The sequence below is a fragment of the Pseudomonas nitroreducens NBRC 12694 genome (assembly GCF_002091755.1).
GTDB classification, from domain to species: Bacteria; Pseudomonadota; Gammaproteobacteria; order Pseudomonadales; family Pseudomonadaceae; genus Pseudomonas; species Pseudomonas nitroreducens.
On sequence record NZ_BDAI01000001.1, the window covers coordinates 785,133 to 840,328 of the forward strand.

57 protein-coding genes (2 of these 57 cut by a window edge) are annotated in these 55,196 nt (G+C 64.7%); 6 read left to right on the plus strand and 51 right to left on the minus strand.

The annotated features are described in order from the left end of the window. The 12 genes from flhB to PNI01S_RS03735 all read right to left on the minus strand — a co-directional run. Window positions 1-309, minus strand: partial view of a flagellar biosynthesis protein FlhB gene (gene flhB, locus PNI01S_RS03680; RefSeq protein ID WP_024764965.1) — the 5' end (the start) only. It extends 828 nt beyond the left edge of the window; only the first 309 of its 1,137 coding nucleotides appear in the window; the start codon lies at window positions 307-309; the stop codon falls past the left edge of the window. After that, the gene (gene fliR / locus PNI01S_RS03685) at window positions 309-1,085 is read right to left on the minus strand and encodes a flagellar biosynthetic protein FliR (protein WP_024764964.1); all 777 of its coding nucleotides are present in this window, start codon (window positions 1,083-1,085) and stop codon (window positions 309-311) included. The genes flhB and fliR overlap by 1 nt, the downstream gene beginning before the upstream one ends. Further along, complete coding sequence (gene fliQ / locus PNI01S_RS03690) at window positions 1,085-1,354, minus strand: flagellar biosynthesis protein FliQ (protein ID WP_024764963.1); 270 nt, start codon at window positions 1,352-1,354, stop codon at window positions 1,085-1,087. The genes fliR and fliQ overlap by 1 nt, the downstream gene beginning before the upstream one ends. 34 nt (window positions 1,355-1,388) lie before the next feature. Continuing rightward, window positions 1,389-2,156, minus strand: coding sequence for a flagellar type III secretion system pore protein FliP (gene fliP, locus PNI01S_RS03695; protein WP_420902306.1), 768 nt, complete (start codon window positions 2,154-2,156; stop codon window positions 1,389-1,391). Between the two features lie 20 nt (window positions 2,157-2,176). Continuing rightward, the gene (gene fliO / locus PNI01S_RS03700; RefSeq protein WP_024764961.1) at window positions 2,177-2,656 is read right to left on the minus strand and encodes a flagellar biosynthetic protein FliO; all 480 of its coding nucleotides are present in this window, start codon (window positions 2,654-2,656) and stop codon (window positions 2,177-2,179) included. Between the two features lies 1 nt (window position 2,657). Beyond that, window positions 2,658-3,125, minus strand: a complete 468-nt coding sequence (gene fliN, locus PNI01S_RS03705) for a flagellar motor switch protein FliN (protein WP_024764960.1) — start codon at window positions 3,123-3,125, stop codon at window positions 2,658-2,660. 22 nt (window positions 3,126-3,147) lie between these two features. Then, window positions 3,148-4,119 carry a flagellar motor switch protein FliM gene (gene fliM, locus PNI01S_RS03710; RefSeq protein ID WP_024764959.1) on the minus strand — a complete coding sequence of 324 codons (972 nt, stop codon included), beginning with the start codon at window positions 4,117-4,119 and terminating at the stop codon, window positions 3,148-3,150. 9 nt (window positions 4,120-4,128) lie between these two features. After that, window positions 4,129-4,647, minus strand: coding sequence for a flagellar basal body-associated protein FliL (fliL, locus tag PNI01S_RS03715; protein WP_024764958.1), 519 nt, complete (start codon window positions 4,645-4,647; stop codon window positions 4,129-4,131). A 368-nt stretch (window positions 4,648-5,015) separates the two neighbouring features. Next, the gene (locus PNI01S_RS03720) at window positions 5,016-6,323 is read right to left on the minus strand and encodes a flagellar hook-length control protein FliK (RefSeq protein ID WP_084357443.1); all 1,308 of its coding nucleotides are present in this window, start codon (window positions 6,321-6,323) and stop codon (window positions 5,016-5,018) included. 65 nt (window positions 6,324-6,388) lie between these two features. Next, window positions 6,389-6,730 carry an Hpt domain-containing protein gene (locus tag PNI01S_RS03725; protein ID WP_065086099.1) on the minus strand — a complete coding sequence of 114 codons (342 nt, stop codon included), beginning with the start codon at window positions 6,728-6,730 and terminating at the stop codon, window positions 6,389-6,391. A gap of 55 nt (window positions 6,731-6,785) precedes the next feature. Further along, window positions 6,786-8,483, minus strand: coding sequence for a SpoIIE family protein phosphatase (locus tag PNI01S_RS03730; protein WP_065086100.1), 1,698 nt, complete (start codon window positions 8,481-8,483; stop codon window positions 6,786-6,788). Window positions 8,484-8,511: 28 nt separating this feature from the next. Then, window positions 8,512-8,817 (minus strand): STAS domain-containing protein, encoded by a 306-nt coding sequence (locus PNI01S_RS03735; protein WP_024764954.1) that lies wholly within the window; start codon window positions 8,815-8,817, stop codon window positions 8,512-8,514. 249 nt (window positions 8,818-9,066) lie between these two features. Between PNI01S_RS03735 and PNI01S_RS03740 the strand changes: the two genes are divergently transcribed. The 3 genes from PNI01S_RS03740 to PNI01S_RS03750 all read left to right on the plus strand — a co-directional run bounded on the left by PNI01S_RS03740 (window position 9,067) and on the right by PNI01S_RS03750 (window position 11,561). Beyond that, complete coding sequence (locus tag PNI01S_RS03740; protein ID WP_024764953.1) at window positions 9,067-9,783, plus strand: TorF family putative porin; 717 nt, start codon at window positions 9,067-9,069, stop codon at window positions 9,781-9,783. 304 nt (window positions 9,784-10,087) lie between these two features. Next, a complete protein-coding gene (locus tag PNI01S_RS03745; protein ID WP_084357444.1) occupies window positions 10,088-10,891 on the plus strand; it encodes an AraC family transcriptional regulator in 804 nt (267 codons plus the stop codon). A gap of 49 nt (window positions 10,892-10,940) precedes the next feature. Then, a complete protein-coding gene (locus PNI01S_RS03750; RefSeq protein WP_024764952.1) occupies window positions 10,941-11,561 on the plus strand; it encodes a LysE family translocator in 621 nt (206 codons plus the stop codon). Here PNI01S_RS03750 and PNI01S_RS03755 read toward each other — a convergent pair. From PNI01S_RS03755 to PNI01S_RS03880, 26 genes are all read right to left on the minus strand, one after another. Further along, window positions 11,558-12,211, minus strand: coding sequence for a DUF1345 domain-containing protein (locus tag PNI01S_RS03755; RefSeq protein WP_196912671.1), 654 nt, complete (start codon window positions 12,209-12,211; stop codon window positions 11,558-11,560). The two genes, PNI01S_RS03750 and PNI01S_RS03755, sit on opposite strands and share 4 nt — an antisense overlap. Beyond that, window positions 12,199-13,035 (minus strand): aminoglycoside phosphotransferase family protein, encoded by an 837-nt coding sequence (locus tag PNI01S_RS03760; protein ID WP_084357445.1) that lies wholly within the window; start codon window positions 13,033-13,035, stop codon window positions 12,199-12,201. The genes PNI01S_RS03755 and PNI01S_RS03760 overlap by 13 nt, the downstream gene beginning before the upstream one ends. Before the next feature lie 46 nt (window positions 13,036-13,081). After that, complete coding sequence (locus tag PNI01S_RS03765; RefSeq protein ID WP_024764949.1) at window positions 13,082-13,417, minus strand: Rieske (2Fe-2S) protein; 336 nt, start codon at window positions 13,415-13,417, stop codon at window positions 13,082-13,084. Beyond that, entirely contained in the window at window positions 13,414-13,728 is a 315-nt protein-coding gene (locus PNI01S_RS03770) for a YciI family protein (RefSeq protein ID WP_024764948.1), read from the minus strand. The genes PNI01S_RS03765 and PNI01S_RS03770 overlap by 4 nt, the downstream gene beginning before the upstream one ends. Next, window positions 13,725-14,597: a dioxygenase family protein gene (locus tag PNI01S_RS03775; protein WP_024764947.1), complete on the minus strand. Its 873-nt coding sequence runs from the start codon at window positions 14,595-14,597 to the stop codon at window positions 13,725-13,727. The genes PNI01S_RS03770 and PNI01S_RS03775 overlap by 4 nt, the downstream gene beginning before the upstream one ends. A 39-nt stretch (window positions 14,598-14,636) precedes the next feature. Continuing rightward, complete coding sequence (locus tag PNI01S_RS03780) at window positions 14,637-15,704, minus strand: maleylacetate reductase (RefSeq protein WP_024764946.1); 1,068 nt, start codon at window positions 15,702-15,704, stop codon at window positions 14,637-14,639. Between the two features lie 8 nt (window positions 15,705-15,712). Continuing rightward, window positions 15,713-17,176 (minus strand): aldehyde dehydrogenase family protein, encoded by a 1,464-nt coding sequence (locus tag PNI01S_RS03785; RefSeq protein WP_024764945.1) that lies wholly within the window; start codon window positions 17,174-17,176, stop codon window positions 15,713-15,715. Window positions 17,177-17,275: 99 nt separating this feature from the next. Further along, on the minus strand, window positions 17,276-18,295 hold the full coding sequence (locus PNI01S_RS03790; RefSeq protein ID WP_084357446.1) for a hydroxyquinol 1,2-dioxygenase: 1,020 nt from the start codon (window positions 18,293-18,295) through the stop codon (window positions 17,276-17,278). A 41-nt stretch (window positions 18,296-18,336) separates the two neighbouring features. After that, a complete protein-coding gene (locus tag PNI01S_RS03795; protein WP_024764943.1) occupies window positions 18,337-18,831 on the minus strand; it encodes a cupin domain-containing protein in 495 nt (164 codons plus the stop codon). Between the two features lie 134 nt (window positions 18,832-18,965). Further along, window positions 18,966-19,904 carry a LysR family transcriptional regulator gene (locus PNI01S_RS03800; RefSeq protein WP_084357447.1) on the minus strand — a complete coding sequence of 313 codons (939 nt, stop codon included), beginning with the start codon at window positions 19,902-19,904 and terminating at the stop codon, window positions 18,966-18,968. Window positions 19,905-20,168: 264 nt separating this feature from the next. Then, complete coding sequence (locus PNI01S_RS03805; RefSeq protein WP_084357448.1) at window positions 20,169-21,506, minus strand: outer membrane beta-barrel protein; 1,338 nt, start codon at window positions 21,504-21,506, stop codon at window positions 20,169-20,171. A 192-nt stretch (window positions 21,507-21,698) separates the two neighbouring features. Beyond that, on the minus strand, window positions 21,699-22,142 hold the full coding sequence (fliJ, locus tag PNI01S_RS03810; protein WP_084357449.1) for a flagellar export protein FliJ: 444 nt from the start codon (window positions 22,140-22,142) through the stop codon (window positions 21,699-21,701). 136 nt (window positions 22,143-22,278) lie between these two features. Next, window positions 22,279-23,634: a flagellar protein export ATPase FliI gene (fliI, locus tag PNI01S_RS03815; protein WP_084357598.1), complete on the minus strand. Its 1,356-nt coding sequence runs from the start codon at window positions 23,632-23,634 to the stop codon at window positions 22,279-22,281. Beyond that, window positions 23,624-24,412 (minus strand): flagellar assembly protein FliH, encoded by a 789-nt coding sequence (gene fliH, locus PNI01S_RS03820; RefSeq protein ID WP_084357450.1) that lies wholly within the window; start codon window positions 24,410-24,412, stop codon window positions 23,624-23,626. Before fliH ends, fliI begins: the two co-directional genes overlap by 11 nt. Window position 24,413: 1 nt before the next feature. Continuing rightward, window positions 24,414-25,430, minus strand: a complete 1,017-nt coding sequence (gene fliG / locus PNI01S_RS03825) for a flagellar motor switch protein FliG (protein WP_017520274.1) — start codon at window positions 25,428-25,430, stop codon at window positions 24,414-24,416. Continuing rightward, window positions 25,423-27,213, minus strand: coding sequence for a flagellar basal-body MS-ring/collar protein FliF (gene fliF, locus PNI01S_RS03830; protein WP_024764937.1), 1,791 nt, complete (start codon window positions 27,211-27,213; stop codon window positions 25,423-25,425). The genes fliG and fliF overlap by 8 nt, the downstream gene beginning before the upstream one ends. A 19-nt stretch (window positions 27,214-27,232) precedes the next feature. Further along, on the minus strand, window positions 27,233-27,565 hold the full coding sequence (gene fliE, locus PNI01S_RS03835; RefSeq protein WP_024764936.1) for a flagellar hook-basal body complex protein FliE: 333 nt from the start codon (window positions 27,563-27,565) through the stop codon (window positions 27,233-27,235). A 341-nt stretch (window positions 27,566-27,906) separates the two neighbouring features. After that, window positions 27,907-28,245 (minus strand): endonuclease domain-containing protein, encoded by a 339-nt coding sequence (locus PNI01S_RS03840; RefSeq protein ID WP_084357451.1) that lies wholly within the window; start codon window positions 28,243-28,245, stop codon window positions 27,907-27,909. Between the two features lie 155 nt (window positions 28,246-28,400). Further along, on the minus strand, window positions 28,401-29,816 hold the full coding sequence (fleR, locus tag PNI01S_RS03845; protein WP_065086321.1) for a sigma-54-dependent response regulator transcription factor FleR: 1,416 nt from the start codon (window positions 29,814-29,816) through the stop codon (window positions 28,401-28,403). Between the two features lie 5 nt (window positions 29,817-29,821). Beyond that, window positions 29,822-31,042: a sensor histidine kinase gene (locus PNI01S_RS03850; protein ID WP_065086322.1), complete on the minus strand. Its 1,221-nt coding sequence runs from the start codon at window positions 31,040-31,042 to the stop codon at window positions 29,822-29,824. A gap of 122 nt (window positions 31,043-31,164) precedes the next feature. Next, window positions 31,165-32,640, minus strand: a complete 1,476-nt coding sequence (locus PNI01S_RS03855) for a sigma-54 dependent transcriptional regulator (RefSeq protein WP_065086323.1) — start codon at window positions 32,638-32,640, stop codon at window positions 31,165-31,167. A 269-nt stretch (window positions 32,641-32,909) separates the two neighbouring features. Beyond that, window positions 32,910-33,206, minus strand: coding sequence for a flagellar protein FliT (gene fliT / locus PNI01S_RS03860; protein WP_024764931.1), 297 nt, complete (start codon window positions 33,204-33,206; stop codon window positions 32,910-32,912). A 26-nt stretch (window positions 33,207-33,232) separates the two neighbouring features. Continuing rightward, window positions 33,233-33,613, minus strand: coding sequence for a flagellar export chaperone FliS (gene fliS, locus PNI01S_RS03865; RefSeq protein WP_065086324.1), 381 nt, complete (start codon window positions 33,611-33,613; stop codon window positions 33,233-33,235). Window positions 33,614-33,751: 138 nt separating this feature from the next. Next, a complete protein-coding gene (fliD, locus tag PNI01S_RS03870; protein ID WP_084357452.1) occupies window positions 33,752-35,158 on the minus strand; it encodes a flagellar filament capping protein FliD in 1,407 nt (468 codons plus the stop codon). Between the two features lie 96 nt (window positions 35,159-35,254). Further along, a complete protein-coding gene (locus tag PNI01S_RS03875) occupies window positions 35,255-35,593 on the minus strand; it encodes a flagellar protein FlaG (RefSeq protein ID WP_084357453.1) in 339 nt (112 codons plus the stop codon). Between the two features lie 79 nt (window positions 35,594-35,672). Then, entirely contained in the window at window positions 35,673-36,815 is a 1,143-nt protein-coding gene (locus PNI01S_RS03880) for a flagellin N-terminal helical domain-containing protein (RefSeq protein ID WP_084357454.1), read from the minus strand. Window positions 36,816-37,024: 209 nt separating this feature from the next. Here PNI01S_RS03880 and PNI01S_RS03885 point away from each other — a divergent pair, with 209 nt between their 5' ends. Both PNI01S_RS03885 and PNI01S_RS03890 read left to right on the plus strand, forming a co-directional pair. Further along, on the plus strand, window positions 37,025-38,665 hold the full coding sequence (locus PNI01S_RS03885; protein WP_084357455.1) for a tetratricopeptide repeat protein: 1,641 nt from the start codon (window positions 37,025-37,027) through the stop codon (window positions 38,663-38,665). 91 nt (window positions 38,666-38,756) lie between these two features. After that, the gene (locus tag PNI01S_RS03890) at window positions 38,757-40,343 is read left to right on the plus strand and encodes a methyltransferase domain-containing protein (protein ID WP_159457340.1); all 1,587 of its coding nucleotides are present in this window, start codon (window positions 38,757-38,759) and stop codon (window positions 40,341-40,343) included. 231 nt (window positions 40,344-40,574) lie between these two features. On the opposite strand, the gene PNI01S_RS03895 is transcribed toward PNI01S_RS03890, so the two are convergent. The 13 genes from PNI01S_RS03895 to PNI01S_RS03955 all read right to left on the minus strand — a co-directional run bounded on the left by PNI01S_RS03895 (window position 40,575) and on the right by PNI01S_RS03955 (window position 53,848). Further along, on the minus strand, window positions 40,575-41,225 hold the full coding sequence (locus PNI01S_RS03895) for a class I SAM-dependent methyltransferase (protein WP_084357457.1): 651 nt from the start codon (window positions 41,223-41,225) through the stop codon (window positions 40,575-40,577). Between the two features lie 50 nt (window positions 41,226-41,275). Beyond that, window positions 41,276-42,871, minus strand: coding sequence for a flagellar hook-associated protein 3 (locus tag PNI01S_RS03900; RefSeq protein ID WP_223186771.1), 1,596 nt, complete (start codon window positions 42,869-42,871; stop codon window positions 41,276-41,278). 10 nt (window positions 42,872-42,881) lie between these two features. Beyond that, on the minus strand, window positions 42,882-44,879 hold the full coding sequence (flgK, locus tag PNI01S_RS03905) for a flagellar hook-associated protein FlgK (RefSeq protein ID WP_084357458.1): 1,998 nt from the start codon (window positions 44,877-44,879) through the stop codon (window positions 42,882-42,884). A gap of 34 nt (window positions 44,880-44,913) precedes the next feature. Then, window positions 44,914-46,161: a flagellar assembly peptidoglycan hydrolase FlgJ gene (gene flgJ, locus PNI01S_RS03910; protein WP_084357459.1), complete on the minus strand. Its 1,248-nt coding sequence runs from the start codon at window positions 46,159-46,161 to the stop codon at window positions 44,914-44,916. Window positions 46,162-46,171: 10 nt separating this feature from the next. Beyond that, on the minus strand, window positions 46,172-47,227 hold the full coding sequence (locus PNI01S_RS03915) for a flagellar basal body P-ring protein FlgI (RefSeq protein WP_235376402.1): 1,056 nt from the start codon (window positions 47,225-47,227) through the stop codon (window positions 46,172-46,174). 101 nt (window positions 47,228-47,328) lie between these two features. Beyond that, entirely contained in the window at window positions 47,329-48,021 is a 693-nt protein-coding gene (gene flgH, locus PNI01S_RS03920; RefSeq protein ID WP_037014602.1) for a flagellar basal body L-ring protein FlgH, read from the minus strand. A 41-nt stretch (window positions 48,022-48,062) separates the two neighbouring features. Continuing rightward, complete coding sequence (gene flgG / locus PNI01S_RS03925) at window positions 48,063-48,848, minus strand: flagellar basal-body rod protein FlgG (protein ID WP_024764918.1); 786 nt, start codon at window positions 48,846-48,848, stop codon at window positions 48,063-48,065. A 56-nt stretch (window positions 48,849-48,904) separates the two neighbouring features. Continuing rightward, complete coding sequence (gene flgF, locus PNI01S_RS03930) at window positions 48,905-49,648, minus strand: flagellar basal-body rod protein FlgF (RefSeq protein WP_024764917.1); 744 nt, start codon at window positions 49,646-49,648, stop codon at window positions 48,905-48,907. 221 nt (window positions 49,649-49,869) lie between these two features. Beyond that, complete coding sequence (gene flgE, locus PNI01S_RS03935) at window positions 49,870-51,177, minus strand: flagellar hook protein FlgE (protein WP_024764916.1); 1,308 nt, start codon at window positions 51,175-51,177, stop codon at window positions 49,870-49,872. Between the two features lie 27 nt (window positions 51,178-51,204). Further along, entirely contained in the window at window positions 51,205-51,903 is a 699-nt protein-coding gene (gene flgD / locus PNI01S_RS03940; protein ID WP_037007206.1) for a flagellar hook assembly protein FlgD, read from the minus strand. Window positions 51,904-51,919: 16 nt separating this feature from the next. Next, on the minus strand, window positions 51,920-52,366 hold the full coding sequence (flgC, locus tag PNI01S_RS03945; protein ID WP_024764914.1) for a flagellar basal body rod protein FlgC: 447 nt from the start codon (window positions 52,364-52,366) through the stop codon (window positions 51,920-51,922). A gap of 2 nt (window positions 52,367-52,368) precedes the next feature. Further along, on the minus strand, window positions 52,369-52,776 hold the full coding sequence (flgB, locus tag PNI01S_RS03950) for a flagellar basal body rod protein FlgB (RefSeq protein ID WP_024764913.1): 408 nt from the start codon (window positions 52,774-52,776) through the stop codon (window positions 52,369-52,371). Between the two features lie 220 nt (window positions 52,777-52,996). Next, the gene (locus PNI01S_RS03955; protein ID WP_024764912.1) at window positions 52,997-53,848 is read right to left on the minus strand and encodes a LysR family transcriptional regulator; all 852 of its coding nucleotides are present in this window, start codon (window positions 53,846-53,848) and stop codon (window positions 52,997-52,999) included. A gap of 253 nt (window positions 53,849-54,101) precedes the next feature. Here PNI01S_RS03955 and wecB point away from each other — a divergent pair, with 253 nt between their 5' ends. Continuing rightward, window positions 54,102-55,196: the 5' portion of a non-hydrolyzing UDP-N-acetylglucosamine 2-epimerase gene (wecB, locus tag PNI01S_RS03960; RefSeq protein WP_024764911.1), read on the plus strand. It continues 60 nt past the right edge of the window; only the first 1,095 of its 1,155 coding nucleotides appear in the window; its start codon is at window positions 54,102-54,104; its stop codon lies off the right edge, out of view.

Genomic DNA, 55,196 nt, shown 5'->3' on the forward strand with positions numbered 1-55,196 from the left:
CACCAGCAACACGGCGAGGATCGGCCAGACGCCGTCGGCGCCGATCTTCGCACCGGCGATCAGCAGGTTGAGCATGCTCTCGCTGTTCATCGCCGTGGCGCGGTCGAACTCGAAGCTGCCGCGCATCAGGCGCAGCAGCGCATCGGCGAGGCTGGCGCCGAACATCAGCAGACCACCGGCGCCGGCGAGCAGCACGGCCAGGGTGTTCAGCTCCTTGGACCTGGGTAGCTGCCCTTTCTCGCGCGCGTCGCGGCGCCGTTTCTCTGTAGGTTCCTCTGTCTTGTCTTCGCTACTGTCGTTCTCGGCCATCAGCGGGCCCCCACGAGTTCGCGAAGCAGGCGCAGGCCTTCACTGGCCAGTGCCTGGTACTGAGTCAGAATGTCGGCACTGCCAATCCAGACAATGACGAACCCCATGACCAGGGTCAGGGGGAAACCGATGGAGAAGATATTCAGCTGCGGCGCGGCGCGCGTCATGGCGCCGAACGCGAGGTTGACCACCAGCAGCGCGGTGATCGCCGGCAAGGCGATCATCAGGCCGGCCCCCAGGACCCAGCCGAGCTTCCCGGCCACGGTGATGAAATGGTTGCTCGACAGCCCCTCGCCCACCGGCAGCGTGTTGAAGCTTTCCGCCAGCACCTCGAACACCACCAGGTGGCCGTTCATGGAGAGGAACAGCAGCGTCACCAGCATGGTGAAGAACTGCCCCAGCACCGGCACGGAAATGCCGTTGGTGGGGTCGACCATGGAGGCGAAACCCAGGCCCATCTGCATGGAGATGATCTGCCCGGAGATGACGAAGGCATGGAACATCAACTGCAGGACGAAGCCGAGCATGGCGCCGACGAGGATTTCCTGGGCGATGTAGACCATCGCCTTGAGGCTCAGCGCGTCCACCTGCGGCATCGGCGGCAGGTTCGGCACCAGGGCCACGGCGATCGCCACGGACAGGTAGAGGCGCACACGGGTGGGCACCAGCTGGGTGCCGATGATCGGCATCACCATCAACATCGCGGCGATGCGGAACAGCGGGAACAGGAAGGCCCCGATCCAGCCGCCGATCTGCGCGTTGCTGAGCTCGAGCATCAGCCGATCAGCGTCGGGATGCTGGTGATCAGCGACTGGGTGTACTCCATCAGCTGTCGCAGCAGCCAGGGCCCCAGCACGATCAGGGTCATCAATACCACCAGCAGGCGCGGCAGGAAGCTCAGGGTCTGCTCGTTGATCTGAGTGGCGGCCTGGAACATCGCCACAATCAGGCCCACCAGCAGACTGGGCAACACCAGAACGCCGACGATCACGGCGGTCAGCCAGAGCGCTTCACGGAACAGGTCGACGGCGACTTCGGGGGTCATGGCTGCTCCTGTCGTTCAGCAGAGAGGTTCATCGCTAGACCGTCCCGAAACTGCCGGCGAGCGTACCGATGATGAGTGCCCAGCCGTCCACCAGGACGAACAGCATGATCTTGAACGGCAACGAGATGATCAGCGGCGAGAGCATCATCATGCCCATCGCCATCAGTACGCTGGACACCACCAGGTCGATGATCAGGAACGGAATGAAGATCATGAAACCGATCTGGAAGGCCGTCTTCAACTCCGAAGTGACGAACGCCGGCACCAGGATGGTCAGGGGCGTGGCGTCGGCGCTGGCGATGTCGGTGCGCTTGGACAGCCGCACGAACAGCTCCAGATCCGATTGCCGGGTCTGCGCCAGCATGAAGGCCTTGAGCGGCACCTCGGCGCGGGTGATCGCTTCCTGTGCCGGGATCTGCTCGTTCAGATAGGGCTGCAGCGCGGTGCTGTTGATCTTGTCGAACACCGGCGCCATCACGAACAGCGTCAGGAACATGGCCAGGCCGATCAGCACCTGGTTCGACGGCGTGCTCTGCAGGCCCAGCGCCTGGCGCAGGATGGAGAAGACGATGATGATACGCGTAAAGCTGGTCATCAGCATGACGAACGCCGGGATGAAGCTCAGCGCCGTCATGATCAGCAGGATCTGCAGGCTGACCGAATACTCCTGCTGCCCCTGCGGGTTGGTGGTCACGGTGATCGCCGTCAGCTGCGTCGGATCAGCGGCGAAGGCCTGGGGCACGGCCAGCGCCAGCAGGGCCAGGAGCAGCGGCGCGAAACGCTTGAGCGCGCCGATCAGCACGGAAGAAGTCGGCGAACGGGTCACTGCGGGCGGCCCTTGTCCTTGTTCAGCAATTCCAGCAGGCGCTGGGCGAATTCCGGCTGCGCGGGTTCCGTCTCGGCGGCATGCACCGGCTGGCGCATGACGTGCAGCGGAGTAATGCGGCCCGGCGTCAGGCCCAGCAGCACCTGCTCCTCGCCCACCTGCACCAGCACCAGGCGATCGCGCGGGCCGAGCGCCTGGCTGGAAATCAGGCGGATCGACTGATTGCCGCGCGGCACCACCTGCTGCACGCGGCGCACCAGCCAGGCGAGCAGGAAGATCAGGCCGACCACCAGCACCAGGCCCAGCAACAGCTGCATCAGCTGCGCGCCGGCGCTGCCGGTGATCAGGCTCGGCGTGGAGCTGGCGTGGACGATGGCCGGGTTGGATGCCGGAACCTTGCCGGCCTCGTCGGCCATCGCCAGGAGGGACAGCCCCGCCAGCGGCAGGACGGACAGTTTCGCGAGCAGGCGGGCCATGTCAGCGCAGCTTCTTGATGCGTTCGCTGGGGCTGATCACGTCGGTGAGGCGGATGCCGAACTTCTCGTTCACCACCACCACTTCGCCGTGGGCGATCAGCGTGCCGTTGACCAGCACGTCCAGCGGCTCGCCGGCCAGGCGATCGAGTTCGATCACCGAGCCCTGGTTGAGCTGCAGCAGGTTGCGGATGCTGATGTCGGTGTGGCCGACCTCCATGGAAATGGTCACCGGAATATCCAGGATCACATCCAGGTTGGGGCCTTCGAGGCCGGCAATGGTCGGCGCCTTGGGCGCCATGCCGAACTCTTCCATCGGCGCGCGCGGCGCGGCGGGCACGGCCGGAGCGGCGGCGCCGGCCATCATCGCATCGATGTCGTCCTGGTTGGCGTCACCCGATTCGGAGAGCGCCGCAGCCCATTCGTCGGCCAGTGCCTGTTCTTCGGGAGTCACGTTTTCTTCGTCTGACATGGTGGGTCCTCTTGGGCTTCGCTCAGCGCGGTCGCACGAGCGGATCGAGAATCTGCAAGGCCAGGTTGCCCTTGTGCGAACCCAGCTTGACCTTGAAGGAAGGCACGCCGTTGGCGCGCATGATCATGTGCTCGGGCAGTTCCACCGGGATCACATCACCCGGCTGCATGTGCAGGATGTCCCGCAGCTTGAGCTGGCGGCGCACGACGGTGGCGCCCAGCGGCACGTTGACGTCGAGAATGTCCTCGCGCAGGGCGTTGATCCAGCGCTCGTCCTGGTCGTCCACGTCGGACTGGAAGCCGGCGTCGAGCATCTCGCGGATCGGCTCGATCATTGCGTACGGCAAAGTGATGTGCAGGTCGCCGCCGCCGCCGTCCAGTTCGATGTGGAAGGTGGAGACCACCACCACTTCGCTGGGGCTGACGATGTTGGCCATCGCCGGGTTCACCTCGGAGTTCACGTACTCGAAGGTGATCGGCATCACCGCCTGCCAGGCTTCGGCGAGATCGACGAAGGCCTGCTCGATGACCATCCGCACCACGCGCAGCTCGGTGGGGGTGAACTCGCGGCCCTCGATCTTGGCGTGGCGCCCGTCGCCGCCGAAGAAGTTGTCCACCAGCTTGAACACCAGCTTGGCGTCGAGGATGAACAGCGCGGTGCCGCGCAGGGGTTTCATCTTCACCAGGTTGAGGCTGGTGGGCACGTACAGCGAATGCACGTACTCGCCGAATTTCATCACCTGCACGCCGCCCACGGCGACGTCCGCCGAGCGGCGCAGCAGGTTGAACATGCTGATGCGGGTGTAGCGGGCGAACCGCTCGTTGATCATCTCCAGGGTCGGCATGCGGCCCCGGACGATGCGGTCCTGACTGGTCAGGTCGTAGGACTTGATCGCCCCCGGCTCGACATCGGACTCGGTTTCCACCAGGCCATCGTCCACGCCGTGCAACAGCGCGTCGATCTCGTCCTGGGAAAGTAGATCCTGCATGGCCATGGCGGGTACCTACTGCAATACGAAGTTGGTGAAAAGCACTTGCTCCACGGTCAACTGACCGGTCGCCTTCTTCGCCAGTTCCTGAAGACTGGAAGTCGCCTGCTGACGCAGCATTTCCTTGCCCACCGGCGTCACCAGCGTGTCGAAATTCTGACTGGAGAACAGCATCACCAGCTGGTTGCGCACCAGCGGCATCTGCTCGCGCAGCGCGTCCATCTGCGCCTGGTCGCGGCCCATCAGGGCGACGGCCACCTGCAGATAGCGCTGGCGACCGTTCTGATTGAAGTTGACCACGAAGGCCGGCGCGAGAATCTCGTAGACCGCCTGCTTCTTGGTCGGCTCCGCGTGCTCGGCGCTCTTGGCTTCGGCTTCCTCGGGCTTGGCGCTCTTGTGCAGGAAGAACCAGGTGCCGCCCACCGAGGCACCGACCGCCAACAGAAAGGCCAGTACGATGATGATGATGAGTTTCAGCTTGCCCTTGGCGGGCGCTTGTCCATCGGGAAGCGGAGGCTGTTCTTTCTTGGCCATGCCAAATATCCGTCACTATTCCGGCGCAATGCGCTGATACAGGGGGTATCAGCAAGGGCTGTGCCAGTTCGACTGGCGCCGCCGCGGATATTACAGGCTAGACGGAGGATGTCACGGGGAGCGTAAGAATTTTCCTGTGCACCATGAAGATCAGGCGTTGGGGCGACTAACAGGGAAACTCACTGCTCGGGCAATTCCCTCACCCCAGCCCTCTCCCAGAGGGAGAGGGGGCCTCCCGTACCTTTAACAGCGAAGGTGCTTGCCGGATGGCTGCGGACTGCCCAACCCTCAGGACAGTCCCCTCTCCCCTCGGGAGAGGGTGAGGGCGCTCTCAGGCGCGCCGCGCGGCCCCGCAAGCCGCACAGGAATCACGCGTAGTAATCCACCAATCCCCTGCCCTGCGCCGTCGATGCCGGGCGAATCTCCGATACGCCACTGATCATCGGCTCGTCGTCGCCACTGTCGGAACCGGCCACGCGCCGCGAACCGCCGCGCTCATCACCCTGCTGTTGCTGCTGCCAGCCACGGGCGGACTGGTCCGAGACGTTGACGTCCAGCTGGCCCATGCCCTGCTGGCTGAACATTTCGCGCAAGCGGTGCTGCTGGCTGTCCAGCGCTTCACGCACGCCGGCGTTGGCGCTGACGAAGTTCACCTGGGTCTGGTCGGCGGTCATGTGGATGCGCACCTCCAGGCGACCGAGGTCGGCCGGGTCCATCTGGATCTCGGCGGACTTGAGGTTCTGTGAGGACATCCACATCACCCGGTCCACCACCTGGTCGGTCCAGCCATTCTGCTGCATCGACACCGCCTGGCCGGGCACCAGCGGGTTCACCGGGCGAGTGGTCATGGCCTGTGGCGTGTTCAGCGCCTGGGTCAGGGACTCCAGACGCGCAGCGAAGGTCTCGTTGCGCGGCATCTCCGGCTTGGCGTCGGTCTGCACATCCGCCAATTGCTGGGTCAGGTCGGGAGCATCCTTCAGCGCGCCTTCGGCGAGCTTCGCTTCACCGCCCTTGGCGGCCGAATCCGGGTTCAGCGCGGCCAGGGCAGCGGACAAGTCGTTCTTCGCGTCGACGTTCGCCTTGCCGTCGGCCTTGGCTACCAGGTGGCCGGCCAGCTGCGTCTGCTGAACCTGTGGTGCCTGATCCTCGCCACCCAACCCCAGGGTCAGGCTCACGCCAGGGATCTCGTTGAGCTTCTGCAAGTCGCCATCGCTGCTGGCATCCGTCAGCTGGCTGGCCCCGCTGCTGACCACCAAGGGTGGCGCCTCGGGCTCCGGCAGTTGCCCGGTCATGCCCAGCATCAGCAGCGGGTCGAGTGTCGCATCGGTCTTGGCTTCGGTATCGGCTGCCGTGCTGTCCTGCGCCTTGCTGGCGCCATCGGCCGGCAAGGCCTTGCCGTCCTCGGCAACCTTTGGCTGGTCAGCGGCAGCCGGCGCTGCAGAATCCTTGCTCGCGGTGCCCTTGTCGGCAGTGTCCCGAGGCTTGTCGGTCTTCGCCTTGACGGGCTTGTCCGGGCGCTCGCTGGCCGCCGGACGCTGCTCCTTGGCATAGACGTCGGCGAAGCTGGAACCCTTGTCGTTGCTGCTGTTCGACGAATTCTGGGCAGACTTGGAGAGCGCCGCATTGGGCCTGGTGTCAGGCGTCGACGTCAATAACATATCCGGGGCGACAGCCATCGGAGTTCTCCGTTGATGTGAATATCCAACACGGAGATAGCAAGGCGCGGGCCAACTCGGAAAACTCAGGGGCGACCGGGCACCAGCAGGGTACGGACGATGGAGAATTCGTGCTCGACCTTGCCGATCAGGCTCTGGGCGCTGGCCAGGTCATTCTGCCGTGCGGCCTCTTCCAGGCGCTTGCACAGGCTGCTCAGTACGGAAGCGCCCATGTTGCCGCAGCTGCCCTTGAAGCTGTGCGCAGCGTGGCGCAGGGCTGGCGCATCGCTGACGGCGGATGCCTCGCGGATGCTGCGCAGGCGCTCTTCGGAGTCGCTGAGGAAGGTCTCCACCAGGAGCGGGTACTCGTCTTCCATGATCGACAGCAAATTGCTCAGCACGGCGCCATCGAGATGCGGCTCGGACATGGGGCACTCCCTGGAGGACGGCTCGCCACCCTGCGGGGGGACAAGAAGGCCCCGATTATGCCTGAGCCGACCAGAAGAACTCCACGGCCACGGTCTTGCCGTCGCTCGACCACTGGCAGCGGTCGGCCAGTTGCCGGACCAGCGTGAGGCCGCGCCCGCAGAGACTGCCGGCAGCCTGCTGCGAAGCGAGCACCGCGCCGACGTCGAAACCCTCGCCGCTGTCCTCCACCCGCATCAGCAACCGCCCGCCATCGCCGTGGGGCGCGAGGTCGAGGTGGAAGCGCACGAAGCCGTCGTGCAGTTCGTGGAGACGCTGGCTGCGCTCCTGGTAATAGCGGGCGAAGCCGGCGGCATCGCACTTGAGCGTGGAGTCCAGGCCCATGACGCCGTGCTCCAGGGCGTTGGAGTACAGCTCGGCGAGTACGGTGTAGAGCGCGCCGCCGCGCGGGCGCAGGTCGTGCACTTCCATCAGCAACTGCAGCAGGAAAGGCAGGGGATTGAAATTGCGCAGGGTCGGCGCGCGGAACTCGAAACTGGCGGACCAGTCCAGCGGGCTGCTCAGGCCATTGTCGGAGAACGCCAGCGGCGGGCGCTGCAGCGAGTCCTCGGGGACCAGCGCGACCTCCAGCATGCTGACGTCATCCTGGGCCTCGCCGCGGAAGCGCGCCAGGGCGGCCTGGATACCATCGAACAGGCGCGCGGAGCTTGGCTCGCTGTCGTAGACCTCGCGCAGGCGCTGCTCCCCGAACACTTCGCCGGCGGCATTGCGCGCTTCCAGCACCCCGTCGGAGAAGAGAAACACTCGGTCGCCCTCCTCCATGGCGTAGACCTCGCAGTGGTCGCTGAAGGCGGACGCCTCGAGTATCCCCAACGGCAAGTGCCGCGAAACCAGCGGAACGATCTCGCGCGGCTGCTGGCGCAGCAGGTAGCCATTGGGCAGGCCGCCGTTCCACACCTCCACCAGGCCGCGCTGGAAACTCAGGTTGAGCACCGCGGCGCAGCAGAACACCCCTACCGGGAGGATGCGCTTGAGCTTGGCATTCATCTCCCGAAGGATGTCCGCCATCGGGTAGCCCTTGGCGGTCATGCCGTAGAACACCTCGGCCAGCGGCATGGCACCGATGGCCGCCGGCAAGCCATGGCCGGTGAAGTCACCGAGCAGCACGTGCATGCCACCGGAAGGCTTGAAGGCCGCCAGCAGCAGGTCGCCGTTGAACAAGGCAAAGGGTGATTGCAGATAGCGGATATTCGCCGCATTCAGGCAACCCGAATGCGCCACCTTGTCGAACACCGCCTTGGCCACCCGCTGCTCGTTGAGCAGGTGTTCGTTGTGCCGGGCGATCAGGTCGCGCTGCTCCAGCACCATCCGCTGCAGGTGATGCAGGCGCCCCATGGCGCGGATCTTGGCTTCGAGGATGATGCGGTTGTAGGGCTTGGAGAGGAAGTCGTCGCCGCCCGCCTCCAGGCTCTGCACCAGCGCCTCGGGCTCGCTCAGCGAGGTGAGGAAGATGATCGGCACCAGCTCTTCGCCGGCCTGCCGGCGAATCCGCCGCGCCGCCTCGAAGCCGTCCATCACCGGCATCAGTGCATCCATCAGCACCAGCTGCGGGCGCTCCTGGGCGAACAGCGCCAGGGCTTCCAGCCCGTTGGCGGCGGTGAGCACGCGATGACCCTGGCGGCTGACGATGGTCGACAGCAGCAGGCGGTCGGCGGCGTTGTCGTCGGCGATCAGTACCGTGAGGAGTTCGGACATGGCCGTTGCCACTGCGGACCGGGCCGCGTCAGCTGATCTTGAACAGCTGCTCGAAGTTGGAAATGGCCAGCACCTTGCGCACATCGGGGTTGCAGTGCACCAGGCTGACCTGCGCGCTCTCGCCACCGGCATGGTCGCGCAGCAGCAGGAGCATCCCCAGCGCCGAGCTGTCCAGATAGGTGGCGCCCTTCAGGTCCACCACGTAGCGCTTGGGAGTGGTCTCGACGCGCTCGTAGGCGTTGCGGAACTCCTGGTGTGCGCCGAAATCGAAACGCCCCTGGACCACGATGGTGAGCTCCTGCCCGTCAGCGGAGGGAACGGAAGTGATGGCCATGGGATTCTCCTTATCGATCGATGGTCGCGCACGAGCTTGAAGATGTAGCAGTTAGCGATGACAGCGGCAACCTCGGCGAGCGATGGGAAACCGCCGGGCCAGGCCCGTCTGGCCCTCGCCGCGCCAGTCGATTAATGGACCACCGGTCGACACAGGCATGGCGAATGCCTTTACCCTTTTACGCGTGCGACGCGGGGTGAAGGCTCGCAAGAAGCCTTGTAAGGGTCGCAGCCGCAAGAAGGGGGGAGCATGACCAAGTCCATTCTCATCGCGGCCTGCATGTTGTGTGCAGCGCCGTATGCAGCCGCCCAGGTGATGCAGCGCGAGCTGGGTGACTTCGAACTCAAGTTCGCCAACTCGCCGACGCGCAGCATGGCCCAGGGGCTGGTCCAGCCGGGCCAGGCCAGCAGCGCCCAGGGTGGCCTCGACATCACCCACGACAGTGGGTGGTATGTGGGCAGCTGGACATCGAACCTGGAGCAGGAGAAGCCCCTGGAGATCGACAGCTACGCCGGCTTCAAGCATCCGCTGGGTGATGGCAAGCTGGGCTACGAAGTAGGCACCCTGCGCTACAGCCGCCCGGAGCAACCCGACTACGACAGCCAGGCGCTCTACGGTGGCCTCTCGGTGTTCGGCAGCCGCCTTGGCGCGGCCTACAGTGCCCAGGCCGGGCGCAGCACCGCGACGCTGTTCACCGACCTGGGCGTACAGTCCGACCTCGGCTTCGACGTGACCTTCAAGTACTCCGCCTACAGCCTCGCCTCCCCCGTGAGCCTGAGCAGCGGCGGCAGCGTCAGCGAGTACGGCGACTGGTCGTTGAACTTCAGCCGACCGTGGAAAGGCATCGACCTGAACTTCTCCTACAGCGGCAGCAGCCTCACCGGCGGCGACTGCAGTGCCTACTCCGGGCACAACGCCTATTGCGACTCGGCATTCATGTTCAAGGCGTCACGGCCGTTCTTCTGAGCCTGGACATTCTCAGTCCCCGGAGCCCCCTCACCCCAGCCCTGGCTGCGCGCCCCGCTCCTGAGGCAGAGGGGGTAGCCCGTGCCTGGGCTGAATCCACCGTTTTTCCTGCGCCATCGCTTCCCGCTGAGACCGGCCCGCCCGCCTACACCGAACGGCCCCTCTCCCTCGGGAGAGGGTGGGGGTGAGGGGCAAACCGAGTACCGATGGTCGGCAGCGGCGAAAGAGTCAATTTCATTCAAGAGCACCGCTGCACAAGGGGCTACTCTGCCAGTCACCACCCCACGCCCGCAGGCTCTGACCCATGCTGCACCGAGTGAACTGCACTTCCACTGCCCTGCCCGGCCTGCGCACCGTCGAGATCCTCACCCAGCGCAGCTTCCCGCGTCATGCCCACGACGAGTACGGCATCGGCGTGATGCTGGAGGGCGGCCATCGTTCGTGGAGCGGCCGCGGCCAGGTCGAGGCCGGGCCGAGCGACATCATCACCGTGAGCCCCAACGAACTGCACGACGGCATTCCCCTGCGCAGTGCGCCCCGCCGCTGGTGGATGCTGTACGTCGAGCCGACGCTGATTGCACGACTGGCCGGCCGGGAGATGGCAGGCCGGGAGTTTCCCCTGCCGACGCTGGCCGACCCGCGACTCGCCCGACGCATCGCCAGCCTGTTGCAGCGCCTGCCGGACGCTTGCGCCGATGAAGCCAGCGAAGGCCTGCTCGACCTGTTCGGCGATCTGCTCGACCGGCGTACCGCCGCGACAGCGGCCGCTCTGCCCTCCCGGAGCGTGGCGCGCATGCTCGAACGGATTCAGGATGACCCACGCCACGCTCCCACACTGGCCGAGCTCGCCGGCCTGGCCGGGCTGACACCCTTTGCGGCCCTGCGCCGCTTCCGCCGCGAACTGGGCACCACGCCCCACGCGTACCTGCTGCAGTACCGCGTGCGAGTGGCCCACAAGGCCATCGGCGAGGGCCGCTCGCTGGCCGAAGCGAGCCTGCTCGCCGGGTTCGCCGACCAGTCCCACATGACCCGCGCCTTCGCCCGCCAGCTCGGGCCGACGCCAGGACAATGGCGCTCCTCGCTCAGGGCACCACTACCAGCCCCCTGAGTTCGCCGGCCTCACGGCCTCACTTCTTGCAGACAGGAAACCCACGGGAATGAACGCAGAATTCCTGCTGACGGCGTTCGTCGTCGTTTTGCTGCCCGGCACCGGTGTGCTCTACACGCTGGCCGTCGGCCTCGGTCTCGGTGCCCGCGCGGCCACCCTTGCGGCACTGGGCTGCACACTGGGCATGGTCCCGCAATTGCTGCTCGCGACCTTCGGCCTGTCGCTGATCCTGCAGGCCAGCGCGGCCAGCTTCCAGGTCATCAGATGGCTGGGCACCGCCTACCTGCTGTTCATCGCCTGGCAGGTATTGCGCGGCAACGGCGCCCTGGCGCTGGACTCGGCCGGCAGCCCGCGCAGCACCACCCAACTGGTGGGCACCGGGCTCTGGCTCAACCTGCTCAACCCCAAGCTCGGGCTGTTCTTCCTGGCCTTCCTGCCGCAGTTCGTGCCGGCCGGCAGCGCGGACGCCAAGGCCCTGTTCCTGGTGCTCGGCCTGGCATTCGCACTGATGACCTTCCTCGTCTTCATCGGCTATGGGCTGCTGGCTGCCCGGGTGCGCGACCACGTGATCGGCCGACCCGCCGTGATGAAAGGGATTCGCTGGGGCTTCTCGCTGGCCTTCGTCGTGCTTGCGCTGCGCCTGGCCGCCGAGACGCTGCCGCCCACCTAGCCGACCAAGCCGGCGCCCATGTTGATCGCCAGCCCCAGGATCGCGGTATTGAACAGGAAGCCGATCACCGAGTGCGCCAGCACCACCTTGCGCATCGAACGCGAGGCGACTTCCACATCGGAGGTCTGCACCGCCACGCTGAGGGTGAAGGAGAAGTAGAGGAAGTCCCACAGGTCCGGATGCTGTTCGCCTTCGGGAAAGCGCAGCACCGGCTTGCTCTCGTGGGCGGCATAGAACATCCGCGCGTAATGCATGCTGAACATGGTGCCGATGAGGAACCAGGAACCGAGCACGGTGCTGGCCGTGAAGGCATAACGCACCAGCTTCTCGCGGTCACCGGCGTGGGATGCGGTGGCCAGTTCGACGATGATCGCCCCCAGGCTCGCCAGCGCCGCCACGATGATCAACACCAGCACTGCTTCGGCGTTCTCGTCCTCGATGCTCGCCACGCGCTTCACCTGAGCGGCATCGGCGCGCCAGGCCAGCCAGCCGATCAGCAGCACGTACAGCCAGGCCATGCCGTTCCACCCCACCAGCACCCGCGTCATGGGTGACAGCCAGTAGCAGGCCAGCCCCGCCAGAACGCCGAACAACCCGGCCCCCAGCAGGCGTGGATGCGCTCGCAACAACGTGCGATTCACGCGCAGCATGCGCTGCGGTCCAGTTCGGCGGCCGCCAGTTGCGCGACGGTGAGATCGCTCTCTGCGGCCATGCCGTCGTCGAGGAACCAGGCGGCGGAGAGACCGGCGAAAGCCAGAACCCACTCCAGCAGGCGCCGCCGATCGACACGGGCGTGCTCGACGATCACATCCAGCTGGCGGAGAAATCGCGCGCGCTCGCGAGAGGTGGGCAGGTCCGGGTTGCACAGCAGGTTGGCGTAGTCGAACAGATGCTCGCCATACAGACGCTTGGGATCGATGGCGCGCCAGCCGCGCTCGCCGAAATCCAGGATGTTGTCGTGATGGACGTCGCCGTGCAGCACGCCCCGATCATGCTCGCTGGCGAGCAACGCTTCGGCGGTTTCCAGGCAGCGCGGGAACAGGCCGCCGTAACGCGCCGCCGCCGGCGCGAGGTCACGGAACCATTCGCGCAGCCCCAGCAGTGGCGGCAGCGGTTGTTCCTGCGGCCAGTGCAGGCGGCGCACGACATCACAGACGATGCGGCTGGCCTGGTCGTCCTCGCCGTTGAGCGCCATGTGCATCAGCGATCGAGTTCCCTCGGCTCGCTCCATCAGGAGGGTGTCACCGTCAAAGGCGTAGACCAGCGCGGCGCCCTCGCCATTCCACCAGTTCATCACCTGCGCGCCGACCTGCTCGTCGATGTCCAGCGCACGCTTGACCATCGCTGCCCGGCCGCGCCAGCGCACCGGCAGGAGGTGGCTGCTGGGCGTGATAATGGGCTCGCCTTCGGGAGTGAGCTGCCACAGGTCCAGGACACGGTCGAAATCCACAGGCACAGGCGCAGGCAACGGCATGGAGAGATTCCACTGGTGGGGGCTGCCTGGAGGCTAGCACGCGATATCAGCCCTGTAGATAGACCCCGCCCGCTTCCATGCGCATCGCCAGCGCCTCCAATTGCCGCCCCTTGCACGGCCCTTCGACGCAAACACCGTCGTCGAAGCGGAACATGGCACTGTGGTGCGCGCACATCAGCACCTCGCCGCGGTAGGTGCTGAAGGTCCCCGGATAGACATCGAGCTTCACGGAAAAATGCGGGCAGCGGTTACGGTACAACCAGACCCGGTCGCCCCTGCGTACCGCTACCACGGCCAGGGGCTTGCCATCGAGCTCCACCTCGAACCCCCGTCCGCCACCGTCCACCAGATCGCCCAGCCGGCACAGCTGCAATTCGCTCATGATGCCGCCTCCTGCACAGGCTGGCCCAAGCCCCACAGCCAGGGACGCACTTCCAGGTGGGCAAACAGATCATTGCGAATGTACGGATCATCCTGAAGGAACGCCTCCACCTCGGTCCGGGACGCCGCCTGTACCACCAGCAGGGTTCCGTTCATCCGCTGGCCCTCGCTATCCAGCGTTGGCCCACCGAGGCATACCCGCACACCATGCGGCTGCGGGCAACGCAGATACTCGCGATGGGCCGGACGCAGGCGCTCGCGCCTTTCGTCCATGCCGGGCCGGTCGGTAGCGAACACGACGAAATAGCTCATGCCGGCTCCAGGACGAAGTCATAGTCCGCCATGCGGAAGGCCGTGTCGAAGCCAAACCGGGCCGCCAGTGGATCGTCCGCGGCGCAGGATCGGTAAGCGACGCGCAGGGCGTCCTTGACACCGAATACCGCATCCGAATCCAGATACGGATCCCCCTCATTGAACAGGTGCGTGACCAGCCGCCGATGGCCCGGCGCATCGATCATGAAGTGCAGGTGCGCGGGACGCCACGGATGGCGGGCGGTAGCGTTCAGCAGCCGCCCCACCGGCCCATCGGTGGGAATCGGATAGCTCACCGGCAACGTCGAGCGAATGGCATAACACCCCTGTTCGTCGGTGTGATAGCGACCGCGCAGGTTGCCCTCGGCCTGTCCGATATCCTGCCCCGAATACATGCCATTGGCGGCGCACTGCCAGACATCCAGGCAGGCACCGACCAGCGGCCGCCCCAGCGTATCGAACACCTTCCCCCGCACCAGTATGGGTTCACCGGATGTCAGGGCCATGTTTTCGCCGTAGGCCCGCTCCGGCATGCCGGCGATGTAGAAAGGGCCGAACACCGTGGTCGCAGTGGCCTCCTGGGAGTATCGGTGGTTGATCGCATCCACCAGCATCGACACACCCAGCACGTCGGACAGCAGGATGAACTCCTGACGGATTCGCCCATCGCACTTCTGTCCCGTCTCGGTGAGGAAACGAATACCTTCGAACCACTCCTCCTCGCTCAGCTCGACCTCGCTGACGAACGCGTGCATGTGCCGCACCAGCGCCTGCACCAGGTGTCGCAGGCGCCGATCGGGTGTGGCCTCAAGGCTGTGTAGCACCTGCCCGGTGATCGTCGCTTCGTCGATGTCGCTATGACTGTTCATTGGCGCACCTCATGGATTCTTGTTTTGGTTTGCCGGCACTCAGGCCGGCGGCATGCCGGCGCGGGCGCGCTCGAGCAGCGCTTGGATGGCGTCGGCCTCGAAGGGACGCGGGTTGTAGTACGGATTGGAGCAAGCGATGCGCGCGGTTTCCGCCGGCCCTTCGGGTGGGAAGCCGATCTCGGCGAGGGACGTTGGAACGCCGATCCGCCGGTTCAGCGCATACAGCAGGCCGCCGACTTCCTCCGCCTGACTGCCGCCCAGCGCTCGCGCGGCCCGTTCCAGTGCCGGCCGTGCCGCGTCGCGGTTGTAGTTCACCGAGTACGGCAGCAGTACCGCATGGCTTTGCGCATGCGGCAGGTTGAAGGTGCCGCCCAGCGTGTGGCAGAGCTTGTGATGGATGGCCATGCCTACCGATCCCAGGCAGATACCCGCCAACCAGGCGCCATACAGCGCACGGCCACGGGCCTGGCGATCCTGCGGATCGTCGACGATCGTCGGCAAGGCCTCGGCCAGCGCACGGATCGAGTCTTCAGCCATCAGGCTGACGATGGGGTTGGCGTCTTCGGCATAGAGCGCCTCGATGGCGTGGGCCATGGCGTTCATCCCCGAGCAGGCGGAGATGTCCGCGGGCAGGCTGAGGCTGAACTGCGGATCGTAGATCACCGTCCTGGGCAGCACGCGGACATCGCGTCCGGTCCTCTTCAAGCGATTCTCGGTAAGGCCGTAGATCGGCGTCATCTCGGAGCCGGCATAAGTGGTCGGAATCGCCAGAATCGGCAGGCCGAACTCCAGCGCGATGGCCTTGCCCAGGCCGATGGTCGAGCCGCCGCCGACCGCCACGCAGCAATCCGCGCCCAGCCGCTTGGCTTCCTCGCAGGCCGCCTGGGCAACCTCCACCGGTACATGCATCACTGCCTGCGGATAGACGCCCGCCGAGCGCTCACCCAGCAGCCCGGCGATCCGTTCGCCTAGCTCGCGCTGCTCCGGCGTGGTGAGGATCAGCGCGCGTCTTGCGCCCAGCCGCTCGATCTCTTCGGCCAGCGCATCAATCCTGTTCCAGCCAAAGATCACGCGGATCGGCAGGCTCTGGTAAACGAAAGCATCCATGGTGCGCCTCAACGTTTGAAATGCGGGGGAATGCGAGCATCGACGTTGACCCACACCGAATGCGCCTCGGTGTAATCGTGGATCGCCTCGAAGCCCATTTCGCGGCCGTAGCCCGACTGGCCAACGCCACCGAAGGGGCTGCCGGGGCTGACCCGCTTGTAGCAGTTGATCCAGCACATGCCGGCGCGGATGCCTGCGGCCATGCGGTGCGCCCGCTGCAGGTCGCGCGTCCACAGGCCGCTGCCCAGGCCGTAGGGCGTGGCATTGGCAATCGCCAGCGCCTCTTCGTCGGTACGGAAGCGCAGCACGGTGACGAAGGGACCGAAAACCTCCTCCTGGGCCACGCGGTCGTCCACCTTGGCCTCGACCACGGTTGGTTCGACGTAGTACCCATTGGCGAGACTCGGCGCACTGGGTGCCTTGCCGCCGGTCAGCACCCTGCCGCCCTGCTGGCGAGCAATATCGACGTAGGCCAGCACGCGGTCACGGTGCAGCGCCGAGGTCAGGGGGCCCATCTCGGTCTGCGGGTCGCTCGGATTGCCCAGGCGGATGGAGCGCGCCAACGCAATGAAACGCTCGAGGAAGGCATCGGCGATGTCCTCGTGCAGCACCAGGCGCGAACCGGCGATGCAGGCCTGCCCCTGGTTGTGGAAGATGGCCCAGGCCGCCCCGTTGATGGCGGCTTCCAGGTCAGCATCGGCGAAGACGATATTGGCGCCCTTGCCGCCCAGTTCCAGTTGTACGCGCTTGAGGTTGCCCTGGGACGCTTCGACGATGCGCCGGCCAATGGCGGTGGAGCCGGTGAAGGCGATCTTGCCCACATCGGGATGCTCGGCCAGGCGCTGGCCGGCAGTGTGGCCATAGCCGGGCACCACGTTGACCACCCCGGCAGGGAAACCGACCTCGTGCATCAGTTCGGCAATGCGCAAGGTCGACAGCGGCGTGATCTCCGACGGCTTGATCACCACGGTATTGCCGGCGGCCAGTGCCGGGCCCATTTTCCAGCTGGTGAACATCAGCGGGAAGTTCCACGGCACGATCTGCCCGACCACGCCGATGGGCTTGCGCTGCACGTAGTTGAGGAAGCCAGCCTCCACCGGGATTACCGAGCCCTCGATCTTGTCCGCCATGCCGCCGAAGTAGCGGAAACAGGCGGCAGTGCGCGGGACATCCAGGCCACGGCAATCGCGGATCGGATGCCCGGTATCCAGCGACTCCAGCTGAGCCAGTTCGTCGGCGACGGCCTCGATGCGATCGGCCAGCTTCAGCAGCAGGCGCCCCCGCTCCGCGGCCCCCAGCGCAGCCCAGGCAGGAAAGGCTCGGTGCGCGGCGGCTACGGCGAGGTCGACATCCGCCACCTCGGCGGCGGCGATCGAGGTGATCAGTGAGCCATCGTGGGGGGACAGGACATCCAGGGTGCCTCCGTTGATCGCCGGAACGAAACGGCCATCGATGAACAGCTGATTTTGCATAGGGGTACTCCTCACGGCGCTGTGGCGCCATGACAGAACGGAAAGCGGTGCGGAAGTACCGGCCCCGGTGGCGCAAACCACCGGAGGACCGGTCAGGTGTCAGAACTCGACCGGATAGGGCGCCAGCTCGCCACGGGCGTAGCGCTGCGGCAGGTCCGGCGTGGCGTTCTCCCACACCAGCAGCATCGAGCGTTTGGTCGAATAGCCCTGGTGCTGGATGTCGGCCGGCATCGCCGCGATATCGCCCGCCTTCATCACCACGCGCGCCATGGGTTCGCCGGTGTCCTTGTTGGCGATCTCCCAGTCGATCTGGTCGGAAAGCTGGAGGAACCACTCGACCCGGTCGTTACCGTGGAAGATCGGCAGGATGTACTCCTCGGTGGTCGGGCAGAACAGGCTGCCCTTGCACACCGAGGTCACCGACGGATTCCAGGTGACGTCCGAACGAGACAGATACTTGAACAGGTTGAACGCATGCAGTTGCCCTTCGAAGCCCGGCTCGGCATGCACCATCGGCTCGTCCTGCGACACATCGGCGAAGTGACGGTTCACCGGCAGGTCGTCGCGCAGCGGCGAGTCGCCGGGGATGCCCGGCATGCGGTCGGTGCCAACCCGGTAGCGGTCGATCGCCTCGATGTTGTCACCGGCCTTGCGGCCGAAGGCGCTGCCGGTTTCCTGGGGCGCGGCAAAGGGGTCGAACTCGGCGTTGGTCCAGTCGGCCAGGATGGCCTTGAAGGTCGCCATGATCAGCGGCGTTTCGAAGCGCTCGGTGTAGTTGACGCCCGAAGCCTTGAGCACGCCGTTGAAGGTGCCGGCGTACAGGTCGACGCTGCCGTAGTGGTTCTGCGTGCCGATCACCGTGTCGAAGTTCACCCAGCCGTAGAAGAACCCCCAGGCCACATCGCGCATCAGCGCGCGCAGGAAGGCATCGGCCGACATCAGGTGGGAGTGGGTCTCGCCCTTGGCGGGCCAGGAAATCTTGGCGAAATACTCGTCGCGGCTGAAGCTGAAGGCGCCCAGCGTGAAGCGGCGATAACCGGTGATGGGGTCCTTGTCGCTGGCCTGGACAAGGTCGGCGGCGAAGCTGGCGGGCTTGGTTTTTTCTTGAGTCATGGCCATGGTCGAAATCCTCGAAAATGCTCGAACGCGGGTCGAATGGGTTACTTCAGGCAAATGTCCGCCCACTTCTGTACCGACAGCGGGCCGAGGATGGTCTGCAGCAACAGCACACCGGGCTTGGCGCTTTCGAAGCGATAGGCGCAGCCAACCGGCAACAGGCACTGGTGGCCACGCTTGAGCAGCACATAACCCATCGGCTTGCCCTTGGGCGACTCACCGGCCAGGCGGGTGCCCTCGCCTTCTACCAGCGGTGTATCGAGCTTGAGGAAATCGACGCGGATGTCGCCGTCCATGGAGATGGCGAACTCGTCGTGGGCACAGGTGAACCAGGGGGAGCGCCCTTCGGCGCGGAGGGTTTCGATGACGTAGTCGAGATTCTTGCCGACTACCACCTTCTCATAGGGCGCCGAACGCTCGGCGACCTCGAATACGTTGGAGAACACGTAATGGCTGGCCTTGCCCTTGACGATTTCGACCGAGCCTTTCTGGTAGTTGTCCAACGAACCGAAGACGGTCTTGAAAGCAGTTGAAGTCATTGCCGATCACCGTTGTCTGATTGTTGTTGTGCGAGTGGGTGAGGCACACGTTACGAGCCCATTCGGGGTCGCCACAATCCAACATCGGCCGACAACAGTGTTCGCGGAACACGAACACTTGTCTTGAAAATCAGCTAATCAGCCAGCTTTAGCCAACCCTTTTCGAACAATGGCCGATCCCATACCGGTTCGCCACCGATGCCGTCGAGCAGAAAATCCACCAGTGTGCGCACCTTCAACGCCTGCCGCTGGGTAGCGGGATAGACCGCGGAAAAGTCGAACGACGACAACGCATAGTCGGTCAGCACCGGCACCAGCCGCCCCGCCAGCAGGTCGTCGCTGGAAACCAGGGTTGGCAGGCAGACCACGCCGCCGGCATCCAGGGCGTAGTCGCGCAGCAAATGCACAGAGTTCGAACGCAACTGGCCATGCAGGCTGAGCTCCATCAGTTCGTCTTCGCCGTGGAACTGCCAGCGATTGCGCGAGGGATAGCCTTCATAGAGGCCAATCTTGTGCTGCAAAAGGTCCCGCGGATGTTCCGGCATGCCATGGCGCTCCAGGTAGCCGGGGGCCGCGCAGAACAATCGCCGCACTCGGAACAGACGTCTCTCGATCAGCGTCTCCGCCTGCGGCGGAAACATCTGGAAGGCCACGTCGAAGCCTTCCTCGATCGGATCGACCACGCGGTCGTTGACCACCACGTCAATCTCGATGTCCGGGTAGCGATGGGTGAAGTCCGCCAGCAAGGCGCCGAAATGACCGATGGCGAAACCAGGCAACATCTGCATCCGCAGCTTGCCGGTGGGCTGGGTGCGCATGTCCTGCATCTGCTCGGTCAGCGCATGGAAGCTGGCCACCATCTCCGCGCATTCCTTGTAATAGGTCTCGCCGACCTCGGACAGGCGGACATGACGGGTGCTGCGGTGGAACAGCGGCGCGCGGATCAGCTCTTCCAGTTGCTGTATCCGGTGAGTGATGACCGAGCGCGTCACCCCCAATTGCTGCGAAGCCTTTGAGAAGTTGCCGGTCTCGGCGACCCGGACGAAGGCTTCAAGGCTCAATAGACGGTCCATCACGGCTCCTCATAGTCGGCATCGCTCGCCCATTACGGCGAGGGGCACTCGCCAGCCACACTCAAGGTACCCAGACCAGGCGCCAACATGCCATTCCCAGCGTGGTCGTGTCCCGGAGTTCCTGGGCGCCGTGAACTGCGACGCTACAGAGAGAGTCCTGTAGCGGCCGGGCCGCTGTGCTTTTTCTCGTTCATGGCTTGCTCCAGCCCGAACGCTCCCGCCGCCGCTCTGCGGAGCGCGGTGGCGCGGACGGGCAAACGGGGGTCAGAAGTAGAAGGTGACGTCGACCGAGGTCAGCAACTGGCGCTCAGAACGACCGTCGCCATAGGCCTTGCGGCCATCGCCGTCATGGATGTCGTAGCGCAGCTCCGGACGCAGGCGCACGTTGGCCACCGGCGTATAGACCAGGTTGGTGGTGAAGCCGTAGAAGCTGCCCCAACTGGGATCGGGAATGCCGGTGGCCGGGTCGATGTACGCCATCACCACGTGGACCGGCGCGTCGGTGTAGAACCATTCGGCGCGGCTGTTCCACATCAGCTTCTCGCCCAGGCGGTGGTACCAGTTGAGGTTGCTGCCGTACCAGGTGCCGTCCTGCGTGCCGGCGAATCCGGCCAGCGCCGCATCCTTCTGCCGTCCCCAACCGGTTTCCAGGGCCAGGCGGTTGTCGCCGTTCAGCGCATGGGAAACGGTCAGGTAGGTTTCATAGCGCATCTGCCGGTCGTGCGCGTTGCCCGTGGTCGGCATCGGCGAGCCGCAGGCGCATTCGGCGAAGCTGTCGTCCGCGCCGTTGCCATAGATGTTTTCCCAGTCCACCCAGGTGCGGAAATCCGCCGAGCGCCAGCGCAGGTTGGCGATCAGGTGCGGATCGTGGTTTTCCGACTGCAGGTTGTTCCAGCCTTGCACCAGCCCCAGCTCGAAGCCGAGCATGGACTCGTCCTTGGCGCTGGGCAGCTTGAACGAATAGAGCGCGCCGGCATGCTTGGCCGGACCGTGCATGAACGAATAGGTATGGGTGTAGAAGTCCGCCGGAGCGGGCGTCGGCAAGGGGAAGCCGATCTCGTTCTCCAGCGGCGTGTGGAAGATCCCCAGCATCAGGTCGGAACCGCCCAGCACCGGGAAGTAGAAGTCCAGGTAAGCCTGCGCAATGTTGAAGTTCTCGTCCTCGGGGCCGGCGGCGCGGTTGACACCCAGGTCCTCGTCCCAGCCGTAGGTCTTGAAGAAGCGCGCATCCTTGCCATAGAGCGCGGTGACGTTGAAGCCCCAGTCGGCCTCCTGCGGCATCGTTCCAGGGAAGGGGCCGACCCGGCCGATCACGTTGCTCCCGGGCTGGCGCTCCACCGCCAGGGCGAACTGATTGAGGTTGAAGCCCTCGCGGGAGTTGAAGAAGCCCTGGCCGGCGACATCGCGGCTGCCGTTGTCGTTATACATCAGCCCGGCTTGCGCCCAGCCGCCGACACGGATGCCGTAGTCATCCTCCAGTTGCGGGCCGAACAGGTTCCGCGCCAGCGAGCCAATGGGGCCGTCGGCGGCATTGCCTGCCAGCGGCACAATGGACAGGGGCGCCAACAGCGAGGTGCAGAACAGCAATGGACGAAGGTTCATGCCGCAGTCCTTTTATTGTTATTGGATGGCGTTGAACCGACGGCGGAAAAGCGGAACATTCCCTCTCCCGCCTCGACACACACAGCGGCGTGCCCGGCGGGGGTGGACGTTACGCAGCGGGAATTGTTGCAACAATCGCCATTTAAGCGACTTCAGTGTTCGTGCATGCAGAACAATGCGTTAAGCGACGGGCTAGGGAGTAGGAGGTCGCAAACGCTGGGCGAACTCATCGAGTTGCTTCTGCTCGTATTTGTCGGCGGCCAGGCGCGCTTCCTCGCGGTAGCGCTCCACCAGTTTGCGCAGGCCTTCCAGGCGCGCGTACTTCTCCTGCCAGACGGCCCGCGCCTTGTCGGCGGTGTCCTGGTGCCAGCTCACGGAGCGGTTCTGCTGCTCCACCGCGCCTTCGAGCTGGGAGAGGAAGCGCTGGTAGTTGATCAGCCACTGGCCACTGACGCCCTGCTGGCCATTGCGGATCCACTGCTGCTGGTAGTCGAAGCGGTAGCGTTCCAGCTCGGCAAGTTTGCGCTGCGCCTGCTGTAGCTGACCCTGCACCACACCGAGCTGGCGCGCGGCTTCGCGCTCGGCCTTGAGCGCCATCTCGACCACCGGAGCCAGGCGTTCGGCGCGGCGGTTCACAAGCGCTTCTCCCGCTGCGTTTTCCGTGGGATGGGTGCAGAGCAGCGATACCCATGCTGCGATTCGCCGCAAGCTGAAAGACGATGGGTATCGCAAGCTCCCCCCATCCTACCAACAGCTTCGTGGAGACCGGGCATCAGCCGGCCTTGCCGCTGACCACCGCGTCCAGCAGCAGGCGGCTGTCGTCGAGGTTCTGGCTTTCGTCCAGTCCCTGGCGGAGGAACTGGCGCATGATCGGGAAGCGCTGGATCGCCAGATCGGTTTCCGGATCGCCACCGGCCACGTAGGCGCCAACGCTGATCAGGTCGCGGCTCTGCTGGTAGCGCGACCACAGTTGCTTGAAGCGCTGGGCATCGCGCAGGTGCTCCGGCGAGGTGACCTGCGGCATCACCCGGCTGATGGAGGCTTCGATGTCGATGGCCGGGTAATGGCCTTCCTCGGCCAGCCGGCGCGACAGCACGAAGTGGCCGTCGAGCACACCCCGCGCGGCGTCGGCGATCGGATCCTGCTGGTCGTCGCCTTCGCTGAGCACGGTGTAGAACGCGGTGATCGAACCGCCGCCCTTTTCACCATTGCCGGCGCGCTCAACGAGACGCGGCAGCTTGGCGAACACCGACGGCGGATAGCCCTTGGTCGCCGGCGGCTCGCCGATGGCCAGGGCGATCTCGCGCTGGGCCTGGGCGTAACGGGTCAGGGAATCCATCAGCAACAGGACATTCTTGCCCTTGTCGCGGAAGTACTCGGCGATACGGGTGCAATACTGCGCGGCGCGCAGGCGCATCAGCGGCGCATCGTCCGCCGGCGAGGCGACGACCACGGAACGCTTGAGGCCTTCCTCGCCGAGGATGTGCTCGATGAACTCCTTCACCTCGCGGCCCCGTTCACCGATCAGCCCGACCACGATGATGTCGGCCTTGGTGAACTTGGTCATCATGCCCAGCAGCACGGATTTACCGACGCCGGTACCGGCGAACAGGCCCAGGCGCTGGCCGCGGCCGACGGTAAGCAGCGAGTTGATCGAACGGATGCCGACGTCCATCGGCTCGTGGATCGGGTCGCGCGCCAGCGGGTTGATGATCGGGCCATCCATCGGCACCCAGTCCTCGGCGCGCATGCCGCCCTTGCCGTCCAGCGCACGGCCGACGCCGTCGAGCACGCGGCCGAGCATCGACATGCCCATGGGCAGACGGCCGGAATCCGGCAGCGGCACCACGCGGGCGCCGGGGGCGATGCCGGCGAGGCTGCCCACCGGCATCAGGTAGATCTTGCTGCCGGCAAAGCCCATGACTTCGGCCTCCACCTGCACGGGGTGATAGCCGCCGTCGTTGATCACCTGGCAGCGGCTGCCAACGGCGGCCTGCAGGCCTTCGGCCTCCAGCGTCAGGCCGACCATGCGTAGCAGGCGGCCCTCCACCACCGGCTGGGTCGGCAGGCTCACGGCATCGCTGTAGCCTTGCAGGCGGCGGGCGAAGCTGACGCGATCAAGGCGCATCGAGGTCGCCCTGGCCAGCGTCGAGGTCCACATGTAGGTCAGGCTCCAGCGCGTGGGTCGCCTGGTCGCGCTGCTGCTCGAAGAGTTGCTTCACGGCCTGGGCCAGGCGCGTCTCGACAGAGGCGTCGATGCGCGAATGTTCGGTCTCGATACGACAACCGCCGGGCAGCAGGCCGTCGTCCTCGATGATCTTCCAGCTTTCCTCGTGGCGATCGCGTAGCGCTTTCACCAGTTCGAAGTCCTGCGGGTTGACCTGGATACGGATGTTGCTGGCGCCCATGGGCAGCAGCTTGAGTGCCTCGCGCAGCACCAGGCGGATCTGGCTGGAATCGGTGGCCAGTTCGCGCTGCACCACCTGGCGCACCACATGGGTCACCAGGTTGAGCATGCCTTGTTCGAGCATCTGGTCCTGCTCGGCGATGGGCTCGAGCAGGTGCGACATCAGGGTTTCGAGATTCTGCAGGCGCGGTTGCAGAGCCGCGTCGGCTTCCTGGCGCGCCTTCAGCTGGCCGGCGTGGAAGCCGTCCTTCTCGCCGGTGGAAAAGCCCTCGTTGTACGCCTCCTGGCGAATCGCCTCAAGCTCGTCCAGCGTCAGTGGCTTGACCTCTTCCTCCGGCACCTCTTCGATCTGCGGTTGTTCGTCGAGCACCGGCTCGGGTTCGGGCTCGGGTTCCGGGGCCGGCCGGGCCGGGTCGAAACTGGGCAGCGACCAACGATCGAATCCCACGCTATCGCGGGCCCGGATCAGCTCGCTGAGCTTGTCCTCGTCCTTGACCAACTTAGATCATCTCCTCGCCGCCCTTGCCGCCGAGCACGATCTCGCCGGACTCGGCCATACGCCGGGCAATGGTGAGGATTTCCTTCTGCGCGCCTTCCACTTCGCTGACGCGCACCGGGCCCTTGGCCTCCAGGTCGTCGCGCAGCAGCTCGGCGGCACGCTTGGACATGTTGCGGAAGATCTTCTCGCGGATCGCCTCGTCCGAGCCCTTGAGGGCCAGCACCAGCACGTCCGAGGAGACCTCGCGCAGCAGCGCCTGGATGCCGCGGTCGTCGACGTCGGCGAGGTTGTCGAAGACGAACATCAGGTCTTCGATCTGGCCCGACAGGTCCTCGTCGACTTCGCGGATGGCGTCCATCAGCGCGCCTTCGACCGAGCTGTCGAGGTAGTTCATGATGTCTGCCGCGCGCTTCACGCCGCCCATGGTGGTGCGGGTGGAGTTGGCGTTGCCGGCGAACTGTTTCTCCAGGATCAGGTTCAGTTCCTTGAGCGCGGACGGCTGCACGGTGTTGAGCGAGGACACGCGCAGGATGATGTCCAGGCGCACCTTGTGGTCGAAGTGGCTGAGCACTTCGCCGGCCTGGTCCGGGTCGAGGTAGGCGACCACGATGGCCTGGATCTGCGGGTGCTCGTAGCGGATCACGTCGGCCACGGCGCGCGGCTCCATCCACTTCAGGCTGTCCAGGCCGCTGGTATTGCCGCCCAGCAGGATGCGGTCGATGAGGTTGTTCGCCTTGTCCTCGCCCAGGGCCTGGGTGAGCATCTTGCGGATGTAGCTGTCGGCGCCCACGCCCAGGCTGGTCTGGTCGCCGACGATCTCGACGAACTCGCCCATCACCTGCTCGACCTGCTCGCGGTGCACATTGCGCATCTGCGCCATGGCCACGCCGACCTTCTGCACTTCCTTCGGGCCCATGTGGCGCAGCACCTGCGCGGCATCGGTCTCACCCAGGGAGAGCAGGAGGATGGCAGCCTTGTCGACCTTGTTCAGTTTGGCGCTCATGCGGGCTTCACTCATCGGAATTGATCCAGTCCTTCACTACCTGGGCTACGCGCCCCGGGTCCTGGGCGACCAGACTCTTGATCGCATTCAATTGTGCATCGTACCCCTCGGAGGGGCTCGGCAGCAGGATGCTGGCCGGGCCGCCGAGGCTCACGCGGTCTTCGGACAACTCGCCCTCCAGACCACCCAGCTCGCCCAGGCCGCCTTCGCCTGCGCCGCCGGCCACCAGAGCCTTGCTCTTGTTGCCCGACAGGTTGTTCAACACCGGGCGCAGCACGCCCAGCACCAGCACCAGGATGAAGACGATGCCCAGCACCTGCTTGACCACATCCCAGAACCAGGGCTGCGAGTAGAACGGCGGCGAGGCAATTTCATCACCCAGTTCCGGGGCGAACGGCGCGTTGATCACGCTGACGCTGTCGCCACGGCTGGCGTCGTAGCCTACCGCGTCCTGCACCAGACGGGTGAAGCGCCCCAGTTCGTCGGCGGTCCAGGGCTGGTGGCTGACTTCGCCGGTTTTCGGATCGGCGATCACGCGGTCATCCAGCACCACCGCGACGGAAAGCCGGCGCAGGCGACCCTGCTGCTGCTTGGTGTAGCTCACCGAGCGGTCCAGCTCGTAGTTGCGTGTGTTCTGCTGGCGCTTGTCGGTCGGGTACGGAGCCAGTTCCGGCTTGCCGGTCTTCGGATCGATGATCGTCTGGCCGTTGGCGTCCTTGAGCGGTTGACCCGGAGCGACGAAATCCGCGCCGGCGTTCTGACCGGTGGTCTGGGGCGCGCTGGCCGGGTTCGGCGGCTGGTTCGACAGCGCACCCGGCACGCCCTGCGGGCCGTTGCTGTTCTGCCGTTCCTCGTTGTTCACCTGTTCGCTGCGCAGGGCCGGCTGGTCCGGGTTGAACGACTCGGAGGTGGATTCCACCGCGCTGAAGTCGACGTCGGCGGACACCTCGGCCTTGTAGCGGCCATTGCCCAGGACCGGCGCGAGGATGCTGTGCACGCGCTGGGTGAAGTTGCTTTCCATACGGCGGGTGAAGTCGAACTGCTTGCCGGCCATGGTCAGCTCGGAGAGCTCCTGCTGGTCGGAAAGCAGATTGCCCTTCTGGTCGACCACGGTGACCTGGGACTTGTCCAGTTCCGGCACGCTGGTGGCGACCAGGTTGACGATGGCCAGCACCTGGCTTGGCTCCAGGCTGCGGCCCGGGTACAGCTCGACCAGCACCGAGGCGCTGGGCTTGCGGTCGTCACGGACGAACACCGAGCTCTTCGGGATCGCCAGGTGCACGCGGGCACCCTTGACGTTGTTCAGGCTGGCGACGGTGCGCGCCAGCTCGCCTTCCAGGCCGCGACGGTAGTTGGTCGCTTCCATGAACTGGCTGGTGCCCAGCGCCTGCTCCTTGTCGAGGATCTCGAAGCCGACGTTGCTGTCGGTCGGCGCCAGGCCCGCGCCGGCCACTTTCATGCGCGCACGGCCGAGGTCATCGGCTTTCACCAGCAGCGCGCCGGAGTTGGGCTCGATCTTGTAGCCGATATCGGCGGCGGACAGCGCTTCGACCACCTTGTTGGCGTCGACGCCATTGAGGCTGCCGTAGAGCGGCTTGTAGTCCGGCTGCTGCGACCACAGGACCATGCCGAAGCCGATGGCGATGCTCGCGGCCAGGCCGACCAGCAGGCCGACCTGGCGCAGCACCGGCATGTCCGCGAGGTTCTCGAGGAAGGCCAGGCCCAGCAGCGGCTTTTTCGGCGCGTCGGCGCCGACCTTGGCCGGAATCTGGCTATCAACAACGGAGGCTTGGGACATTACCTACGATCCTCGCCGATCAAACCGGCATCTGCATGATGTCCTGGTACGCCTGCACGAGCTTGTTGCGTACCTGGGTCATCGCCTGGAAAGAAACACTGGCCTTCTGCGAGGCGATCATCACGTCGGTGAGATCGACCCCTTTCTGCCCCATCTCGAAGGCGGAGGCCATGTCGGAGGCGGCCTGCTGGGTACCGTTCACCTTGTCCACGGCCTGGCCGAGCATCTGCGAGAAGCTCGGCGCCCCCGCTTCGACCGGCGCCGCCTGCGTCGTCTTCGCCTTGGCCATGGCCTCCATTTGCATGGAGCGCATTTCCAGCAGCAGACGATTGAACTCGATACCCTGACTCATCACTTACCCCTCCGACCGGCCGCGGTTTTTTGACACTGCGCGGCGCTTTGCAGAGGTGATTGCAACTTGGGTGCCAGGTTTTCGGGGCGTAGGAAAAATGCGAGAAATGGCTCTGGAATGGGGACTGCAGGCTGAGTGACCAGGTGTTGCGGGCAGAGGTACTGGCGTACGGTCAAGGGCCCCTCACCCCAGCCCTCTCCCAGAGGGAGAGGGGGCAGGTCGGCGTGGCCGGTGGGCAGGCATTCAGCCGGACATTGCGCTACAGCAGAACGGACGCCAATTTTCCAACCGGCAGAGGACATCCCCCTCTCCCTCTGGGAGAGGGTTGGGGGTGAGGGTAATCATCCCGCACCGGATTCGACCGCCAATCGAGGCGCTTCCAGCACAGTATCAGCCCCCACCAAGACATCGTGATTCCCATAGCGCAAAACGCGAATCCCCTGCCCTGCCAGCCAGACGTCACGCTCTCGATCATGCGCAGACTCCAGATGCTGCCCACCATCCAGTTCCACCGCCAGCCGCAGCGCATGGCAATAGAAATCCAGCACATAGCGCCCGCACGGCACCTGCCGGCGAAACTTCAGGCCAAGAAAACGCCTATCTCTTAACGCTGCCCACAAACTCCGCTCAGCGTCGGTTTGCCGCCGCCGTAGCTGCCGCGCAAATGCCACCTCGTCCATGGTTCGCTCCCAGGTCGATCAACCTGGGAGAAAGGTCCGACATTCCCATGCAGGAGGCAGCCAGACGAGAACACCAGCGCTCCACAGAAACCACCGAGCCCAACCAAGAAAAGGCCCGCACGAATGCGGGCCAAGAGGGGTTGTCCATTCGCCATTCAACTGGCGTAGAGATAAGCCTCCACATCCATGCCGGCGTCGCGCATCTGCGCGAGCTTGTAGCGCAGGGTGCGCGGGCTGATGCCCAGGCGCTCGGCGGCTTCCTTGCGGCGGCCGCGCTCGCTGCGCAGGGTGTCGATGATCATCTGGAACTCGCGGCGCTTGAGGTCTTCGCCCAGCTGCCCGGCCTCGGTGGAGGCGACTGACGGAATGTCGACGCTGGCAGAAACCGGCGGCGGCGCCGATGCCGGCACTGCCGACAACACCGGGCGCGGTGCCAGGCCGATGGGCGAGGTCAGACACAGATCAGCGGCCAGCACCTGGCCGCCCTGCTGCAGGATCAGCGAGCGCTGGATAGCGTTGTCCAGTTCGCGAACGTTGCCCGGCCAGGGGTGCGTCAGCAAGGCGGCGCGGGCGCAATCGGCCAGGGTGACGGGTGCGTGGTTCATCTTGCGCGCGTACTTGGCCAGCAAGCGTTCGGCCAGCGGCAGGATATCGGCGGGACGCTCGCGCAGCGGGCGCCACGCCAACGGGAATACCGACAGGCGATAGTAGAGGTCCTCGCGGAAACGCCCGGCAGCCACCTCGCCGAGCAGGTCGCGGTTGGTGGTGGCGAGCACGCGGATATCCAGGCTGATCGGCTTGCGCGCGCCGACACGCTCCACCTCGCGCTCCTGCAGCACGCGCAGCAGCTTGGCTTGCAAGGCCAACGGCATCTCGGAAATTTCGTCGAGCAGGATGGTGCCCCCGTCAGCCAGTTCGAACTTGCCCGGCTGGGCAGCGATGGCCCCGGTGAAGGCCCCCTTCTCGTGGCCGAACAGGGTGGCCTCGAGCATGTTGTCCGGAATCGCCGCGCAGTTGATTGCAACGAACGGCTTGCCGACGCGGGGCGACTGCTGGTGGATGTACTGCGCCAGCACCTCCTTGCCGGTACCGGACTCGCCGGAGATCAGCACGGTGGAATCGCTCCGTGCAACACGGGCAGCCAGCTCCAGCAATTGCTGGCTGGCGGGCTCCAGGGCTACCGGGCCTTCGCCGGCACTGGCCGATACGGCCCCGAGCGCGTGGCGGGCCACCAGCTCCAGCAGCGCACGCGGCTCGAACGGTTTGACCAGGTAGTCGGCAGCGCCCTGGCGCATGGCATCCACGGCGCGGTCGACGGCGCCATAGGCGGTCATCAGCAGCACCGGCAATTGCGGGTAGCGCTTGCGGATCAGGCCGAGCAACTGGTGCCCGTCCATGCCCGGCATGTTGACGTCGCTGATCACCAGGCTGAAGGCATCCTTCTCCAGCGCTGGCAGCGCCGCTTCGGCGCAATCGACGGCAATGAAGTCGTGCCCGCCGAGCGACAGGGTGTCGCAGAGGGCTTCACGAAGGGCGCGGTCGTCTTCGACCAGCAGGACTTTGGCGGCCATGGAAATCACTCCTCGTGGACGGCGGATTGAGCCAGGATCAGCGGCAGGACCAGGGTGGCGCAGGTACCGAGACCCGGCCGCGAGCGCAGAAGCAGTTCACCCTGGTGAGCCTTGGCGACAGCTTTCACCACCGCGAGGCCGAGGCCGGTGCCGGTGGTCTTGGTGGTGAAGAAGGGTTCGCCGAGACGCGCCAGGGTTTCGGCGCTCATGCCCGGACCGTTGTCGCTGACGCTCAGGCGCAGGCTGTTGCCACGCTGGTAGAGGTGCACCTTCAGGCGCACTTCGCGGCCAGCGGCCTGGATGGCGTTCTCCACCAGGTTGAGTACGGTGCCGACCAGCGTGTCGCGGTTGCACAACAACTCGCCCACGCGAGCATCGCACTGCCAACGCAGATTGAGGCCGGCGACGTGGGATTCGGCCGCCGCGCGAAGGCTGCTGAACAGTTGGTTGGGGGCGAGACGGTCCGGCAATGGCAGCTCGCCGCGAGCGAATACCAGCATGTCGCGCACCTGGCTTTCCAGCTCGTGCAGGCGCTCCTTGATGCGGCCGGCAAAGCGTTGCTGCTGCTCGACCGGCAGCTCGCCTTCGCTCAGGTGGCCGGCATAAAGCATGGCGGCGGACAGCGGGGTACGGATCTGGTGAGCCAGGGAAGCGACCATGCGGCCGAGGGCGGACAGGCGCTCGTGACGGGCAAGCTGGTCCTGCAGACGACGGGTTTCCGTCAGGTCGTTGAGCAGGATGAGCTGGCCGGGTTCGCCGTTCAGCGGACGGATGGCGATGGACACACGGCGACCATCGCGCAGGGAAACTTCGTGGCCGTCGTCGGCACGCGGGGCGAAGCTACGGGAGATGACCTCGCGCCAGAGCATGCCCACCAGCGGCTTGCCGAGCAGGGCGACCGCCACCGGATTGGCGTCGCGTACCACGCCTTGACCGTCAATCATGATGACGCCGCCGGGCAATACGTCGAGCAGGCTCTGCAGGCGGTTGGCCTGGCGTTCCTTCTCCGCCAGCTCCTGCATGCGCTGCGCGCTGACCAGCGCCAGTTCGCCCTTGAGCTCGGTGACGCGGGCTTCCAGCAGGCTGTAGGACTGGTTGAGCTGGCTGGACATCTGGCTGAACAGCTCGAAGGTCTGCTCCAGATGGGCGCGGCTCTGCTGCTCCACCGGCACCTGCTCGGAGGGCCGGGAAGCGAGTTCAGTCTGGCGATGGGTGGCGGGCATCATGCGGTTTTTCCTCATCCGTCCGACGGCGTGAATCTGTCGGTCGGATGAGTCTTAGCAAACCGCGTGCCTAAAAATTACTCGTTATATTTCAATGACTTGAAAAAACGAGTGTGACGGAGGCGTCAATCCTCCGCCATTTCCTCTTCGCGGCGGCTCATGCCGTACTTGCGCATTTTCTCCACCAGGGTGGTCCGGCGGATGCGCAGGCGTTCGGCGGCTCGGGCGACGACACCACTGGCGTCGTCCAGCGCCTGCTGGATCAACCCCTGCTCCAGGTTGGCCAGGTAATCCTTCAGGTCGATGCCCTCGGCCGGCAGCATGGCCGGCGAGTCCAGGCCCGGCAGGCCGGCGGTGATCGCCGCGCGCTCTTCCAGTTCCTCGCGCAGGCTGGTCGCCAGTTGCTCGTCCTCGTCGTCGACGTGACGGAATTTCTTCGGCAGCTCGCCCACTCCGATCACGCCGTAGGGATGCATGATCGCCAGACGCTCGACGAGGTTGGCCAGCTCGCGCACGTTGCCCGGCCAGTCGTGACGGCAGAGCGACATGATGGCGGCCGAGTTGAAGCGGATCGAACCGCGCTTCTCGTGCTCCATGCGCGAGATGAGTTCGTTCATCAGCAGCGGGATGTCCTCGACGCGCTCGCGCAGCGGGGCCATCTCGATGGGGAAGACGTTGAGGCGGTAGTACAGGTCCTCGCGGAAGCTGCCGTCCTCGATCATCTTCTCGAGGTTCTTGTGGGTCGCGGCGATGATGCGCACGTCCACATTCTGCGTCTTGTTGCTGCCCACGCGCTCGAAGGTGCGCTCCTGCAGCACGCGCAGCAGCTTGACCTGCATCGGCAGCGGCATGTCGCCGATCTCGTCGAGGAACAGCGTGCCGCCGTTGGCCAGCTCGAAGCGGCCCGCACGCGTGGTGATGGCGCCGGTGAACGCGCCCTTCTCGTGGCCGAACAGTTCGCTTTCCAGCAACTCCGCCGGAATCGCGCCGCAGTTGACCGGCACGAATGGCGCATCACGACGCTTGGAGTGGTAGTGCAGGTTGCGCGCCACCACCTCCTTGCCGGTGCCGGATTCGCCGAGGATCAGCACGCTGGCATCGGTATCGGCGACCTGCTGCATCATCTGCCGCACTTGCTGGATGGCACGGCTGGTGCCCACCAGGCTGCGGAACAGGTTGGGTTCGCGCTGACGGCCACGCTCGCGGGCCTGGTCGTACATCTCACGGTAGACCTGGGCGCGGTGCAGGGAGTCGAGCAGCTTGTTGTAGCTGGGCGGCATCTCCAGGCTGGCCAGCACGCGGCGGCGCAGTTCCTCGGGCCATTCGTTGGGCACCGGCTCGCCCATCAGCAGCACGGGCAGGTATTCGTCCCAGGCAGCGAGCTGCTTGAGCAGCTCAAGCGCCCCGCCCTTGCTTTCCACAGCGCCGACCAGCACGCAGAGCACGTCGCGGCTGCCATTGGGCAGAGGGTCGACGATCTGCCGCCAGTCGCGGCTGTTGCAGGAGAGCTGGTCTTCACCCAGGAAGCTGATGATCACCGAGAGGTCCCGGCAACGGTCCTGGTTGTCATCGATCACGAGGATTTTGGTTTCGCGCCACATCTTAGCTTGTCATCCCGGGCTTGAAGGCCGTACTACGGCGGCTGACACGATCTGGCCACAGCACAAATTCCTCATGCTAGCCAGCATTTGGCCACTAGTTAAGTCAAAATTGTGGCTAGAGTCAAATTTATGGCGTGTTTTTTTTGATGAAGCCCGACGAAGGGTGTTGATCCTTGTCATGGCAATCGAACTGGAGGGTAGTTCGAAGCGCAGAAGGCGGCCAACGGTACCTGACCGATCACCGCCCGAAGAGAGCCGATCCGAATGGATCAGCCGAACATCTGGTAAACCTTGGCGCCCTGGTGGGAGCGATTGACGCGGACGATTTCGCCTGCCACCTCTTCGCGCTGCCGAGTGACAGCCTGGACCAATTCGCGGTAGAGCACCAGCAATCCTTCCAGGCTGCGCTTGAGTTCGCTGTCATCGTCCATCGGCTCGACCATCGCGGCATCGACGTGCTCGCGACACTGAAGGTCGAGCTGGGCGACCGCTTCCCAGTCTTCCTGGGCCAGTGCGGCCCCGAGAGCGAGGCGGGTCTGTTCGATCTGCTGGACGGCGAGAGTCATGTTCGGTATCTCCTGGCAGGCAGCAATCACGGAGCGATGGCGTCCCAGCCTTCCTTGAGGGTGCGCAGCAGACCCGAGACTTCGTCGAGCACCTGCACTTCGTTGCTGCGGTTGGCGTCGCCCAGGCGACGGCTCATGTAGTCGTAAAGGTTGGCATAGTTTTCCGCCACCTCGCCACCCGCCTCGAAGTTCAGCGCTTCGCGCAGGCCGGCGATGATCGCGGTGGCCTTGGCGATCAGCATGCCCTTCTGAGCGAACTGCTCGCGCTCCATCGAGCCGCGCGCCTGGGCGATGCGGCTCAGGCCACCTTCCATCAGCATCTGGATCAGACGATGGGGAGAGGCGTCGTGCACCTGCGACTGGTTGTTCACATTCTGGTACTGGCGCAGCGCTGCCGAAGCGTTCATCTGATTTCCCCTTGATTCGCTGAACGATCAAATCGTCGATATTCAAAGTATCGGCGCTGGCGGGAAAACCTTTAGGCAAAAATCAGCACGGGCGTACGGCTGCGCAATGGCGTCGCAGAGCGGCGCGCGGCTCAGCAATCAGCTGTCGGAACTGCTGGTCTTGTTCAGCGCGTTGAGGGTGGTCAGTACGCTGGAGCGGGTAGCCTTGAGCTGAGCGACCAGGGTATCCATGGCGGTGTACTTGGCCATGAGCGTTTCGGTCAGCTTGGTCATCCGGTTGTCCAGCTTGATCTGCTGGTCAGCCAGATCGCTCAGGGTGCCGTTGAGTGCGGACGTGCGCTGATCCAGCAGACCGTTGGTCTGGGTATAAATATCCAGGCTTTTGCTCATGCGAGAGAGCAGCCCGCCATCACCGGAGAAAAAGCCCTGGACCGAGGCGAAGTTCTTTTCCAGCGCCTTGTCCAACTTGTCACTGTCGACCTGCAGAGTGCCGTCGTTCTTGGTGGAAATTCCAAGCTGCGACAGCAACTTGATGCTGCCGCCATTGCTGGAGCCCCCCACAAGTTGGCTATGCAGCCCGCTGAGCAGGTTGCGGGTCATCGAATCACTGGCCAGGGCAGCCGCAGTGGTGGTCGGATTGCCGCTGGAGTCGGTGGTATTGGTGACCTTGGTCAGCGAGTTGATGCTGGTGATCAACGCGTTATAGGCATCGACGAACGATTGCACTGAGGTCTTCAGGCCATCCGTGTTGGTATCGACGGTCAGCGTCGACTTACCCTCTGCTACCAGACTCAGTTCGACGCCACCGATGGCGCTGGAGATCTTGTTCACCGAGCTGCTCATTTCCAGCCCGTCGATGGTGTAGCTGGCGTTCATCGCGGGTTTGTCGATGTAGCCACCTGCAGTGGCGCTGGCCTTAGTATTGGCCCCGTCGATAGCCAGTACCCCCAGGCTGCTGTCGCCGGAAGTGGTGACACTGATATCGCTGCCAGCTCCGGTCACGCTCGAGCCCAAGACCAGGCGCGGCCCCGTGGAGTCGGTAATGATGTTTGCAGTGAAACCGCTGTCTTTGAGTTGGCTGTTAATGCTGTCGCGGATCTCCGCCAGGCTAGCACCAGCCTTCACGCTGACGTTGTAGGTGCTGCTGCCCTGCTTGATGGTCAGGCTGCCGGCACCGAAAGAGGCGGATTTATCAACGTACTGCGTGGCGACCTTGGAGCTGGTAGCCAGGTTCTTGACTTCGACGCTGTAGGTGCCGGCCGAAGCGCCGGTACCCAGCGAGGCAGTAAGCGCATCGGAATTGGAACTCTTAACGGCGAGGCCAGCGAAAGCATTGGAATCGGAGGCGTTGAGCTTGCTCAATGCGGTCTGGAAGGTGGACAAGGCGCTCTTGAGTGAGCCGATACCCGAGAGCGTGGTATTGGTCGCGGTCTTCTGTGTGCTGATCTGGTTGGATTTCGGCGCCTTCTGCGCGTTCACCAGAGCAGTCACGATGGAGTCGATGTCGTATCCCGACCCAACACCGTTGATTGAAGTCCCGGCCATTTGCCTACCCTCCTGTCCAAATTTCTGGCGGCTCTCAGTTCGCCGCCTGCGTTTGGTAACCCTTCATACAAGAATCACGCCAAGAACCAAAATAGATCAGGCGCGTTCGCTGAATAGCAGATTACCCGCTTCCTTCAGGCTTTCTGCCAACTTGAGCGCAACTTCCGAAGGAATCTGGCGTATGACCTCGCCAGTATCGGAGGCCACGACCTTTACGACGGTTTCGCCGCTGGCTTCGTCCACCGAGAACTCCAGGTTGCGTTGAACCGACTGGGCCTGTTCACGCAGTCGGCTAACGGCTTCGTTCAGGCTGCGAGCCTTGCTGGCCGGCGATTCCTTGGCGCTCTGCGGCAAGCTGTTGCCGCTGACCGGCTTGCTGCCTGCGGCGGCGCTGTCGACCGGGCGCGAGTTGTTGATTCCGAGGCTGGTATCCATCAGGTGTTACCCTCCGAATGCAAAACAAGGAAGGGCGCCGGGCGCCCTTCCTTTCCGTTTTTTGCCTTGCGGCAACCCCTTACTGGAGCAGCTTCAGGACAGCGGAAGGCAGCTGGTTGGCCTGGGCCAGAACCGCGGTGGCGGCCTGTTGCAGGGTCTGCTGCTTGGTCATCTCCGCGGTTTCTGCGGCGAAGTCCACGTCCTGGATGGTGCTGCGTGCAGCGGTGGCGTTCTCGGACACGTTCTGCAGGTTCGAGATGGTGCTGTCCAGACGGTTCTGGATGGCACCCAGCGAGGAACGCTGGCTGTCGATCTGCTTCAGGGCGGCGTCGATCACCTGGGTGGCCGATTGGGCACCTTTGGCAGTGCTGATGTCCAGAGCCTGGACGGTGGAGTTGGTGGTGGTAGTGGTCGCGGTGGTCGCGGCAGCAGTACCGATGGCAGTGGTGAAGTTGCTGCCCGAGGTCAGGGTGATGCTGGTGGTGCCACCCGAGCCGGCGGCATCGGCGACAGCGGCCACACCGGAAATGTTGGTGTTGATCGCGGAGACGATGTCGTTGGCAGTAGCGCCCTTGGCGAAGCTGACCTGGGTGCCGTTGATGCTCAGGGTACCCGCGGTCGCAGCGACGCCGCCGGTGCCGGACAGCACGGTGCTCAGGTCCAGGCTGGTGGAGGCCAGTTGCGAGGAGCCCTTCAGCGCGGTGGCGCTCATGTCGCTCAGGGTGAAGCTGACGGTTTCGTTGGCGTTGGCGCCGACCTGGAAGGTCAGGGTGCCGTTGCTGCCGGCGGTGCCGTCGAGCAGCTTGATACCGGAGGTGCCGCCACCGAAGGTGGTGGTCTTGGAAATACGGGTCAGTTCAGCGGTCAGCGACTTGAACTCCTGGTTCAGCGAGGTCTGGTCTTCGCTGCTGTTGGAGCCGTTGGCGGACTGCAGGGACAGTTCACGCATACGCTGCAGGATGTTGGTGGACTCTTGCAGAGCGCCTTCAGCAGCCTGGGCGATGGAGTTGGCGTCCTGGGCGTTCTTCACGGCTACGTTCAGGCCGTTGACCTGGCTGGTCAGACGGTTGGAGATCTGCGAGCCGGCGGCGTCGTCCTTGGCGCTGTTGATACGCAGGCCAGTGGACAGACGGGTCATGGAAGTATTCAGGTTGTTGGCGGCCTTGGTCAGGTTCTTTTGAACCGACAGCGAGGCGATGTTGGTGTTGACGGTAAGAGCCATGACGAATTCCTCGTGTTAGGGCTAAGTGGCCTCCCTGCCCGATTGATTCGAAATGGCGTGGAGAACCTTCGTTAGGGTTATCGTCCCAAGTCGGATGGGCTTTAACTTTTTTTTCGATTTTTCTTCAGGCCGCTCCGCAGGCCCCGGCTGGCCTCGTTCTTGCAATTACCCCTCGAACGCGCCAAAGCTCCGTCACCAGCAGGGTCCACATGTCAAACCAATCGCTTCAATCCGACATCCAGCGCATCAGTGAAGCGCTGCAGATCGCCGAAAGCCGCCAGGATCGCGGCGAGCAGATTCGCTTATATGAAGCGTTGGCGAAGCTCTCGCCGGAAACCGCGATGATCCACGCGAAGATTGCCCGGCTGCATCTGGAGCTGCTCGACCCATCTTCCGCCCAACCCTGGGCCGAACGCGCGCTGGATCTCTCGACCGCGGCCAACGTCGATGAAGAGCTGCTCGACATGATGCGTTCGCATCGCCTGTTCACTCAGGATCTCGAGCGCGCCGAGCGCTGGTACCGAGCCTCACCCAGCCTGCCGCGCCTGGGGCTGTACGGCGCCGCGCTGACCCTCAAGAGCCGCTTCGACGAAGCCGAAGCTCTCTATACCCAGACACTGGAAAAGCCCCTGAAGGACTGGCAGCAGAGCGTCGTGCTCGGTCTGCTGGGCACGCTGTACTTCGATTGCGGCCGCTACCACGACAGCATCGCCTGCCACCAGTTGGTCACGGAGTTGACGCCCGACTACCCCTTCGGCCCCTTCAACCTGGCGCTATCCCTGGAACAGGTCGGTCGCTACCGGGAGGCGCATCGCCTCTATATGAAAGTGCTGGAAAAGCTGCCGCAACACGCAGGCACCCATAACAACCTGTCCCTACTGCAACTGCGCCTGCTGCAGTTCGAGCTGGCCTGGCCGAACTACGAGTGGCGCTGGAAGACCTCGCTCAAGGAACACCAGCAGGAGTTCAACACACCGCGCTGGCGGGGCGAGCCGCTGGAGGGCAAGACTTTGCTGGTCTGGGCTGAGCAGGGCATCGGCGACCACATCATGTTCGCCAGCCTGCTGCCGGACCTGCTCAAGCTCGGCGGACAGCTGCATTTCGAAACCTATGATCGCCTCTACCCGTTGCTGTACCGAAGCATGCCTGGGTTGAGCGTGATCCAGCGCGAGAGCAGCGGCCAGGTACACAACGGCCAGCGCATGATGCACCGGCAGAACTGGCCGCGCAGCGACTACCAGATTCCCATGGGCAGCCTGGGCGAGTTCCTGCGCCCTACCCTCGCCTCTTTCGTCAATCAGCCGCGCGCCTTCCTCAAGGCCAGCCCGCAACAGAGCCAGGCCAAGCGAGCCGAGTACCAGCAGCTGTTTCCCGGCAAGCGCCTGGTGGGTCTGTCGTGGCGCGGCGGCATCGACTCCGCCAACGACATGCAGAGCCGCCGCATCGCCATGGAAGAGCTGGCGGAGCTGGGCAAGCTCGAACACGTGCAGTTCATCAACCTGCAGTACGGCAAGACCGTCGAGGAACGCGAAGAGGTCGAGCGCCTGGGGCTGTACATCCACGATGACGAGAGCATCGACCCGCTCAAGGACATGGACGCCCAGGCCGCCCAGATCTGCGCCCTGGACGCCGTGCTGAGCATCGACAACACCACCGTTCACCTGGCCGGCGCCCTCGGCGTGCCGACCTTCGTCCTGCTCCAGCTCAACCCGAACTGGCGCTGGGGTATCGAGGACGCGACCAGCTACTGGTATCCGTCCGTGCACCTGATCCGCAACCGCGAGCTGGGCCGTTGGGGCAATGCCCTGGACCAGGCGGTGCAAAGCATGCGGGTCAGCGGCGTGATCTGAGCGCCGTCAGCCCGACGAACTATCCACCGGCCCGCCCAAGCGGCGGATGCCAACCCTGATTGCCAGCGACTCCGCTTGGAGGAGAAACCCAGTGTCCCAAACTCTTGAAGCCCGCATTGCCCAGGCCCAGCAACTGCAACGCAGCGGTCAGCGGGAAGCTGCCGTCGCGGCTTTCCGCGGGCTGCACGACGACTACCCAGCCGACCTGCCGGTGCGCCTGAGCCTGGCTATCGCCCTGGGTGAGCTTGACCAGAACAACGAGGAGGCATTCGAGCATCTGCTGCACGTCCAGCAGAACGTGCCGGACAACGCCGCGGTGAACAGCCTGCTCGGCCGCCTGCTGGTTCGCCTGCATCGCTACGACGAAGCCCACCCCTATCTGCACCTGGCCGTGCAGCTGGACGCGGAAGACTTCGAAGCGCGCAACACCCTGGCCACCCTGGCGTTATTCCAGGGTCACCTGGAAGAGGCCTACCACTGGCTGGCCAGCCTCTCCACCTACGAGAAGCGTGCCGACACCGCCGACCTGCTGGCGCAGTTGGAGATGCTCCAGGGCATGCGCCAGGCCGAGGCCAGCAGCTTCTTCGGCAAGGCGCGGGTTTTCGCCCGCTCCAGTCATGCGGCCACTGCCGGTGGCCCGCCCGGCGCCAAGGCGATCATGGAGAACAACTCGAGCCAGCGCGACGATCTACTGGCGGTCACCGGCTGGCAGCGCATAGAGGCCGGTACCCTGAACCTGCAGGCGCTGTTCGATCCGAAGGACCTGGTGCAGAAGATCGCCCCGCTGTTCTTCGAGTCCGGCAACGGTATCGTTTACCCCGCGCCGTACGAGCACGTGCCCTATATCCGCATGGGCTATTTCTACTACCAAGGCTTCCTGCAGTTCGAAGGCCGCCATGCGCCGGTGCTGATCCGCCGCGCCGCCGTGCCTTCCTCGCCGGATGTGCTGGAAGTCTGGGCCGAGCACAACCTGCGCGAACAGCTCAACCTGGTGGATGGCAACGACGTGCTCTGCTACCTGCGCAGCCCCGACGCCGCGCCGGAAGACAGCCAATGGCGCGACTGCAAGCTGGACGTGCACGAGAACTTCTTCTCGCAGTCCCAGGTATTCGGCGCCAACAAGGAGCTGTACCAGGGCCACGAAGGCTGGGACCTGCCCGGTGCCCGTCCGACGCTGTTCCGCATGGAGCGCTATGCGCTGGAAAAATGGCTCTCGCCCACCGACCGTGTGCTGGACATCGGCTGCAACATCGGCTGCTTCGGTATCGAGGTGGCACAGAAAGTCGGCAGCTACCTGGGCTTTGACAACAACGACTCGCTGATCCGTATCGCCGAACGTCTGGCGCAATACCATGGGGTGAAGAACTGCGAATTCCGCACCTGCACCTATGAAGACCTGCGCGCCAGCGAACCGGAGCTGTTCGACGTGATCTTCTCCTTCGCCGTGCACGTGTGGATCGGCAAGCCGATGCCCGACTATGTTGCCGACCTGAAAAACCTGCTCAAGCCCGGCGGCATCGTGGTCATCGAGAGCAACGACCTGAAGATGAACGACACCAAGTTCTTCGCCAACGTGCGGCACTTCTACGAGCAGGGCTTCTTCCTGCTGTACCAGGGCCAACTGTTGGACGACAAGGTCCACCACCGTGGCTTCTGCGTGTTCAAGCGACTGGACTGACTCATCGCTGCAATAAAAAAAGCCCGGCGTTTGCCGGGCTTTTTCTTTGGCCTTTGGGCTTGCTCCTACCGGAGGGAATGCGGCGAGCTCGGGTCTGCCGAAGGATCAGCAATCCTCCGCGAAGGATTTCGCGGATAAGGGCCAGGCGTCCCATCTCTCCTGCCGGAGCCGCTCACACTGATATGAAAAAGCCTCCGCAAGGGAGGCTTTCTCTTGTCGATCAGTAGCCCATCAGTTGGCGATGACGAACGTCTCGCTGGCCTGCCAGCCGTTGCCGCTCCATTGCGGGAAACCGGTGGCCTGGCGCCAGGCGGTGGAGCAGATCAGGCAGGTGGTCACGTTGGGGAATTCAGGCGTGATGCAATCGACCATGCCCTTCCACCACAGCGGCTGGCGCACAGTGATATGGGCGTTCTCGCCATTGGGCAACAGCGCCGCCGCTGGGTAGCAGGCAACGTTGAGGATCACCAGGCGGTCGGCACAGGAGTAGATGTCGCGCAGGACCTTCGGCACGTCGGCGACGAAGATGTGCTCGAGCACGTCGAAGGACACCACGCAGTCGACTTTCCGGCGCTCGTCGATGCCGCGCGCCGGCTCATAGCGGTAGGCGGCCTCTAGGTTGAAGTACTGCACCGCCGACTGGCCATTGTCGTCGAAGCCGGGCATGGTCCAGTCCGAACCGCCGCAGCCGTAGTCCAGAACATTGCGGATGCGGTGCCCCTGCAGAATCTCGCGGATCTGCGGGCGGAATGGGCGCAACTCGAAGTCGCTGAAAGCCACCTCGACGTGCTGCGCATCGCTGCGGTCGTAGCCTTCGCGGGCCATCTGCCCGTACATCTCGATCAACTGGCGGCCCTTGGAACTGAAGTCGATATCGCCCATGTGCGTGTCTTCCGAAGTGAGTGCCCGCCTTTACCGGCGGGCCGGATGAATCAGAGTTTGTTGAACAGGCTGAGCTGGCTGATCCGCGCAAACGCGGCCTGGGCCGCTTCGAGCATGGTCTGCTGCAACACCAGTTGCGACGTCGCCGCGGCCATGTCGGTGTCGCGGATCGAGGATTGGGTCGTGGTATTGGTCAGGGCCAGGCTCTGGTTTTCCTGGGTCAGCACGTCGATGGTGTTGAGCCGTGCGCCGATCGACGACTGGGTCGCGAGCACCTGGTCGCTCGCCTTGTCCAGATTGGTGAGTGCAGTGGCCACCATGTTGCGGATGTTCAGCTGCGCCTGCGGGTCGCCGGCCGTCGAGGTATCCAGCGCCTTGCGCAGGTCGCCGATGGTGTTGAGGATGTTCTGCCGCTCCGGCGAGCTGGCGGTGACGCTGAACTGGTCTCCGGCTGCGGGGGCCGCGCTGATGCTCATGTCCACGCCGGCGACGGTCACCGTCTGCGGGAAGGTCGCGCCCAGCGTGCCGGTGGACAGCGGCGTGGCGCCCTGGCTGGTGGGCAGCGCGTAGACCTCGTAGGCGGTGGCGCTGGTGAATTTGAGCTGCACACCGCTGTTGGGGAATTGCGTGGTATAAGCGGTGTTGTTGCTCACCGTGGCCGAGGTGATCTGCGCGGTCGAAGTGTTGGTGGCGTTGCGCTTGATCGACAGGCTGTCCGACGCGGTGCCGAAGCTGAAGCTGTAGCCGCCGACCAGGCTGTCCATGGCGGTGGCGTCGTCGGTCTTCTGCAACGAGACGTCCAGCTGGAACTGCGAGCCGCGGAAGTTAATGGCGTTGCTGTCGGTGGACGTGGCGTCGTAGGTACCGTTGGTAGTGGCCTCGCTGGTGACGTCGTTGCCATTCTTGTCGAGGATCTGGTACTGCGTGCCGCTGAGCACTTTCAGGGTGTACGGCGCGCCGTCACGGAAGCTGGCGTTGTACTGGCTGTCACTGGTGACGGTGCCCTGGGAGAGGAACACGCGCTGGGTGCCGTCGGTGTTCGGGTTGCTGGTCACCGAGCTGATGGTGCGACTGGCATTGGCGGCCATCTCGAAGATGCTCCAGCCATTGTCGTTGGTCGACATCTGCAGGCTGTCGGAGATCTGCAGCTTGAGCGTGCTCTGGTCGCCCTGGTAGCTGAAGCTGCCGTCGGCATTCTGCACGAAGGGCTGCACGGTGCTCTTGCTGCCGGAGAACAGGTAATTGCCGCCGGCGTCCTTGCTGTTCATCAGGGTCAGCAGCTGGTTCTGGATGGCGCCCAGTTCATCGCTGATGGCGCCGCGGTCTTCGTCGGTCATCGAGCCGTCGCCGGCGCGCAGCGTCAGTTCACGGGCGCGCTGCAAGGCAGTGGTGATGGAGTCGAGGACGCTCTGTTCCTGGTTCAGGCTGTTGGTCGCGCTGGTCATGTTGCCGCTGTACTGGGTCAGCAGCGCCTGCTGCTGTTCCAGTTGCAGCAGACGCGCGGCGCCGACGGGGTCGTCGGCGGGCGTCTGGATGCGCGTGCCGCTGGAGATCTGCTCCTGCAGCTTGGACAGGGTCGCGTAGCCGCGGTTGTAGTTGTCGATGTTGGAGTTGAAGATCTGCGGGGTGGAAATTCGCACTACCATTTCGGCCTCCTCAGATGTTGTTGATCAAAGTGTCGAAGAGCGTCTGCGCGGTCTTGATGACCTGCGCGGAGGCCGTGTAGTACTGCTGGAACTTGACCAGGTTGGCCGCTTCCTCATCGAGGTTCACCGCCGACAGCGAATCGCGCGTGCCTTGTGCCTGGGTCAGCACCGCCTCGGTGGCGGTGGCGTCGAGCTTGGCCTGGTTGGCGGTGGCGCCGACGGTCTCCGTCAGGCTGCTGTATGCGCCGGTCAGGCTCATGCCGCTACCACTGCCGGTGCCGCTGCCAACGGTCTTGGCACTCTGCAGGTCGATCAGCTTCTGCGCGTTGGTGTTGTCGGCGTCGCCGTCGCTGTTGAAGGCCACGGAGAAGCTGTCGCCCTGCCCCGGATAGCCGGCGATGGTGGTCTCGAAGGTGAACGACGGCGTGCCCGGCACGGTAATGCTGAGGTCGTTACTCTGCCCCGGCACGATGTTGCCGGTGCCCAGCGGATTGCCGGCCGAGTCGTAGATGGTATAGCCCTGGGTGCCGCCGCTGGCGGCGTCGAACACCAGCTTGACCGGCAGGCCAGCCTTGATTGCCGCCGACATGGCCGCGCTGTTGGTCGAGTCCAGCTGCGAGGTCAGGCTGGTGCCGCTGATGGTGCCGCTACCGATGTTGCCGGTGGTGGTGCTGGCGGTCACCGCCGAGGCGAAGGCCAGGCGGTTGGAGTCGGTCATGGTGACCGAGATGCCCGCTGCGGCGGTGCGGGTCGGGATCACGGTGAAGCGGTCGCCAGCCTGCACCGTGCCGACGCTCTGCTGGCTGATGCTGAAGCCGTCGAATTCCTTCGGCGGGTTGTCGGTCAGGTCACCGCTGCCCAGCACCGTGCCATCGGAGGAACGCTTGATGGTGTAGCCGGTGGCAGAGGTGAAGGTCACCTCGTAGTCACTGGTGGTCAGCGCGCCGCTGTCGGTGATGTTGACGTTGAGGTTGCCGGTACCGGTGTTATGGGTGTTGGCCAGGCTACGGTTGCCGATCACGCTGGCATCGTTGATGTCCTTGAACAGCTGCGCGCCGAAATTGCCGTTCAGGTCCAGGCCCTGGGCCAGCTGGCTGTTGAAGGTGTCGGCGAGGACGATGGCCATGCGCCCGAGTTCGTTCTGGGTCGTGTCGAGCACATCGCTGCGGTAGCGCAGCAGGCCGCCCATCTGGCCGCCGGTGACCACCGAGGTGACGTCCATGGTCGAGCTGCCGGAGCTCAGGCTCAGGCTGAACTGCGACGGGTTGTTGGCGCTCGGCCCGGCAGTCAGGGTGGAGGAATTGGCGCCCACCACCAGCGGCTGCCCGGAGCCCAGGTAAAGGTTGAGGCTGCTGCCCTGCTTGACCACGCTGACGCCGATCATGCCCGAGAGCTGCAGCACCGCCTGGTCGCGCTTGTCCTGCAGGTCGTTGGCGCTGGCGCCGCCGGCCTCGGCGGCAATGATCGCCTGGTTGTACTGGGCGATGGTCTTGGCCAGGTCGGTGACCTGCCCGGCCAGGCTGTCCATCTGGGTGTTGACGTAGCTGTTCTGGGTGCCCAGCTGGGTGGAAATCGAATTGAAGCGCTGCGCCAGGTTGTTGGCCTGGGTCAACACCAGCTGGCGCGAGGCGGCGTCGGTCGGCGTGGCCGAGGCGGTCTGCAGCGAGGCGAAGAAATTCTGCATGACCTTGGACAGGCCGGTGGTGCTGTCGGACAGCAGCGAGTCGATCTGGTTGACCTGGGACAGGTAGGTCTGCGCATCGCTGTCCACCGAGGTGGCGCCGCGCAACTGGTTGGCCAGGAACTCGCTGTACATCCTGCGCACGTCCTGCACCGTGGTGCCGGTGCCGACGTAGTACTGCCCGGCGAACTGCTCGGCAGAGGTCACCTGCGACGTCGACTGGCGGGTGTAGCCGGCCGTGTTGACGTTGGTGATGTTGTTGCCGGTGGTGCTCAGTGCCGCTTGCGAGGCATTGAGTCCGGACAGTCCGATGGATAGTAGGCTCATGGGCTTTCCTTAGAGCGTTCCCTTGAGGTGGGCATCAAAGGGCGCGGGTCGGGGCGTCGGCCATCGCCACGGTCTGGTAGACCTGCATCTGCTTGGCGATCTGGTTCACCTTCCGTGCGTACTGCGGGTCGGTGGCGTAGCCGGCGCGTTGCAACTCCTTCATGAATTGATCCGGGCGCGCGGCGGAATCCAGCGCGCCCTGGTAGCGGTCGTTGTTCTGCAGGAAGCTCACGTAATCCTGGAAGCTCTGCTCGAAGGAGTTGTAGGCGCGGAACGACGCCACCTCCCGGACCTGCTTGCCGTTCTCGAATTCGGTCGTGGTGGCGCGGGCGGAATCGCCCTTCCAGCTGGAGCCGCTCTTGATGCCGAACAGGTTGTGGCTGCTGCTGCCGTCGCGCTGGGCGATCATCTTCTTGCCCCAGCCGGTTTCCAGCGCGGCCTGGGCCACCAGGTAGCGCGGGTCGACGCCAATGCGCTTGGCGGCGCGCTCGGCCATGGGCAGCATGGTGCTGATGAAGTCGTCGGCGGAGGCGAACATCGACTTGCCCGGCTTGGTGGAGATGGCCGAGGTGTCGACGTCTGCGACCGGCACGCGGGTGTCGATCTGCTGCGTGTAGGCGCGGTTGCCACGCCAGTCGTTGCTGGCCAGCTGCGCCGGCTGGCCGGCGCTGGAAGCCACGGCGTTGCCGCTGTCGGCGCCCGGCACGATACCGGCGGCGATGCGCTGGGCGAGCTTGCCCGGCAGGGCCAGGCGACGCGAATTCAGGGCCTGGCGATCATCGCGGCCGGCTTCGGGCTGGGGCAGCTCCTTGCCGTTGGACGACCACAGGCTGCGGGCTTTCTGGCGGTCGGAGGCGGCTGCGGTGGCCGTCGCGCTCGGCGTCGCGTCGGCAGCGGCCTGGGCGCCTGCCTGGGCGAACGGGTTGTTGCCGGTGTGGCGCACGCCCCGCATCTTTTCCATCTGCTTGACCAGCACGTCGGCCAGGCCGATGCCATGGCCCTGGGTGGCCAGCGACACCGACAGCTGGTGGTCGTACATGTCCTGGTACTGCTTGGAGGCCTCGCTGTTCATCGGGTTGTCCTTGGCGAACACTTCGTTGGCCGAGCGCATGGACTTGAGCATCTCGTTCATGAACAGCGATTCGAATTCCTGAGCGACCTTGCGGATGTTGCCGGCGCTGTCGCGGGCCGAACCGGTCTTCATCGCCGACAGGCGATTGAGGTCGGTGTAGGACCCGCTGTCGGTGCTGGAAGTGCGGGAGGAAAGCAGTCTGGCGTCCACGTCGGCGTCCTCAGATCACGATCAGGTCGGCTTGCAGTGCGCCGGCCTGTTTCAGGGCTTCGAGGATCGCCATCAGGTCGCTGGGCGCGGCGCCCACCTGGTTAACGGCGCGGACGATTTCATCCAGCGTGGTGCCCGGGCCGAACTTGAACATCGGCTTGGCTTCCTGGTCGGCGTTCACCCGCGAACGCGGGACCACGGCGGTCTGGCCGTTGGAGAACGGGCCGGGCTGGCTGACGATGGGGTCTTCGGTGATGGTCACGGTCAGGCTGCCGTGGGTCACGGCAGCCGGCGACACGCGCACGTTCTGGCCGATCACGATGGTGCCGGTCCGCGAGTTGATGATGACCTTGGCCACCGCTTCGCCGGCCTGCACGTCGAGGTTTTCCAGCACCGACATGTAGTCCACGCGCTGGTTCGGATCCAGCGGCGCGCTCACGCGCACCGAGCCGCCGTCCACTGCCTGGGCGACGCCCGGGCCGAGCAGTTCGTTGATGCGGTCGACGATGTGCTTGGCGGTGGTGAAGTCCGGGCGGTTGAGGTTCAGGGTCAGGCTGTTGCCCTGGTCGAAGCCGCTCGGCACGGCACGTTCAACCGTGGCGCCCGCCGGGATGCGGCCGGCCGACGGCACGTTGACGGTGATCTTGGAGCCATCGCGGCCCTCGGCATCGAAGCCACCGACCACGAGGTTGCCCTGGGCGATCGCGTAGGTCTGGCCGTCGATACCCTTGAGCTGGGTCATCAGCAGGCTGCCGCCACGCAGGCTCTTGGCGTTGCCGATGGAGGAGACGGTGACGTCGATGGCCTGGCCCGGCTTGGCGAACGGCGGCAAGTCGGCATGGATGGACACCGCCGCGACGTTCTTCAACTGCACGTTGCCCGAACCGGCCGGGACCTTGATGCCGAACTGCGCCAGCATGTTGTTGAAGGTCTGCAGGGTGAAGGGCGTCTGGGTGGTCTGGTCGCCCGTGCCATTGAGGCCGACGACCAGGCCGTAGCCGATCAGCTGGTTGTTGCGCACGCCCTGGATGGTGGCGATGTCTTTCAGCCGTTCGGCCTGTGCCATCGGCACCGCCAGCAACGCACAGAACGCCACCAGAACGTAGGAGCGGACTCGGCCCGCAATCGCCACCAGCGTTTTTCCAGAGAAGGCCATGCTCATCATCCTCAGAACGGGAACAGCGGGCTGAGGAAGAAGCGATCGAACCAGCCCGGCTGGCTCGCATCGGCGAACGCACCGGTGCCCGAGTAGGTGATGCGCGCGTCGGCCACGCGGGTGGACGGTACGGTGTTGTCGGTGGCGATGTCGTCGGCGCGGACCAGGCCGGCGATGCGCACCAGCTCGTTGCCGGTGTTCAGGGTCATCCACTTTTCGCCGCGCACGGCGATGATGCCGTTGGGCATGACGTCGGCGACGGTAACGGTGATCGAGCCGGTCAGGCTGTTGCTCTGCCCGGCCTGGCTGTCGCCCTTGCTCTCGCGGTTGCCCGAATACTCGGCGGAGAGGCTCAGGTCACCGCTGCCCACCGGGTTGTTGGTGGTCAGGCTGCTGCCGAACATCGAAGTCAGGCCGAGCTTGTTCTTGCTGTCCTTGGAGATGTCCGAACTGGCCTTCTTGCTCGCCTGGGTCTTCTCGTTGAGGGTGATGGTGATGATGTCACCCACGCGGAAGGCCTTGCGGTCGCCGTAGAGGTTGTTCTCGAACCCGGCCTGGTAGATCGACCCGTTGTTCTGCGCAGCCGGCGCGGGCGTGCGCGGCAGCACCGGCGCGTAATAGGGGTCGTCCGGCTTGGGCGGCGGGCTCACGCACCCTGCCAACGCGGCGATGGCCAGCAGCGGAAGGAGGTGGGAACGGTTCATCTACAGCTACCTCTCGGGGAGAGCGACTACGGGATCAGGACTTACAGGTTTTGCGTCACGAACGAGAGCATCTGGTCCGCGGTGGAGATCACCTTGGAGTTCATCTCGTAGGCGCGCTGGGTGGTGATCATGTTCACCATCTCCTCCACCACGCTGACGTTGGAGTTCTCCAGGGTGTTCTGCAGCACGGTGCCCAGGCCGTTCAGGCCGGGAGTGCCAACCTGCGGCGCGCCGCTGGCGGCGGTCTCCAGGAACAGGTTGTTGCCGGTGGCCTGCAGGCCCGCCGGGTTGATGAAGTCGGCGGTCTGGATATTGCCGATGATCTGCGGCGTGGCGTTGCCGGCGACGGTGACCGAGACGGTGCCGTCGTTGCCGACGGTGAAGGTCTGGGTTTCCGCCGGGACGACAATGGCCGGCTCCAGGGCGTTGCCGTTGGAGGTGACGATCTGCCCGTCGGAGTTCAGGTGGAAGCTGCCGTCACGGGTGTACGCGACGGTGCCGTCCGGGGTCAGCACCTGCAGGAAGCCACGGCCGTTGATGGCCATGTCCAGCGGGTTGTCGGTGGTCTGCAGGCTGCCGGCGGTGAAGTTCTTCTGGGTGCCGACGATGCGCACACCGGTACCCAGTTGCAGGCCCGAGGGCAGCTGGTTGTCCTGGGTAGTGTTGGCGCCGGGCTGCCGCTTGATCTGGTAGAGCAGGTCCTGGAACTCCGCGCGGTCACGCTTGAAGCCCGTGGTGGACACGTTCGCCAGGTTGTTCGAGATGGTCGTCAGGTTCATGTCCTGGGCGGACAGACCGGTCTTGCTGACCCAAAGTGCCGGAAGCATGTTTTCTCTCCTCGGGCGCCGGATTCATGGCGCCTCGAACGGGTAATCAGGTGTTATCAGCTGAATTGCAGAACACGCGCCATGGCCTGGGAGTCATCCTCGGCGGTGCGCATCATCTTCACGTGCAGCTCGAACTGGCGGGACAGCGCCAGGATCGAGGTCATCTCTTCGACGGCGTTGACGTTGCTGGCTTCCAGCACGCCGGACTGCAGGCTGGCGTTGGCATCGGCCTGCGGCGCGGGCTGCCCGGCCTTCAGGCGGATAAGGCCATCGGCGCCCTTCTCCAACTGCTTGGGATCAGGAGTGACCAGCTTGATGCGGTCGACGGTGGCCAGCGCATTGGGCTGGTTGCCCAGACCGCGGACGGTGATGGTGCCGTCGTCGCCTATCTCGATCTTCTCTTCCGGCGGCACGGCAATCGGCCCGCCATTGCCGATCACTGGCATGCCATTGCCGGTGCGCAGCTGGCCGAGGGCGTCGATTTCCAGGCTGCCCGTGCGCACGTAGGCTTCGCCGCCGTCGGGCGCCTGCACGGCGATCCAAGCGTCGCCCTTGGCGGCGACATCGAGGTCACGACCGGTTTCCTGCAGGGCGCCGGCGGTGAAGTCGGTGGCCGGGCGCTCGCTCATGGCGTAGACGCGCGCCGGAAAGCTGTCACCGAAGACCGGCATCGCGCGCGCCTGTTCGAAGTCGCGACGAAAACCGCTCGTGGAAATGTTCGCCAGGTTGTTGGCGTGAGCCTGCATAGCCAGGGTGTTCTGGCTCGCTCCGCTCATGGCGACATACAGCATTCTGTCCAAGGCATTCCTCCAGTGCCGGGTCGGATTCCCGGCGGTGCTGGAGGGACTTCAGCAAGGGTTGTGCCAGAACGCTGAAAAAAAGTGCAAGACGCTGACAGAGAAGGATTTATCAAAAAACAAAGGCTCCCGAAGGAGCCTCGATGAGCGTCAGGCGGCGAAGGACTGCCGCCTGCGGCAAAGGACGATTTGCCGACGGAGAGCGTTGTTGCCGGCAGACCTCATCAACGCAGGTTGATGATGGTGTCGGAAATGGTGCTCTCGGTCTGTACGGTCTTGGCGTTCGCCTGGTAGTTGCGCTGGGCGACGATCAGGTTCACCAGCTGCGCCGTCAGGTCGACGTTGGATTCCTCCAGCGTGCCCGAGCCCACCGAGCCGAGGGTGCCGGAGGTCGGCGTGCCGATCACTGCCTCGCCCGAGGCCAGCGACTGCTTCCAGCCGGTATTGCCGACCGGGGTCAGACCCTGAGTGTTGGCAAAGTTGGCCAGAATCACCTGGCCGATCACCTTGGACTGGCCGTTGGTGTAGGTGGCGTACATCTGGCCGTCCTCGGCGAACGACAGGCCGGACATCTGGCCGGTGGCGTAGCCGTCCTGGGTCACCGCGGTCACGGCGAAGGAGCCGTTGGTCTGGGTGGTCTTGGTCAGGTCGATGCTGATGCCGCCGGTCGCCCCCGCCGCACCGTTGGCGCCCCAGGTCACCGGGCTGGTGGTGGAGTCGGTGACAGCTGCCGGCGTCCAGCCCGTCAGGGTCATGGTCTTGTCGGCGTTGACGGTCATGCCGGTGGAGGTGATGCCCGTCAGTTGGCCGGCGCTATTGAAGGTGATGTCGCTGCTCAGCGGCGTAGTGCTGGTCGGCGTCTGCGGGTTACGGCCGTCGACCAGGGTGTACATGCTCCAGTTGTTGGCGGCGTCCTTGACGAAGTAGTTCGTCATGGTGTGCGAGTTGCCCTGGGAGTCGTAGATGTCCACGGAGGTCGACCAGTTGTAGCTGTCCGAGTCGGTGGCATCGAACGGCGTGGTCTTGGGCGTGGTGGCGTTGGAGTTCAGGCTCAGGGTCGAGGTGATCTTCGAAGTCGGGCTCGGCGGCTGGTTGGCGGTATCGACCTTCAGGTCGGTGATCACGCCATTGACGATGTTGCCGTTGGCGTTGACGCCGTAGCCCTGCAGGCGGTTGCCCGAGCCATCGACGATATAACCGCTGGCGTCGGTGTTGAAGGTACCGTTGCGGGTATAGACGCGGCTGCCGTTGTCGCTGGTCATGAAGAAGCCGTTGCCGCTCACCGCCAGGTCCAGGCTGCGCCCGGTGGTGCTCAGGTTGCCCTGGGTGAACTGCTGCGAGACGGACTGGGTGACCACCCCGTTACCCACGGCGATGCGGCCGGTGCCGAGCATCGAGGAGGCATAGAGGTCGGCGAACTCGGTACGCGACGACTTGAAGCCGGTGGTGCCGACGTTGGCGATGTTGTTGCCGGTGACGTTCAGGTCCATCGACGCGGCGTTGAGTCCACTCAGGGCGGTGTTGAAAGACATGTGTTGCTCCTGTGCCGAAACGCGGCGTTATTTTCCGATGGTCTGAATGCTGGAGGCGGAAACGGCGCCGATGCCCGCCAGGTTCAGGGTCATTTCCCCACCGTTCTGGCCCAGCGTGACGCTGTTGACCGTGGCCGGCAGGTAAGTGGTCAGGGCGGTGCTGGTGCCGTCCAGGGTCGCGGTGGCCTTGACGGTGTAGGTACCGGCACCCACCAGCTCGCCACCGTCGTCCTTGCCATCCCAGGTGAAGTCGATGTTGCCGGCCTTCTGGCTGCCCATGTCGACGGTACGCACCAGATCACCGGAGTCGTCATAGATTTTCAGCGTCACGCCATCGCCTTTGGACGGCATCACCAGCGAACCCTTGACGCCAGCGGACGGGTCGTCGACCTGCACCTTGCTGGAATTGACGATCACCGAGCGGCCGACCAGCGACGAGGCCTGCAGGGCCTGCGAGGACTGGAACGAGGAGTAGAAGGTCCCCAGGGTGGTGTCGAGGTTCTGCATGCTCTCCAGGCTGCTGAACTGCGCCAGCTGGGAGACGAACTCGGTGTTGTCCTGCGGGTCCAGCGGGTTCTGGTTGTTCAGCTGGGTGACCAGCAGTTGCAGGAACGAGTCCTTGCCCAGCGCACTGGTGCCGGTCTCGGTGGTGGACGACGAGTTCTTGGAGCCTGCGTTCAGCGAAGACAGGATCGAGCTCGTGCTGTTGTCGGTATTGATGCTCATGGGGCGTCCTCTGCGCTTACTGACCCAGGGTCAGGACCTTCTGCATCATCTGCTTGGCGGTATTCATCATTTCCGCGTTGCTCTGGAAGGAACGGCTGGCGGAGATCATGTCGGCCATTTCCTGCACCACGTTCACATTCGGGTAGTAGACGTAACCGTCCTTGTCGGCAGCCGGGTGGTTCGGCTCGTAGCGCGGCACCAGCGGGCTCTGGTCCTCGACCACGCCCAGCACCTGCACGCCCGAACCCGCCTGGTCGGTCTCGCCGAACAGCGAACCCTGGTCGCTGCCGCCCTGCGCCTGGTTGAGCATCGCCGAGAACACCGGATGGCGGGCACGGTAGGTCTGGTCGATGCTCGAGGACACGCTCTCGGCGTTGGCAAGGTTCGAAGCGGTGGTGTTCAGACGGGTAGTCTGGGCACTCATGCCGGTACCGGCGATGTTGAAGACACTGGCGAGGGACATGATTACTCTCCGCGCAGGGCGTTCATCAGCCCTTTGAACTTGCTGTTGAGGAAGGTGAAGGAGGCCTGGAACTGCACGGAGTTCTCCGCATAGTTGGCCTGCTCGATCTGCGCATCCACGGTGTTCTGGTCGATCGAGGGCTGGTTCGGAATGCGGTACTTCAGCGATTCGTCACCCATGGCCAGGCCATCTGCCTCGATGTGACGAGCGTTGGTCAGGGCGGTGCTGAAGGTGCCGTTCTTCAGCTTGTCGGACTGCGCCGCGAGCACCGAGGCGAAGTCCAGGTCACGCGCCTTGTAGTTGGGCGTGTCGGCGTTGGCCAGGTTGTTGGCCAGCACTTCAGCGCGCTGGGAGCGGAAGCTCAGTGCTTGCTGGTGGATGCCGAGGGCTTTGTCGAAGCTGATGCTCATGGTCGCGAACCTGTTTGCCGGTGTGGGCTTGCCAACACTTCAGCAAGGTGCGTGCCAAACGTCTATTTCCTTGATATTCAATGGCTTGAGTAGCCAGCAAGGGCGGCAAGGAGCGGCAAAAGGCGGCAAAGCGGCAACCGATTTCCTTGCCGCCCGCCTCCCGCCGTTGCCGCTCGACGCATCCCGCGGCAACAAGCCGGCTCACTCCAGCGAAAGGTTCCTACGCTTGCGCCAACGCCAGGAACGCGCTCGGCAACCGTGCCTGCCGCCGATCCTTCAGGCAATACAGGTACTCGTCGATCAGGCTCGCGCCCTTGATCTCCAGTACACACAGCTGGGGGTTATCCGGTACTTCCTGGCGGGCAATGATGCTCACGCCCAGGTTGCGGATCACCGCCTCGCGAATCGATTCACGGCTGCCGATTTCCAGCACCGAGGCGGGTACCACTCCGGCCTGCTGCAACATTGCCTCGGTCAGTTGGCGAGTGGTCGAACCCGCCTCGCGCATCAGCAGGCAATGCTGGCGCAGTTCGCCGAGGTTCACCGACTGCATGGCCGCCAGCGGATGGCTGCGGTGCACAGCCAGCACCAGCGGATCGCTGCCCAGCACCACGCGGGTCAGGCGCGCATCATCCACCTGTTGCGAAGAGGCGGCCAGGTCGACCCGGCATTCGATGAGCGATTCGAGCACCTGCTGGGAGTTACCGATCTCCACCGACACTTCTATCTGCGGGAAGCGCTCGCGGAAGTCCTTTATCAGCCCGAGCACATAATAAGGAGAGGTGGCGCCGATACGCAGGGCGCCCTGCATCTGCCCGCAGTTGCGCAGGTAGAACTCGATGTCGGCTTCCTGCTGCAGCAGCGCCTCGACCATCGGCAGCAGGCGCGCGCCCTCGTCGCTCAGGGTCAGGCGCCGGCCGCCGCGATAGAACAGCTCCACCGCGTACTGGCTTTCCAGGTGGCGGATCTGGGTAGTCACCGTTGGCTGGCTGAGGCCGAGCTTTTTCGCCGCCTGGGTGATGCTGCCCAGCTTGGCAACGCGGTGAAACGCCTTCAGTTCAGCGCTGAGCATCGGCGACCCACCTCTTCGAAAAATTCATCAACAGTTTTTCTCAACGCTGCCGGCAAACCGGCGCCAGCCCACTGGCGACGCGGCCTTCAGCCGAGCGACAAAAGCCCTTAAAAGGTCAATGTACCTGACCTGTATCACTGGCATCACCAGTTGGCGCTGGACAGCCCGGAGTTGAGCGACTTTCATTGCCCTTGGAAAAATCCCACCTGGAACCCGAAGGCGGCCTCACAAGGGTGCGCCCAAGGAGCAATTGATGAAGTACAAAGTCACCATGGTTTTCGGCACCCGTCCGGAAGCCATCAAGATGGCCCCGCTCGCCCGCGTCCTTCGCCGTACCCCGGAAATCGAACTGCGCATCTGCTCCACCGGCCAGCATCGCGAAATGCTACAGCAAGTGCTGAACTCCTTCGAACTGGAGGTCGACGAAGACCTCGACGTCATGACCCAGGGCCAGACACTGAACAGCCTGTCCCTGCAGATGATGGGCAAACTGGATGACAGCTATGACCGTCATCGCCCCGACATCGTGCTGGTCCACGGCGATACCACCACCAGCTTCATCGCCGCCCTCACCGCCTTTCACCGGCAGATCCCGGTGGGCCACGTCGAGGCAGGGCTGCGCACCGGCAATATCCACCAGCCGTGGCCGGAAGAGGCCAACCGCCGCCTCACCGCGGTGATCGCCGACCTGCACTTCCCGCCGACCAAGGCCGCGCGCGACAACCTGCTGCGCGAAGGGGTGAACATCGACCAGATCGAGGTCACCGGCAACACGGTGATCGACGCCCTGCTGTGGATGCGCGAGCACCTGCACGAGACCGATTGGAAGCCCGCCGCCGATTCGCCCCTGGCCAAGTTCACCGGCGACCGTCGTCTGGTCTTGATCACCGGCCACCGTCGGGAAAACTTCGGCAAGGGCTTCGAGCGCATCTGCCTGGCCCTGGCCGAGCTCGGCCAGCGCTTCCCCGACGTGGACTTCGTCTACCCGGTGCACCTCAACCCGCAGGTGCAGAACGCCGTCTACGGCCTGCTCTCGGACAAGCCGAACATCCACCTGATCGCCCCGCAGGACTACCAGCACTTCGTCTGGCTGATGGACCGCGCCTACATCATCCTCACCGACTCGGGCGGCATCCAGGAAGAAGCCCCGGCCCTGGGCAAACCGCTGCTGGTGCTGCGCCGCGTCACCGAGCGCCCTGCCGTGCTGGAGGGTGGCACCGTGGTGCTGGTGGGGACCAACACCGGCCGCATCGTCAGCGAAGCCAGCCACCTGCTGCGCGACGACGACGTCTATGAACAGATGAGCCGGGTGTTCAGCCCTTACGGCGACGGCCACGCCAGCGAGAAG

What these genes read in the sequence shown, in the direction of transcription:
- fliR (WP_024764964.1), bottom strand. Translation starts at nt 1,085, where the DNA reads ATGCTCGAGCTCAGCAACGCGCAGATCGGCGGCTGGATCGGGGCCTTC.
- fliQ (WP_024764963.1), bottom strand. Translation starts at nt 1,354, where the DNA reads ATGACCCCCGAAGTCGCCGTCGACCTGTTCCGTGAAGCGCTCTGGCTG.
- fliO (WP_024764961.1), bottom strand. Translation starts at nt 2,656, where the DNA reads ATGGCCCGCCTGCTCGCGAAACTGTCCGTCCTGCCGCTGGCGGGGCTG.
- fliN (WP_024764960.1), bottom strand. Translation starts at nt 3,125, where the DNA reads ATGTCAGACGAAGAAAACGTGACTCCCGAAGAACAGGCACTGGCCGAC.
- fliM (WP_024764959.1), bottom strand. Translation starts at nt 4,119, where the DNA reads ATGGCCATGCAGGATCTACTTTCCCAGGACGAGATCGACGCGCTGTTG.
- fliL (WP_024764958.1), bottom strand. Translation starts at nt 4,647, where the DNA reads ATGGCCAAGAAAGAACAGCCTCCGCTTCCCGATGGACAAGCGCCCGCC.
- PNI01S_RS03720 (WP_084357443.1), bottom strand. Translation starts at nt 6,323, where the DNA reads ATGGCTGTCGCCCCGGATATGTTATTGACGTCGACGCCTGACACCAGG.
- PNI01S_RS03725 (WP_065086099.1), bottom strand. Translation starts at nt 6,730, where the DNA reads ATGTCCGAGCCGCATCTCGATGGCGCCGTGCTGAGCAATTTGCTGTCG.
- PNI01S_RS03730 (WP_065086100.1), bottom strand. Translation starts at nt 8,483, where the DNA reads ATGTCCGAACTCCTCACGGTACTGATCGCCGACGACAACGCCGCCGAC.
- PNI01S_RS03735 (WP_024764954.1), bottom strand. Translation starts at nt 8,817, where the DNA reads ATGGCCATCACTTCCGTTCCCTCCGCTGACGGGCAGGAGCTCACCATC.
- PNI01S_RS03740 (WP_024764953.1), top strand. Translation starts at nt 9,067, where the DNA reads ATGACCAAGTCCATTCTCATCGCGGCCTGCATGTTGTGTGCAGCGCCG.
- PNI01S_RS03745 (WP_084357444.1), top strand. Translation starts at nt 10,088, where the DNA reads ATGCTGCACCGAGTGAACTGCACTTCCACTGCCCTGCCCGGCCTGCGC.
- PNI01S_RS03750 (WP_024764952.1), top strand. Translation starts at nt 10,941, where the DNA reads ATGAACGCAGAATTCCTGCTGACGGCGTTCGTCGTCGTTTTGCTGCCC.
- PNI01S_RS03755 (WP_196912671.1), bottom strand. Translation starts at nt 12,211, where the DNA reads ATGCTGCGCGTGAATCGCACGTTGTTGCGAGCGCATCCACGCCTGCTG.
- PNI01S_RS03760 (WP_084357445.1), bottom strand. Translation starts at nt 13,035, where the DNA reads ATGCCGTTGCCTGCGCCTGTGCCTGTGGATTTCGACCGTGTCCTGGAC.
- PNI01S_RS03765 (WP_024764949.1), bottom strand. Translation starts at nt 13,417, where the DNA reads ATGAGCGAATTGCAGCTGTGCCGGCTGGGCGATCTGGTGGACGGTGGC.
- PNI01S_RS03770 (WP_024764948.1), bottom strand. Translation starts at nt 13,728, where the DNA reads ATGAGCTATTTCGTCGTGTTCGCTACCGACCGGCCCGGCATGGACGAA.
- PNI01S_RS03775 (WP_024764947.1), bottom strand. Translation starts at nt 14,597, where the DNA reads ATGAACAGTCATAGCGACATCGACGAAGCGACGATCACCGGGCAGGTG.
- PNI01S_RS03780 (WP_024764946.1), bottom strand. Translation starts at nt 15,704, where the DNA reads ATGGATGCTTTCGTTTACCAGAGCCTGCCGATCCGCGTGATCTTTGGC.
- PNI01S_RS03785 (WP_024764945.1), bottom strand. Translation starts at nt 17,176, where the DNA reads ATGCAAAATCAGCTGTTCATCGATGGCCGTTTCGTTCCGGCGATCAAC.
- PNI01S_RS03790 (WP_084357446.1), bottom strand. Translation starts at nt 18,295, where the DNA reads ATGGCCATGACTCAAGAAAAAACCAAGCCCGCCAGCTTCGCCGCCGAC.
- PNI01S_RS03795 (WP_024764943.1), bottom strand. Translation starts at nt 18,831, where the DNA reads ATGACTTCAACTGCTTTCAAGACCGTCTTCGGTTCGTTGGACAACTAC.
- PNI01S_RS03800 (WP_084357447.1), bottom strand. Translation starts at nt 19,904, where the DNA reads ATGGACCGTCTATTGAGCCTTGAAGCCTTCGTCCGGGTCGCCGAGACC.
- PNI01S_RS03805 (WP_084357448.1), bottom strand. Translation starts at nt 21,506, where the DNA reads ATGAACCTTCGTCCATTGCTGTTCTGCACCTCGCTGTTGGCGCCCCTG.
- fliI (WP_084357598.1), bottom strand. Translation starts at nt 23,634, where the DNA reads ATGCGCCTTGATCGCGTCAGCTTCGCCCGCCGCCTGCAAGGCTACAGC.
- fliG (WP_017520274.1), bottom strand. Translation starts at nt 25,430, where the DNA reads ATGAGTGAAGCCCGCATGAGCGCCAAACTGAACAAGGTCGACAAGGCT.
- fliF (WP_024764937.1), bottom strand. Translation starts at nt 27,213, where the DNA reads ATGTCCCAAGCCTCCGTTGTTGATAGCCAGATTCCGGCCAAGGTCGGC.
- fliE (WP_024764936.1), bottom strand. Translation starts at nt 27,565, where the DNA reads ATGAGTCAGGGTATCGAGTTCAATCGTCTGCTGCTGGAAATGCGCTCC.
- PNI01S_RS03840 (WP_084357451.1), bottom strand. Translation starts at nt 28,245, where the DNA reads ATGGACGAGGTGGCATTTGCGCGGCAGCTACGGCGGCGGCAAACCGAC.
- fleR (WP_065086321.1), bottom strand. Translation starts at nt 29,816, where the DNA reads ATGGCCGCCAAAGTCCTGCTGGTCGAAGACGACCGCGCCCTTCGTGAA.
- PNI01S_RS03850 (WP_065086322.1), bottom strand. Translation starts at nt 31,042, where the DNA reads ATGATGCCCGCCACCCATCGCCAGACTGAACTCGCTTCCCGGCCCTCC.
- PNI01S_RS03855 (WP_065086323.1), bottom strand. Translation starts at nt 32,640, where the DNA reads ATGTGGCGCGAAACCAAAATCCTCGTGATCGATGACAACCAGGACCGT.
- fliT (WP_024764931.1), bottom strand. Translation starts at nt 33,206, where the DNA reads ATGACTCTCGCCGTCCAGCAGATCGAACAGACCCGCCTCGCTCTCGGG.
- fliS (WP_065086324.1), bottom strand. Translation starts at nt 33,613, where the DNA reads ATGAACGCTTCGGCAGCGCTGCGCCAGTACCAGAATGTGAACAACCAG.
- fliD (WP_084357452.1), bottom strand. Translation starts at nt 35,158, where the DNA reads ATGGCCGGGACTTCAATCAACGGTGTTGGGTCGGGATACGACATCGAC.
- PNI01S_RS03875 (WP_084357453.1), bottom strand. Translation starts at nt 35,593, where the DNA reads ATGGATACCAGCCTCGGAATCAACAACTCGCGCCCGGTCGACAGCGCC.
- PNI01S_RS03880 (WP_084357454.1), bottom strand. Translation starts at nt 36,815, where the DNA reads ATGGCTCTTACCGTCAACACCAACATCGCCTCGCTGTCGGTTCAAAAG.
- PNI01S_RS03885 (WP_084357455.1), top strand. Translation starts at nt 37,025, where the DNA reads ATGTCAAACCAATCGCTTCAATCCGACATCCAGCGCATCAGTGAAGCG.
- PNI01S_RS03895 (WP_084357457.1), bottom strand. Translation starts at nt 41,225, where the DNA reads ATGGGCGATATCGACTTCAGTTCCAAGGGCCGCCAGTTGATCGAGATG.
- PNI01S_RS03900 (WP_223186771.1), bottom strand. Translation starts at nt 42,871, where the DNA reads ATGGTAGTGCGAATTTCCACCCCGCAGATCTTCAACTCCAACATCGAC.
- flgK (WP_084357458.1), bottom strand. Translation starts at nt 44,879, where the DNA reads ATGAGCCTACTATCCATCGGACTGTCCGGACTCAATGCCTCGCAAGCG.
- PNI01S_RS03915 (WP_235376402.1), bottom strand. Translation starts at nt 47,227, where the DNA reads ATGGCACAGGCCGAACGGCTGAAAGACATCGCCACCATCCAGGGCGTG.
- flgH (WP_037014602.1), bottom strand. Translation starts at nt 48,021, where the DNA reads ATGAACCGTTCCCACCTCCTTCCGCTGCTGGCCATCGCCGCGTTGGCA.
- flgG (WP_024764918.1), bottom strand. Translation starts at nt 48,848, where the DNA reads ATGCTTCCGGCACTTTGGGTCAGCAAGACCGGTCTGTCCGCCCAGGAC.
- flgE (WP_024764916.1), bottom strand. Translation starts at nt 51,177, where the DNA reads ATGTCTTTCAACACCGCCCTGAGTGGACTCAACGCCGCGTCGATGGAC.
- flgD (WP_037007206.1), bottom strand. Translation starts at nt 51,903, where the DNA reads ATGAGCATCAATACCGACAACAGCACGAGCTCGATCCTGTCTTCGCTG.
- flgC (WP_024764914.1), bottom strand. Translation starts at nt 52,366, where the DNA reads ATGTCCCTCGCCAGTGTCTTCAACATCGCCGGTACCGGCATGAGTGCC.
- flgB (WP_024764913.1), bottom strand. Translation starts at nt 52,776, where the DNA reads ATGAGCATCAGCTTCGACAAAGCCCTCGGCATCCACCAGCAAGCACTG.
- PNI01S_RS03955 (WP_024764912.1), bottom strand. Translation starts at nt 53,848, where the DNA reads ATGCTCAGCGCTGAACTGAAGGCGTTTCACCGCGTTGCCAAGCTGGGC.